Consider the following 56,617-nt stretch of genomic DNA (forward strand, 5'->3'; position numbering starts at 1 on the left):
GGCGAAGCTGAGAACTTAAGCGCCAGTAAACGGCGGTGGTAACTATAACCATCCTAAGGTAGCGAAATTCCTTGTCGGGTAAGTTCCGACCTGCACGAATGGCGTAACGACTTCTCGACTGTCTCAACCATAGGCCCGGTGAAATTGCATTACGAGTAAAGATGCTCGTTTCGCGCAGCAGGACGGAAAGACCCCGGGACCTTTACTATAGCTTGATATTGGTGTTCGGTTCGGCTTGTGTAGGATAGGTGGGAGACTTTGAAGCAGCAACGCCAGTTGTTGTGGAGTCGTCGTTGAAATACCACTCTGGTCGTGCTGGATGTCTAACCTGGGTCCGTGATCCGGATCAGGGACAGTGTCTGGTGGGTAGTTTAACTGGGGCGGTTGCCTCCTAAAGGGTAACGGAGGCGCCCAAAGGTTCCCTCAGCCTGGTTGGCAATCAGGTGTTGAGTGTAAGTGCACAAGGGAGCTTGACTGTGAGACTGACGGGTCGAGCAGGTACGAAAGTAGGGACTAGTGATCCGGCGGTGGCTTGTGGAAGCGCCGTCGCTCAACGGATAAAAGGTACCCCGGGGATAACAGGCTGATCTTCCCCAAGAGTCCATATCGACGGGATGGTTTGGCACCTCGATGTCGGCTCGTCGCATCCTGGGGCTGGAGTAGGTCCCAAGGGTTGGGCTGTTCGCCCATTAAAGCGGTACGCGAGCTGGGTTTAGAACGTCGTGAGACAGTTCGGTCCCTATCCGCTGTGCGCGTAGGAGTGTTGAGAAGGGCTGTCCCTAGTACGAGAGGACCGGGACGGACGAACCTCTGGTGTGCCAGTTGTCCTGCCAAGGGCATGGCTGGTTGGCTACGTTCGGGAGGGATAACCGCTGAAAGCATCTAAGCGGGAAGCCTGCTTCGAGATGAGCACTCCCACCTCCTTGAGAGGGTAAGGCTCCCAGTAGACGACTGGGTTGATAGGCCGGATATGGAAGCCCTGTGAGGGGTGGAGTTGACCGGTACTAATAGGCCGAGGGCTTGTCCTCAGTTGCTCGCGTCCACTGTGTTGTTCTGAAACAACGACTGCCTTGTCGGCGGGTCGACAGTTTCATAGTGTTTCGGTGGTCATAGCGTGAGGGAAACGCCCGGTTACATTCCGAACCCGGAAGCTAAGCCTCACAGCGCCGATGGTACTGCAGGGGGGACCCTGTGGGAGAGTAGGACGCCGCCGAACAATCATTCACGAAGAACCCCCGCCGGGATATCCGGCGGGGGTTCTTCGCGTTTCCCGGACGGTTTCCCGGGCACCTGCGCCCGCTCCCCGGCGAGGGGCCGGGCGCCGTCAATATGCCGCTAAAACCGCGTGATCAGTGCACGGATCAGCGGAAATCCGCCGCTCACGCCGTAGTCTCGCAGGGAGGGGAACAGGTGTCCGGGGGTGGCTGCCGGGCAGGTCCGGATCAAGAATGGTGCTCATGGGACGAGGCAGGCTGCGCATCTACCTCGGGGCTGCCCCCGGGGTCGGCAAGACGTACGCCATGCTCGCCGAGGCGCACCGGCGCCGGCAGCGTGGCACGGACGTCGTGGTCGCCTTCGTGGAGGACCACGGCAGGCTGCGGACCGCGGAGCTCGTGGACGGGCTGGAGGTCGTGCCGCGGCGGCAGGTGGCGCACCGCGGGGCCGTGTTCACGGAGATGGACGTGGACGCCGTGCTGGCCCGCCGTCCGCAGGTGGCGCTGGTGGACGAGCTGCCGCACACCAACGTCCCCGGCTGCCGCCACGCGAAGCGCTGGCAGGACGTGGAGGAGCTGCTGGCGGCCGGCATCGACGTGATCTCCACCGTCAACATCCAGCACCTGGAGTCGCTGGGCGACGCCGTCGAGGGCATCACCGGGGTGCGCCAGCGGGAGACCGTGCCGGACGAGGTGGTCCGCCGGGCCGACCAGATCGAGCTGGTCGACATGTCCCCGCAGGCGCTGCGGCGCAGGCTGGCGCACGGCAACGTGTACGCGCCGGAGAAGATCGACGCCGCCCTGGCGAACTACTTCCGCCCCGGGAACCTGACCGCGCTGCGCGAACTGGCGCTGCTGTGGACGGCCGACCGGGTGGACGAGTACCTGCAGAAGTACCGGGCCGAGCAGGGCATCGAGGGGACCTGGCAGGCGCGGGAGCGGATCGTGGTCGGCCTGACCGGCGGTCCGGAGGGTGCGACGCTGATCCGCCGCGCGGCCCGGATCGCGGCGAGGGTCTCCGGGGGCGAGCTGCTCGCGGTCCACATCTCACGTTCGGACGGGCTCTCCGGGTCCGGGTCTCCGCAGGCGCTGATCGAGCAGCGGGCGCTGGTGGAGAGCCTCGGCGGGACGTTCCACGCGGTGCTGGGCGACGATCCGGCCGGCGGGCTGCTGGACTTCGCCCGGGGGGTGAACGCGACCCAGATCGTGCTGGGCACCAGCCGCCGGCCGGCCTGGCAGTACCTCTACGGGCCGGGCGTGGGCACCACGGTGACCCGGGAGGCCGGCGACATCGACGTCCACATGGTCACCCACGAGCACGCCGGGCACGGGCGCGGCCGGGTGCCGGTGCGCCGGATCACCGACCTGGGGCGGTCCCGGACGATCGCAGGCTGGCTGATCGGGCTCGCCGGCCCGCCGGTGCTGGCCCTGGTGCTGAACGCCGTCGGCGGGCTGGGCCTCTCCACCGACATGCTGCTGTTCCTGGCCCTGACGGTGTGCGCGGCGCTGGTCGGCGGGCTGCTGCCGGCGATCGCCTCGGCACTGGTCGGCTCGTCGGTGCTGAACTACTACTTCACGCCGCCGCTGCACACCTTCACGATCAACGAGCCGCAGAACATCATGGCGGTGGCGATATTCACGGTGGTCGGCATCTCGGTCGCCTCGGTGGTGGACCTGGCGGCCCGGCGCACCCACCAGGCGGCCCGCAGCCAGACGGAGGCACAGACGCTCAGCGCCCTGGCCGGGACGGTGCTGCGCGGTGCGCCGAACGGGGACGGCGTGCTGACCGCCCTGATGGAGCAGGTGCGGGAGACCTTCGGGCAGGAGAGCGCGGCGCTGCTGGAGCGCCCGGAGCCGCTCGCCCCCTGGGCGACGGTGGCGGCCGCGGGCCCGCGGCCGCCGGAGCGGCCGGAGGAGGCCGACGTGGACGTCCCCGTCGGGGACAGCCTGGCACTGGTGCTGCGCGGCCGGGTGCTGCCGGGGGCGGACCGGCGCCTGCTGGGCGCCTTCGCGGCGCAGGCCGCCGTGGTGCTGGAGCGTCGCCGGCTGGCGAGGGAGGCCGTCGCCGCGCGCCGGGAGGCGGAGGGCAACCGGATCCGCACCGCCCTGCTGGCCGCCGTCTCGCACGATCTGCGCACCCCGCTGGCCGGCATCAAGGCCTCCGTCAGCTCGCTGCGTTCGGCCGACGTGGAGTGGGACCCGGAGGACGAGGCGGAGCTGTTGGCCGGCATCGAGGCCGGGGCCGACCGGCTCGACCACCTGATCAACAACCTGCTGGACATGAGCCGGCTGCAGACCGGTACCGTCACCCCGCTGATCCAGGAGACCGACCTGGACGAGGTGGTGCCGTTCGCGCTCGGCGGGGTGCCGCCGGAGGCCGTGCGCCTGGACGTGCCCGAGACGCTGCCGATGATCCGGGCCGACGGCGGCCTGCTGGAGCGCTCGCTGGCGAACCTGGTCGAGAACGCCGTCAAGTACAGCCCGGACGGTGTGAAGGTCCTGGTCAAGGCCGACGCCCTGCAGCAGCCGGGCGGGCCGGGCCGGGTCGAGCTGCGGATCGTCGACCGCGGCCCTGGCGTGCCCGAGGACGCCAAGGAGCGGATCTTCGCGCCGTTCCAGCGCTACGGGGACGCGCCGCGCGGCGCCGGGGTGGGCCTCGGGCTGGCGGTGGCGCGCGGCTTCGTCGAGGCGATGGACGGCACCGTCACCGCCGAGGACACCCCGGGCGGCGGCCTGACCATGGTCGTCAGCCTGCCCGCCGCCGAGCGCCCGCCGGATCCGGCGGAGGCGGTCGGCGACGGCCGGGATCCGCTCTCGCGGCTGATCACGTGACCGCCGGCGCCGCACCCCGCGGCCCCTGCGTTCCGGTGCCCCCCGGAACCTCCGCAGCGCAGTACCCCAGTACCCCAGTCCCAAGTCCGACAGCCCCGAAAGGCGGAGCCCGCACATGACCCGGGTCCTCGTCGTGGACGACGAACCGCAGATCGTCCGCGCGCTGGTGATCAACCTCAAGGCCCGCAAGTACGAGGTCGACGCGGCCCATGACGGCGCGAGCGCCCTGGAGCTGGCCGCGGCGCGCCATCCGGACGTCGTCGTGCTCGACCTCGGCCTGCCCGACATGGACGGCGTCGAGGTGATCCGCGGTCTGCGCGGCTGGACCAGGGTGCCGATCATCGTGCTGTCGGCCCGGCACGCCTCGGACGAGAAGGTCGAGGCCCTGGACGCCGGCGCCGACGACTACGTCACCAAGCCGTTCGGCATGGACGAGCTGCTGGCCCGGATGCGCGCCGCGGTGCGCCGGGCCGAGCCGGTCGCCGGCGAGGACGACTCCCTGGTGGTCACCGAGAGCTTCACCGTCGACCTCGCGGCGAAGAAGGTCAACCGGGACGGCACCGACGTCCGCCTCACTCCGACCGAGTGGCACCTGCTGGAGGTGCTGGTCCGCAACGCCGGCCGGCTGGTCAGCCAGACCCAGCTGCTGCAGGAGGTGTGGGGCCCGGCCTACCGCACGGAGACCAACTACCTGCGGGTCTACCTCGCGCAGCTGCGCCGGAAGCTGGAGCGCGACCCCTCCCACCCGCGCCACTTCATCACCGAACCGGGCATGGGGTACCGGTTCGAGGGCTGACCACGGGCTCCCCCGGCGGCCGCACGGCCTGCCGCCGGGGGCACGGAAACCGGTACCCTTCCGACATGAGTGGTGACAACAGCAGCGACCAGCCGCAGGGGCGTTTCCGCCGCATGCTCAGCCGGCTGACCTCCTCGGCCGAGGAGCTGCAGGCCGAGGAGCTGCGCCAGGAGAGCGCGGCGGAATCGGGCTGCACGCCGATCGCCGGGTGCTCGGACCGCGAGCTGGTCACCGTGGCGGGCACGCTGCGCACGGTGACCCTGCGCCCGCGGGCGGGGGTGCCGGCCCTGGAGGCCGAACTCTTCGACGGCACCGAGGCGCTGGACGTGGTCTGGCTCGGCCGCCGCTCGATCGCGGGCATAGAGCCGGGCCGCCGGCTGGTCGCCAGCGGCCGGATCAGTCACGCACGCGGGCGCCGCGTGCTGTTCAACCCCCGCTACGAGCTGCGTCCGGTCGGACACGGGAGCGAATGAGCGTGAGCAACCAGCCCGGCGGCGAGTCCGCCGCCCAGCTCGACCTGGCCGCCGCCCACCACGCGTCGACCGCGCCGCACGGCGTGGACGAGGCGGGTGCGGCCGTCCGCGAGGCCGTCGTGCTCAGCGAGGCCGAGGAGGCGGCCCGCAAGGCCGCCGCCTCCAAGGAGGCCGCCGACACCGTCCTGCAGGCCTTCGGCGGCGTGCGCGGCATGATCGACATGACGCTGCCCGGCCTGGTCTTCATCGTCACGTACAACATCACCCACCAGGTCAGCTCCGCCGCCTGGGCGGCGCTGGCCCTGTGCGCGGTGTTCGTGGTGACCAGGCTGGCCCGGCGGGAGACCGTCCAGCACGCCTTCAGCGGGGTGTTCGGCGTCGCCCTGGGCGCCTGGATCGCGATGAAGAGCGGCCGCGCCGAGGACTTCTACCTGCCCGGCCTGCTGTGGAACGTCGCCTACTGCATCGCCCTGGCGGTCTCCGCCTTGGTGCGCTGGCCGATGATCGGCGTGATGCTCGGCCCGGTCACCGGCGAGATGTTCACCTGGCGCAAGGAGAACCCGGGCCGCTTCGCCGCCTACACCAAGGCGACCTGGGCCTGGGTGGTGATCATGGGCCTCAAGCCGGTGGTCCTGTTCCCGCTGTACTTCACCCACAACGTCAACCTGCTCGGCTGGCTGAAGGTCGCCCTCGGCATCCCGCCGATGCTGCTGGCGATGTACGTCACCTGGCAGATCCTGCTGAAGGCGCCGCCGCCGATCAAGGCGCAGCTGGACGACGACGAGGAGCCGGCCGGCTAGCCGGCGACGGACGGACCGAGGGCGAGGGCCCGCACCCACCGGGGTGCGGGCCCTCGCCCTCGTCGTGGTGGCCCTACTGGGCGCCGGAGGTCGCCGAGAGCAGGTCCTCGAGCTCCTCCTCGCGCTCCTGCGCGGCCACGAAGAGCAGCTCGTCGCCGCCCTCCAGGGTGTCGTCCTTGCCCGGCACCAGCACCCGGCCCTCGCGGATGATCGTCACCAGGGCGGTGTCCTGCGGCCAGGCCACGTCGCCCACCCGGGTGCCGACCAGCTCGGTGTCGGCCGCCAGGGTCAGCTCGACCAGGTTGGCGTTGCCCTGGCTGAAGCGCATCAGGCGGACCAGGTCGCCGACGCTGACCGCCTCCTCGACCAGGGCGGACATCAGGCGCGGGGTGGACACGGCGACGTCCACGCCCCAGGACTCGTTGAAGAGCCACTCGTTCTTCGGGTTGTTCACCCGGGCGACGACCCGCGGCACCGCGTACTCGGTCTTGGCGAGCAGCGAGACGACCAGGTTCACCTTGTCGTCGCCGGTCGCGGCGATCACCACGTGGCAGCGCTGCAGGGCGGCCTCGTCCAGCGAGGTGATCTCGCAGGCGTCGGCCAGCAGCCACTCGGCCATCGGCACCCGCTCCACCGAGATGGAGTTGGGGTTCTTGTCTATCAGCAGGACCTCGTGGCCGTTCTCCAGCAGCTCGCCCGCGATCGAGCGGCCCACGGCACCGGCCCCGGCAATGGCGACCCGCATCAGTGACCCTCCTCCTTCGGCCCCTGCGCGAACGCGGCCTCGACCGCCGTCAGGTCGCCCCGGCGCAGCATCACGTGCACCAGGTCGCCTTCCTGCACCACCATCTGGGGCGTGGGCAGCACGCCCTCGCCGAGCCGGGTGACGAACGCCACCCGGGCGCCCGAGGCCTCCTCCATGAGGCCGATGCGCCGGCCCACCCAGGCCGGGTCGTAGGCGACCTCGGCCAGCTGGACGCCACCGCTCGGGTCCTGCCACAGCGGCTCGGAGCCGCTCGGCAGCAGCCGGCGCAGCATCTGGTCGGCGGTCCAGCGGACCGTCGCCACGGTCGGGATGCCCAGCCGCTGGTAGACCTCGGCACGGCGGGGGTCGTAGATCCGGGCCGCGACGTTCTCGACGCCGAAGTTCTCCCGGGCCACCCGGGCCGCGATGATGTTGGAGTTGTCGCCGCTGGAGACCGCGGCGAACGCGCCGGCCTCCTCGATGCCCGCCTCGCGCAGGGTGTCCTGGTCGAAGCCGACGCCGGTCACCCGGCGCCCGTTGAAGCCGGCGCCCAGCCGACGGAACGCGGTCGGGTCCTGGTCGACGACGGCCACCGAGTGGCCCTGTTTCTCCAGAGCTCTCGCGAGGGCCGAGCCCACGCGGCCGCAGCCCATGATGACGATGTGCACCGGCGCTACCTCACCCGTCCCGTAGGGTTCTTGACCTGCGCAAACACCGTTCATCTCCCTTTCCCGCCCGGCATCCCGGGACGAGCGTTCTCGTGGGGCGCCGACCCCGCAACGCATGTGTTGCCCGTCGGCTCGTATCCGACACGCTAGCCGGTCCGTAGTACGCAGTCGCGACGAAGGGGGGGACAAACGGCGGAGCATTGCTCGGGAGCCCCTACGATTCCTTAACGTGCCTATGCCGACTGACCTACCGAAACGCATCCTGATCGGGCGCGCCCTGCGCAGCGACAAGCTGGGCGAAACGCTTCTGCCCAAGCGGATCGCGCTGCCCGTCTTCGCCTCGGACGCGCTCTCCTCGGTCGCGTACGCCCCCGAGGAAATCCTGCTCACGCTGTCCGTGGCGGGCGCCTCGGCGATCCACTTCTCGTGGCAGATCGGCCTCGTCGTCGCCATCGTGATGCTCGCCGTGGTCGCCTCCTACCGGCAGAACGTCCACGCCTATCCGAGTGGCGGCGGCGACTACGAGGTCGCCACCGTGAACCACGGGCCCAACTCCGGCCTCGTCGTCGCGAGCGCCCTGATGGTCGACTACGTGCTCACCGTGGCCGTCTCCACCACCTCGGGCGTCGCCAACGTCGTCTCCGCCGTGCCCTCACTGCGCGGCCACGAGCTGACCCTGTCGGTCGTCGTGGTCGTGATCCTGATGGGCATGAACCTGCGCGGTGTGCGCGAGTCCGGCTCCGCCTTCGCCGTCCCGACCTACGCCTTCATGGTCGGCGTGATCGGCATGGTCGGCTACGGGGTCTTCCGGCACTTCGTGCTGGGCCAGGACATGCCCGCCGAGAGCTCCGGCTTCCACCTCGCCGCGACCCCGGGCAACGACTCGCTGGCCGGCTTCGCGATGGTGTTCCTGCTGCTCAAGTCGTTCTCCTCCGGCTGCGCCGCGCTCACCGGCGTGGAGGCGATCTCCAACGGCGTCCCGGCCTTCCGCAAGCCGAAGAGCAAGAACGCCGCCACCACGCTGCTGATGATGGCCAGCATCGCCGTCGTGATGTTCATGGGCATCATCTGGCTGGCCCGCCTCACCGGCGTCCAGATGGCCGAGAACCCGGCCGAGCAGCTCGTCGGCTCCTCGGCCGACTACCACCAGAAGACCGCGCTCGCCCAGATCAGCGAAGCCGTCTTCAACAACTTCACGCCCGGCTTCTACTTCGTCGCCGCCGTCACCGGCCTGATCCTGGTGCTCGCCGCCAACACGGCCTTCAACGGCTTCCCGGTGCTCGGCTCGATCCTCGCCCAGGACCGCTACCTGCCGCGCCAGCTGCACACCCGCGGTGACCGGCTGGCCTTCTCCAACGGCATCATCCTGCTGGCGATCGCCGCGATCCTGTTCGTCATCGCCTTCAACGCCGAACCGAACCGGCTGATCCAGCTGTACATCGTCGGCGTCTTCGTGTCCTTCAACATGAGCCAGTCCGGCATGATCCGGCACTGGACCAGGCTGCTGCGCACCGAGACCGACCCGGCCAAGCGCCGCCACATGCAGCGCAGCCGGGCGATCAACACCTTCGGCCTGGTGATGACCATGGCCGTGCTGATCGTCGTCCTGGTCACCAAGATCAGCCACGCCTGGATCGCGATCGCGGCGATGGTCGTCCTGTTCGTGATGATGAAGGGCATCCGCCGCCACTACGACCGGGTCTCCCACGAGCTCACCGCCGCGGAGGAGCCCGACGACGTGGTGCTGCCCACCCGGGTGCACGCCATCGTGCTGGTCTCCAAGCTGCACAAGCCGGCGCTGCGCGCCCTGGCCTACGCCCGGCTCGCCCGTGCGCACACCCTGGAGGCCGTCTCGGTCAACGTCGACCCGGAGGACACCGCGGCGCTGCGCCGGGAGTGGGACGAGCGCGGCATCGAGGTGCCGCTCAAGGTGCTGGACTCGCCGTTCCGAGAGATCACCGGTCCGGTCCTGGACTACGTCAAGAACCTGCGCCGCAGCAGCCCGCGCGACGTGGTGTCGGTCTACATCCCCGAGTACGTCGTCGGCCACTGGTACGAGCACCTGCTGCACAACCAGAGCGCGCTTCGGCTCAAGGGGCGCCTGCTGTTCAAGCCCGGCGTGATGGTCACCTCGGTGCCGTGGCAGCTGGAGTCCTCCGAGCGGCGCAAGCCGCAGAAGGCCTGGTCCGCGCCGGGTGCCGTCCGCCGTGGCGAGCCGCGGGCGCCGAAGGCCGTACAGTCGAAGGATTCCGTCGCCACCGGTCCGAGCACCGGGGCCCCCTCCGACCGCAGCAAGGACTCCTCCCAGTGACCCGCAACAATCCGCCCCGTTCCTCCGGCGGCTCCGGCAAGGGCGCCCGTCGGGGCGGCACCCAGCCCGGGCAGGCAGCCCGGCCGCGCTGGGGCAAGCCGTCCCGTCCGGAGGCCACCGACCGCGACGGGTACACCGCGCGCACCGCGCCGCTCGCCCCGGGCGAGCGGACGCAGGAGCCGTCGACGGGCCGTGGCGGCTCCGCTGCGGCCCCGGCCGCGGCGGGCAAGGGCTCCCCGGCGGCCGGCAAGGGCGCCTCGCCGCAGGGCGGGGGCCGGACGGCTGCGGGCAGGGACGCTGCAGGTAAGGCCTCCGCAGGTAAGGCCTCCGCGGGCAAGGACGCGGCGGGCCGGTCGGCCGGCAAGGGCGGGTCGGGCAAGGCTCCGCGCAAGCAGGCCGTGCGGCCGCCGAAGGCGCTGCGCACCACCGCCCGGGCGGCCCGGCCCGAGACGCCGTCCGGTGACCCGCTCGTCGGGCAGCGCTACGAGGTCGAGGTCGGCCCGGTCGCGCACGGCGGCGGTCACTGCGTGGCCCGGCACGAGGGCCGGGTGCTGTTCGTCCGGCACGCGCTGCCGGGCGAGAAGGTGGTCGCGCTGGTCACCGAGGGCACCACGACGTCCCGGTTCCTGCGCGCCGACGCCGTCGAGGTCCTGGAGCCCGCCAAGGAGCGGATCGCTCCGCCGTGCCCGTTCTCCGGGCCCGGCAAGTGCGGCGGCTGCGACTGGCAGCACGTCACCCCCGGGGGGCAGCGCAAGCTCAAGGGCCAGGTGCTCACCGAGCAGCTGGCCAAGCTGGCCGGGCTCACCCCGGCCGAGGCGGGCTGGGACGGCAGCGTCGAGCCGGTCGGCGGCAAGCTCCCGGCCGGGCAGGTGCCGGCCTGGCGCACCCGGGTGCAGTACGCGGTGGACGCGGAGACCGGCAAGGTCGGCCTGCGCAAGCACCGCTCGCACGAGGTGCAGCCGGTGGACCGCTGCCTGATCGCCGCCGAGGGCGTGACCGAGCTGGGCGTCGAGGGCCGCGACTGGCCGGGCGTCGCCTCGGTCGAGGTGTTCGCCGCGACCGGCTCCTCGGACCGCCAGGTCGTGCTGACCCCGCGCCCCGGCGCCCAGCTGCCGCTGGTCGAGCTGGACAAGCCGGTCTCGATCGCCCGGGTGGACGAGCAGGGCGACGTGCACCGCGTGCACGGGCGCTCCTTCGTCCGCGAGCGGGCGGCCGGGCGGACCTGGCGGGTCAGCAACGGCGGCTTCTGGCAGATCCACCCCGAGGCGCCGGACACCCTGGTCGACGCCGTCCTGGACGGCCTGGACCCGCAGTGGGGCGAGAACGCGCTCGACCTGTACTGCGGTGTGGGCCTGTTCGCGGGCGCGCTGGCCGACCGGGTCGGCGAGGAGGGCGCGGTGCTCGGCATCGAGTCCTCCAAGCAGGCCGTGGTCGACGCCCGGCACAACCTGGCCGCGCTGGACAACGTCCAGATCGAGTGCGACCGGGTGGAGACGCTGCTGCCGCGCACCGGCATCACCGCCACCGACCTGATCGTCCTGGACCCGCCGCGCTCCGGCGCCGGGCGGGAGACCGTCGCGCACCTGGTCGGCCTGGAGGCGCGCCGCATCGCGTACGTCGCCTGCGACCCGGCGGCGCTCGCCCGGGACCTGGCGTTCTTCCGCGAGGGCGGCTACCGGCCGGTGTCCCTGCGGGCCTTCGACCTGTTCCCGATGACGCACCACTTCGAGTGCGTCGCGATCCTGGAGCCGGCCGGGCAGTGACCCGCGGTCGGCGCGGTCCGACATGACGACGAGGCGGTGCCCGGGGTCCTCCGGGTGCCGCCTCCGTCCTTGTCGGGTGCCCTGCGCGGGATGCCGTCAGGGTTCGTTGCGTTCCTCCTCGTCGGCGCTGTGCGGGAGGTCGATCCCGTGCTGGGCGGCGAGCCGGAGCAGTCCGGCGATCCGGCCCTCGTAAGCGTCGACGCCGTCGGCGTCCTCTTCGGCCCGGGCCGCCGCGAGGTCCCGGCGGGCCTGGGCGAGCTGCTCGCGCAGCTCCTGGTCGAACATCGCTGTCATTGCCGGCCTCCACACCGGTCGGTGCCGCTCCGCGGAAAGCTCAGGAGAGTTCAGAGTCCCGGAAGATGAAGGACTCTTCAAGTCTCACTCGTCCTGGTGGGGGGCGTCGGGCGGTGCGGTGCGGTGCGGGGGCCGGGGCCGGGGCCGGGGCCGGGAGTCGGGGCGGGGGTCCGTGACGGCGCGCCGTCGGCGGGGTGCCGGGGGACGTGACCGGGCGGGCGCCGGCCGGCGGCGGGCCGGAGGCCGACCGGGGCCGGTCAGAGGCCGGTCAGGGGCCGGTCAGGGGGACGCAATGCGCGGGTAAAGGCGGCTGCCGGTGCGGCCGTCCGGGCCACGGCAGGGGCTTGACGTGGCGATTCGCGCGGGGCGAAGGTGAGCGGCCGACATGTCATGTGTGCTGTTGCACTGCCGTCCGCCGGGGCGCGAGGGGGAGGGTCATGGAGCTGGAACTGCGGCACCTGCGCGTGCTGTGCGCCATCGCCGACACCGGGAGCGTCGGCCGGGCCGCCGTCCTGCTCGGTGCCTCGCAGCCGGCCACCAGCACGCAGCTGCGCCGGATCGAGCGCCACCTGGGCGCCCCGCTGTTCGAGCGCACGGCCGCCGGCGTGGCACCGACCTGCTTCGGCGTCGAGGTGGTCGCCGCCGCGCGCGACCTGCTCACCCGCGCCGACTGCCTGGGCCGCCGCCCGACGGCCCCCGACGGGCCGGTCCGCCAGGAGCTGCGGCTGGCCGCGACGATCTCGCCGATCCTGCCCGGGCTGGTCACCCGGGCCCGGCACCAGCGGCCCGAGCAGCGCTTCACGCTGAGCTCCGTCTACCGCTCCTCCGACATCGTCGAGCTGCTGGAGCAGGGCGACGCCGAGGCCGCCGTCGCCGTCGACTACCCCGGCCGGGAGCTGCGGCACTCGCCGGCCGTCGCGCACCGCGGCATCGTCACCGAGCCGGCCTTCGTGGTGCTCCCGGCCGGCCACCGGCTGCGGCACCGCACCGAGATCGCGCTGGTGGACCTGGCCGAGGAGGACTGGTTCCTCACCCCCGACGACGGGGCCGGCTGGCACGCCGTCTTCTACGGCGCCTGCGCCGCGGCGGGCTTCACCCCGGTGACCGTGCACGAGTTCCTCGGCGGTCGGCTGGAGCTGCAGGAGATGATCGCCGCCGGGCTCGGCATCTCCGTCGTCCAGGCGACCACCCGCCCGCTGGCGGAGGTGCTGGTGAAGCCGCTCGCGGGGACCCCGATCTGGGTCCGCCACCTGCTGGCCTGGCGGGCCGCGGGGGTGAGCGGGGAGGTGGTGGAGACGCTGTTCGGTGCGGCGGCAGCGGCCTACCGGGACCTGATCTCCGGTTCGCCGACCTTCCAGGCCTGGGCGGCGCGGACGTACCGGCCGGTCCGGCCGTAGGCCGTCGCGGGCCGGGCGGGCGGGGCGGTTCCGCGGGCGGTCCGGGCGGCGGGTCCTCGTTCCGGCGTTCCCCCGAACGCCCCTGGTGGGGCGGTGTTATGCCGGACGCGCCTCATGTCATATGACCTGTGACATTGTTCTGACGCGGCGCCCGATGGCAGGATCACGTCGACTTCCCCCATGCCTCGGCAGTAGTCCAGTCACCGCCCCCACGGAGAAGGACCCCAGAGTGCGCCTTCGCATACCCCTGCCCACGTTCATGGCCGGCGTCGTCGCCGGCTGTGCCACCGCCGCGACCCTGCTGCCGGTCCCCGCGCTCGCCGCGCCCGGGCCCTCGGCCCGGCCGTCCACCGCCGCACCGGCGGCGGGCACCGGCACCGGCGCCGCCACCGCCGTTCCCCAACCGCTGGGCGCCTTCCTCACGGCCGACCCCGCCGAGTCCGTGGCGCCCGCCGTGGCGCCCGCCGCCGCACCGCTGCCGCCCGCGCTGCTCGGCCAGGCCGTGCTGGGCCAGCCGGCCGGCACCACCGTGCAGACCGCGCCCGCCCCGGGCCGCCCGCAGGCACCCGCGGCCGCCGCCCGCCACGCGAGCGGGGAGGCCGGCGCGTTGAAGGCGGCCGCCGCCGGCGCGGGAACGGCCGCTGCCGCGCAGACCTGCACCCCGGCCGACTTCGGCAGCCGCAGCGGCTCCGACCTGGTCTCCTTCCTCGAGAGCTCGACCACGGACTGCGTCAACACGCTGTTCAACGTCACCGGCGCCGACGCGGGCCGGATCTTCAAGGAACCGCAGATGCTCACCGTGGCCAAGGCCTACCAGGGCCTGGCGGCGACCTACGCCGGGAACAACTCCGCCGGCATCCTCCAGCTCGTGCTCTTCCTGCGGGCCGGCTACTACGTGCAGTCCAACAACGCGGGCGCGGTCGGGCCCTACGACGCCGCGCTCACCGCCGCCAGCAAGGCCGGACTCGACGCCTTCTTCGCGGGGCGGCACTGGACGGACGTCACCGACGACAACGGCGCGGTGCTCGCCGAGGTGCTGGTCCTCACCGACAGCGCCAACCTGCAGGGCTCCTACCTGGGCGTCTACAAGCAGGTGCTGAACGGCTACGACGCCTCGTACAACGCCTTCCCGAAGATGCTCAAGGCCGTCAACTCCGTGCTGTCCGCGCCACTGTGGCGGGGCAACTGGAACACCGACTTCGTCCGGGCCGTCAGCGCCGACCCGAGCATCGGCACCGCCCTGGGCTCCTTCGCGATCAACCACAAGGACCTGCTGGGCACCGCCAACGCCTACCTCGACGTCAACGCCGGCAACGACCTCGGCCGGATGGCCGGCGACGGCCCCGCCGTCGAGGCCGCCGTCAAGGGCCAGGTCAAGGCGGTGCTCGACGCCTCCCGGATCACCGGCCCCACCGGCCCGCTGTACGTCCACACCGCCTACCAGGCCAACGCCTTCGACCCCGGCCAGTGCTCCTACTACGGCACCTGCGACCTGCCGGCGAAGCTCACCGCGGCCGTGCTGCCCGCCCAACTGGTCTGCGACAACCGCACCATCCAGACCGAGGCGCTGTCGCCCGCCGACCTGGCCGCCGTCTGCGCCAGCCTGCGCGGTGAGGACACCTTCTTCCACAACCTGGTGAAGGACGGCGGGCCGGTCAACCCGTACGGCAAGGACCTCACCCTCGCGGTCTTCGCCAACCAGGCCGACTACCTGACCTACTCCTGGGCGATCTTCGGCAACTCCACCAACAACGGCGGCCAGACCGTCATGGACCCGACCGACCCGAACAACCGGGCCGTGTGCGTGATGTACCAGAAGTCGTGGAACGACGGCTTCACCGCCAACGTGTGGAACCTCAACCACGAGTACACGCACTACCTCGACGGCATCTACGACATGAAGGGCAACTTCTCCACGGAGATCTCCGTGCCCGACATCTGGTGGATCGAGGGCGTCGCCGAGTACGAGTCCTACGCCTACCGCGGCACCACCGACACCCAGGCGATGGCGGAGGCCGCCAAGCACACCTACAAGCTCAGCACCGTCTTCCAGAACACCTACGACAACTCGGACACGGTGCGCACCTACCCGTGGGGCTACCTCGCCGTCCGCTACATGGTGGAGAAGCACCCGGCGGACGTCCAGGCCATGCTCGGCCGCTTCCGCACCGGCGACTACCCCGGCGGCTACGCCGTCTACAACGGGATCGGCACCGGCTACGACGCCGACTTCGACGCCTGGCTCAACGCCTGCGCCGGCGGCGCCTGCTACGCGGCCGGCCCGACCGCGCTCTTCGACCAGAGCGTCAGCGGACCCACCGTCACGCTGACCGACCGGTCCGTGCAGACCGGCCCCGGCCGGATCACCGGCTGGCACTGGACCTTCGGCGACGGCACCTCGTCCGACCAGCGGAACCCGTCGCACGGCTACGCCGCCGCGGGCACCTACACCGTCGCGCTGACCGTCACCGACGACACCGGCCGGACCGCCAGCACCCCGGCCTCCGTCACCGTCACCACCGGGACCGGCACCACCACCCCGCCGGCCTGCACCGACCAGCGCACCGACGCGCTCGGCCAGAACTGCTCGCGCGCCGGCCGCACCGCCACCGCCGGCAACCTCGACTACCTGTACGTCTACCTGCCGGCCGGCACCAGCACGCTGAAGGTCACCACCTCCGGCGGCACCGGCACCGCGTACCTGTACTACAACGCGGACACCTGGGCCTCGCCGAACGCCTTCACCGCCTCCTCGACCAACCCGGGCACCGCGCAGAGCATCACGGTGACCAACCCGACCGCGGGGTACCGCTACGTGAGCCTGTACGCCGCCACCGACTTCAGCGGGGTGACGGTCAGCACCCAGTTCTGATCCGGGCCCGGTTCTGATCCGGTTCCGGTTCCGGCTCCGGGTTCGACTCCGGTTCCGACTCCGGGCGGCCACGGCCGCGGCTCCTCGCCGCGGGCGTGGCCGTCGCGCGTTCAGGGGGTGCTCGGGCGGCCGGGGTCTCGGGGCCTACGGGGGTGCGGGGGTGCGGGGGGCTCGTTCGGGGCGTGCGGCGTCGGTGCGCGCGCCCTTGTTGTGCTAGCACTTCAGCGCTAGCTTGGGATTCATGGGTAAGAAGCAGCTGAACGTCCGGGTGGACGCCACGACCGCCGAGATGGCCCGGGAACGGGCGGAGCAGCAGGGGATCAGCATGAACCAGTACATCGAGCGCCTGGTCCAGCAGGACATGGGCGAGGCGGGGCGGGCCTTCGTCGACGCGGCGGCCCAGTTCATGAAGGAGTACGAGACGGCCTTCCTCGCCGAGTTCGGGGAGCCGGGCGACCTGCAGGACGTGCGCCGTTGAAACTGGAGGTCGACCTCTCGTGGCTGCTCATGACCGCCGAGCAGTACACCCCCGGTGACCCGCAGGTCACCGACTACGGATCACTGCTCGCGGCCGTCACCCGGCACCAGGCGGAGATCTTCGACATCGACGTCTACCCCGAACCGCAGGACCGCGCCGCCGCCCTGATGCACCAGCTGATCCGGGTGCCGGCCCTGGAGAAGACCAACGAACTCTTCGCGACGGCCGTCGCCTACGCCTACCTGGTCGCCAGCGGCTGCACCGTCGCCACCACCGCGCGCGAGGTGCGCAGCCTCGCCCGGGCCATCCGGGAGGGCCGGCTCGGGGTGTCGGGCGTCGCCGAGCGGCTGTCGGCGTGGGTGGTGGACGAGGCCGAGGGGGAGGGTGTCAGCGGGGCGGAGGACGAGGACGACGACTGACGGCCGTCCCCGTCGCCGTCCCCGCCCCGCCCCGTCCTTCCGCCGCCGCTTCGGTCCCCGTCCCGGTCGCCCCGCGCCCGGGGCGGTACCGCCCCGCCGGCCGTCCGACCGGCCCGTGCGGCCCGATCGACCTCTGCGGCCGCCGGGGCCGGGGAGGTCAGGATCCGGACCGCTCCGGGGCCGGTTCGGCGATCAGGGCCGTCGCGAACGGGCGGAACCCCGCCCGGCGGTAGATCCGGGCGACGTCCTCGTCGGCCGCGGACAGGAACACCGTCCGCACGCCGTTCGCCCGCGCGTGCGCGACCAGGGCGGCCGTCACCGCCAGGCCCAGCCCGCGCCGCCGCGCCGACGGCAGCGTTCCCACCCCGGCCACCTCCGTGACCGCGCCGACCGGATTGTGCTGGCCCGCGCAGAGCGCCGCACCGTCCGCCAGCGCGGCGGCCAGCACGGTGGTGCCGTCGGTGATCCGACCCGCGATCCGCTCCACCGCGCCCTCCGCGACCATCCGCCCGACGGCCTCCGCCAGCTCGGCCGCACCGGCAGTGCCCACCCCGGTGCCCGGGTCGCCGAACGCCAGGTGCGGGACGGTGACGGCGGACGCCAGCTCCGGCGCGTCCGCGGCCAGGACCCGCACCCGCGTCCCCTCCGGCAGCCCGGGCAGCGGGGCCGGCTCGTCCCCGGGGCCCAGCACCAGCAGCGGGTGCTCGTGCACCACCAGCCCGGCGGCCTCCACCGCGGCGCGCAGCGCGGGGTCGTGCTCGGCCACCCACTCGAACGCCTCCGGCAGCCCCAGCTCGCGCTGACGCCCCAGTACCCGCCGGACGTCCGCGGCGGTGGCGGCCGGGCCCCGGTGGCAGAGCGTGGGGCGGGCGTAGTAAGGCCAGCCCGCGCCCTCGCGGACGAACAGGGTCAGCGGGCCGAAGTCCTCGGCCCGTGCGGCGCTGCGCGGCACGGCGTCGTAGTAGCGCTCGATCGCGTCGAGCAGGGAACGGTCGGGATCATGATCGGCAGAAGTCACGGCGTGCATCCAAGCAGGGGGCCCGCCGGGGCCGCCACCGCTTTGTCCCCGGAGCCCGCCGCCGTCCGCGCGCGTCTCCCGGACCGGCACCCGCCGCCCGGCACCGGGCCGGGAGCCCGATTGTTGCCGAACGCTTACCGGCTCGCAGCGATCTTGTGTGTACACCGCGTGGCATGCTGATGCCTTCACAACTGCCGGAGGGGGACGGCGGACGTCCGCACTCGGCAAGGCAAGGGGGGAAGACAGGCCCATGAGGCTCTGCTTTCTGGTGGAGGAGCACTACCGGCAGGACGGCATGCCGCTCGACGTGGTGCGCCGGCTCACCGAGTGGGGACACCACGTGGACGTGCTGCGCCCCGGTGACTCGCTGATGGCGATCTCCGAGGCGGTCCGGGCCGGCAGCCACGACGCCTGGGTGCTCAAGACGGTGTCCGGCGGTCCCGGGCTCACCCTGCTGGAGGCGGCGGCCGCCGTCGGCCTCACCACCGTCAACGACGTCCGCTCCATCCGGAGCGTCCGTGACAAGGCGCTCGCCTCCGTGATCGCCCGCACCCGCGGCCTGCCCGTCCCCGTGACCTACGCCGCCGCCCGCTGGGAGCGGCTCGCCGAGATCCCCGCCGCCGAGTACCCGCTCGTGGTGAAGCCCGCCGACGGCAGCTCCGGGCGCGCCGTGCGGCTCGTGACCAGCCCCGACCACCTGTTCGACCTCGGCCCCGAGCTCGCCGGCGAGGGGCTGCTGATCGCCCAGCCGTACGTGCCCAACTCCGGTACCGACCTCAAGGTGTACTGCGTCGACGGGGAGCTCTTCGCGACGGAACGTTCCTCCCCGATCCACCCCGGGCAGGGCGTCCGCGAACGACAGGTGCCGCTGCCCGCCGAGGTCGCCCGGATCGCGGCGCAGGTCGGCGAGGTGTTCGGACTCGACCTGTACGGCGTCGACGTACTGCTCGGACCGGACGGGCCGGTGGTCGTGGACATCAACGACTTCCCGAGCTTCCGCAAGGTGCCGGACGCGGTGTCCAGGGTCGCCCGGGCGGTGCTGCGGCTCGCGCGCAGCGGGACGGCCGTCTCGGCGCCCGCCCCGGCGCTGGTACCGGCCGGCGGCGGGTTCGGCGGGGTGGACCTCGGCGGTGGTGAGTTCGCGGGCCGGGACTTCGGTGGCGAGTTCGGTGGTGACTTCGGCGGCCGGGACTTCGGCGGTCGGGACTTCGGCGGGGCGATATGAGGATCGGGCTGATCACCGGCGACCCCGGGCACCCGGTGCTCGCGGCGACCGCCGCACTGCTGGGGCGCCGGCACGAGGTGCTGGCCGTCGACCCCGCCGGACCGGCGGACGCGTCGGCGGACGTCTACCTGCTCAAGGCCCGCACGCCGCAGGCACTCGCGCTCGCCCGGGAGCTGGAGCGCGGTGGTGCGCCCGTCGTCAACTCGGCCGCGGCGACCGAACTCTGCCAGGACCGGGTGCGGATGGCCGAGCTCGCGCGCGGCGCCGGGCTCCCCTTCGCGGCCACCGGTGACGCCGGCCGACTGGCCGAACTCGTCGCCCCCGCCCACCCGTTCGTGGTCAAGAGCCGGCACAGCAGGCGGCACGACCTGGTCGCCCGGGTCGACGACCCCGACCGGCTGCGCGAACTCGCCGCCCGCTGGCCCGACGAGCCCGTCGTCACCCAGCCCTTCGTCCCGGGGACCGGCTGGGACCAGAAGCTGTGGGTGGTCGACCGGCAGGTCTTCGCGGCCCGCCGGCAGTCCGAACTCGCCTCCGGCTCGGGGAAGTCGGGGCCGGCCGAGGACTGGGAGCCGCCCGCCGACCGGGCCGCGCTCGCCCTGCGCGTCGGGGAGGTGTTCGGGCTCGACGTCTACGGCGTCGACCTGCTCGACGGCCCGGCGGAGCCCGTCATCGTCGACGTCAACGCCTTCCCCGGCATCCGCGGCCGGGCCGGTGCGCCCGAGGCGCTCGCCGCGCTCGCGCTGCGCGTCGCGGCGGAGCGGGGGCGGATCCCGGTCGGGTAGCCAGTCGGGTAGCCCGGTCGGGGAGCGGTCGGGGGAGCGGTGCCACGCTGTCGTCGCCCCGGGGCCGCCGGCGCCCCGGGCAGACGGAACCGGGGCGGGCAGGTGCGAGGGCACGGCTCCGGCCCGGTCGGCCCGGAGGGCCTAGGCTGGCTGCCCAGGGCCACCGGGCCAGCAGGACCCCGGGCGTCCGGGGACCCGTGGGTCCGCGGGTGCGCGGGGCGAACGGCGAGAGAAGACGGAACGTTGCTGCAGGACATCGAGCACTACCTGGCCTGCCCCCACTGCGCGCAGGCCCTCACCCGGCACGACCGCACCCTGCGCTGCCCCGCCGGACACAGCTTCGACCTCGCCAAGCAGGGCTACGTCAGCCTCCTCGCCGGCGACGCCCACACCGGCACCGGTGACACCGCGGAGATGGTCGCCGCCCGCGCCGACTTCCTCGCCGCCGGCCACTACCGGCCCATCGCCGAGGCCCTCGCGGAGGAGGCCGGGGCCGCCGACCCCGACGGCCTCGTCGCCGACCTGGGGGCCGGCACCGGCCACTACCTGGCCCACGTGCTCGACGCCCTGCCCGACCGCGCCGGCGCCGCCCTGGACATCTCCAAGTACGCGCTGCGCCGCGCGGCCAGGGCCCACCCCCGGATCGGCGCCGTGGTCTGCGACGCCTGGCGGCCGCTGCCGCTGCGGGACGCCTCCGCCGGGCTGATGCTCAACGTCTTCGCACCCCGCAACGGGCCCGAGATCCGCCGGGTGCTGCGCCCCGGCGCCACCCTGCTGCTGGTCTCGCCCACCTCGCGCCACCTGCGCGAACTCGTCGACGCGCTGGGGCTGCTGTCGGTCGACGAGGAGAAGCAGCGGCGGATCGACGAGAAGCTCAACCCCCACCTGACCCCGGCCGGGCAGCGGCAGGTCGAGTTCACCCTGCGGCTCGGCCCGGACGAGGTCCGCACCGTCGTCGGCATGGGTCCCAGCGCCTGGCACACCGATCCCGGCCGGCTCGCCGAGGCCCTCGCCGGGCTGCCCGACCCGGTCGAGGTCACCGCCTCGGTGACGGTGGCCGCCTACCGGCGCTGAGCGGTGCGGGGCCGGGACGCCGCGGCCGAGGCCTCCGGTGACGGCGCGGCCCACGCCGTCGGTGACGGCGCAGGCACAGGCGCAGGCGTGGGCGGTCGGCGGCCGCCCGGCGCTGCGCGGTCGGTCACCGGACCGGGCGGGTCCGCCACGTTGGGATGAATCTGCCGAGCAGGCACGTTTCTGCCGACCGGGCTGCGGCTAACGTCCGACGGGTGAACCGCGACGCCACCCGGCCCGCCGCGCCGGCCCACCTCCGACCGGGCGCCCCGGGGCCCGATCGGCCGCCCGTAACACGCCCCACGGTCGAGGAGCTCCGGCTCACCTCGTTCAAGTCCTACCGGCGGGCCGTCCTGCCGCTCGCCCCCCTCACCGTCCTGCACGGGCCCGCGGGGGTGGGCAAGTCCAACGCCCTCGACGCCCTCGCCGTGCTCTCCCGGCTCGCCCTCGGGGAGGAGGTCGCCGGCTCCCTCGACGGACTGCCGGACCGGACCGGCCCCCTCGCCAAGCCCGTCCGGGGCGGCCTCGCCGGCTGCGTCCCGCACGGGCGGGACGCGATCATCCTCGGCTGCACCGTCCGCTCCCCGCACGGCCGGATCCGGCTCGACGTCGTCGTGCGCACCGACGGCCCGGTCCGGATCGCCCGCGAATCGCTCACCCTGGACGGCCGCACCCTCGTCGACACCGGCGAGCAGGACGTCCGCAAGCGGCGCGTCAACGTCTGCTGGCACAACGACACCCGCCAGGGCGACATCCGGGCGCCCTTCCCCAGCGGCACCATGATCAGCGCGCAGCTCCCGCTGCGCGTCGCCGGCTCCTCCCCGGGCGAACGCCTGGTCCTCGCCGCCGCGGAGGACCTGCTCACCGCCCTGCGCGAGGTCTTCCCCGTCCACCCCGTCCCCGCCCTCATGCGGGGCTGGGCCCGCCCCGACCCGCAGGCCCGGCTGCGCAGCAACGCGGCCAACGTCTCCGCCGTCATCGCCCGGCTGGCCGGCGAGTGCCCGCGGCGCTACGGGCAGCTGCTGCGCGTCGTCCAGTCCGCCGCCCCGCACCCGCTGCTCGGGCTCGCCCTCGCGCACCGCGGCGAAGGGCCGGAACGGCGCGTCCTCGCGGTCTTCGACGAGGGCGTCCTCGGGCGCACCGGTGCCGACCAGGCCTCCGACGGGATGCTGCGCCACCTCGCCTTCGCCGCCGTGCTCCTCACCGGCGCCGGCGTGCTCGACCTCGACCCGGCCGCCGAGGTGCCCTGGGCGCACCGGCAGCTCACCGTGCTCGCCGAGGACCTCGGGGCCGGGCTCTCCACCGAGCAGACCGCCTCGCTGCTGCGGCTCGCACGGGAGATGTCGGGACGCAACCAGCTGCGGGTCCTGGCCGCGCTGCAGGAACCGGCGGCGGCGCGGGAGGCGCTGGGCGCGGCCGACCTGGGCGCGGGCGCGGCCGCGCTGGTCGAGTGCCGGCGCGACCCGGACTCCGGGCACACCGTGCTGCGGTCCGGGGCGGCCCGGGTGCCGGCCCAGTGCGGGCGGGGGGACGCGGCGGGAGCGGCGGCGGATGAGGTAGACCTGGACGGGTGAACGAACGAGTGACGGGGCCGGCGGGGCCGGCCGGGGCTGCGGGGGCCGGGGCTGCTGAGGCGGCCGGGGGTGCTGCGGGATCCGCGGCGTCGCCGGGGTTGCCGGGGTCCGCTGGATCGCCGGAGCCCGCGGGATCGCCGGGGGCGCCGGCGCCCTCGGGTCCGACGATGGAGGGCCTTCGGCAGCGGCTGTCGGACTTCGCGGCGGCCAGGCGGTGGGAGCCCTTCCACACCCCGAAGAACCTGGCGGCGGCCCTGAGCGTGGAGGCCGGGGAGCTGCTGGAGATCTTCCAGTGGCTGACGCCCGAGCAGGCGGCCGCGGTGATGTCCGACCCGGAGCGCGCCCACCGGGTGCGGGACGAGGTCGCGGACGTCCTCGCGTACCTGGTGCAGTTCTGCACGGTCGTCGGGGTGGACCCGTTGGAGGCACTCGCGGCCAAGATCGAGCGCAACGAATCCCGCTTCCCGGTGCCGACCGAGCCGTCGGACGTCAACCCGGACGTGGGCGACCAACCCTTGTGAGGGACGGAAGTCATCCACAACCCCGGAGTTTTCCACAGCTTCCGCATTCCTGGATGCGGGCCCGACGGCTTCGCCGCACGCTTTCGCCGTGACCGCACGACCGCCCCTCCGGCGGCCGCCGGTCCCACGGCGACAGCGAGCGAGGGGAGTGGCCGCCATGGAGGCGTTGCGACTGATCAGGAGGGCCCGGCACGCCCTGGCCGAGGCCAGGCACGTACCGGACGTCCTGGCCGAGGCGCGGCAGGCCGCGCTGCTCACCGAGGCGGTGGGAGCCCGGCTGGCGGAGCTGGACGACGACGGGCTCACCGGTCTGGGCCAGCAGCTGTCCGAGGCCGGCGCGCACGCGGCGGTCTGCCTGGACCGCTCGGTGGTCAGGGCCGCGGTGCTGAACGGCGGGCGGGCCGGGCGCCTCACCGAACTGGGTGACCCGGCCACGGCCCTGGGGGAGCTCGACGGGCTCCTGCGGGACGTCGGGGAGACGCTGGTGGTGCTGGCCTGCGGCGCCGACACCGAGAGCCTCTACTGGACGTGCATCGACGGCGTCGACGCGGTGTCGGAGTGCAAGGACCTCACCGGGCTGCTGCGGAAGGCGGCGAGCCGGGCCGAGGAGGCGGCGCGTGCGGCAGGGCCGGGCCGGGGGGAGGCCGCGCCGGCCGGTCGCGGTTCACCGATACTCGTGGTCCGGCTCGGCCCGCCGGGTGAGGGCGGACCGGCGGAGGGGGTTCCGGACTACCGGGCGCCCGGCGCGGTCGGAGCGGCGGAGGTGTCCGTGCCGGCGGGGTAGCCGGCCGCGGTGGCGGACTGCAGCTCGGCGATGTCCGCGGTCACCGAGGCGAGCAGTTCCTGCATCTGCTCCAGCAGGCTCTTGGGCGCGGCGGGCCCGGCCGATGCGCCGGCGCCCGAGACCGTGGAGCTGCTCGGGAGCTGCGGCGTGGCAGAGGGTTCGGACATGACGGGACCTCTTCGGATCGGTAGTGCGGTGTGAAGCGGCCGGCGGTGGCCCGGCCGCGCGGCGGGGGTGGCAGACGCCTTGCCACCGGAGGCGCACGCCCCGCCGCAGCGCCCAACGAACCGTTCCGGCGGCCGGTCACCGCGCACCACCCGATGCGGTCCAACTCCGCTGGGCCGTAAGCCTCCCGGGTGAGCCGGGGTTGCCGCCGCGGAGCAGCCTGGGCTAAAGCGCGCCCCCTGGCATGCCCAGGGCGGGGCGGCTCCGGGCCGGCACCTGCGGGCTTCCGGCCCCGCCGACCCCGCGGCCCTCGCCACCCCGCGGGCCCGCTTCGGGCCTCCGGCGTGCGGCCTCCGACGTGCGGCGTCGGGCGTGGGGCGCCGCACGACCACCGAAAACGATCACGCCTCCATCGCTGGTAGCGTCGATCGGCCTTCGCGCCAACACGGCGCATTACCACCGCACATGAGAGAGGGTCACATGGCTCCCAAGACGATTCGCCGAGCCGTCATCCCGGCCGCCGGCCTTGGTTCCCGTCTGCTGCCCATGACCAAGGCGACCCCGAAGGAGATGCTCCCCGTCGGGGACAAGCCCGTCATCGAGCACACCGTCCGTGAGCTCGTCGACTCCGGGGTCACCGACATCACCATCGTCGTCTCGGGTGACAAGAGCCTGATCCAGGAACACTTCCGCCCCAACCCCGTCCTCGTGGAGCAGCTGCGCCGCGACGGCAAGGCCGCCTTCGCGGACGCGGTGGAGGAGATCGGGGAGCTGTCCCGCAAGGGGCACATCAGCTACCTGTACCAGCACGGCCCGTACGGCAACGGCACCCCGGTCCTCAACGCCGCCCGGCACTTCGGCGACGAGCCGTTCCTGGTGCTCTGGCCGGACGACGTCTTCGTCGCCGAGGTGCCCCGGGCGCAGCAGCTCATCCGGGCGTACGAGCAGACCAACGCGCCGGTCCTCGCGCTCATGCCGATGGCGCCCGAGGACTCCTACCGCTACGGCGTGCCGGTGGTGAAGGAGGACCTCGGGAACGGCTCGCTGCGGATCACCGGCCTGGTCGAGAAGCCGAAGCCGGTCGACGCCCCCTCCTCCTTCGCGGCCATCGGCGGGTACGTGATCACCCCCGGCATCGTCGACGAGATCCGCGACCTCACCCGCCGGTGGCACGAGAAGCCGGAGGACGAGGTCTACCTGACCGACGCCATCAACGCGTACGCGGCCCGGCGCGCCGTCTACGGGCAGGTCATCGACGGCACCTGGTACGACACCGGCAACCCCGCCGCCTACCTGCGGGCCCAGTTCGCCGCCGCCCTGACCGACCCCGCGTACGGGCCGGAGCTGAGCAGGCTGGCCGCCGGGCTCGCCCCTGCACCGAGCGGCCCCACGGGCTGAGCCCGGCGGGGTCCGGGCTGCGCCGAGCAGGTCCGGAGCGTCCCCCGCGGCGCTCCGGTCCGGCCCCCACCCCCTCCGGGGCCGGTCCGGCTCCGCACGGCCGGCCCCGGAGGGGCTCACCGACCGAGACGACACCGGGAGTTGATCCTCGTTGAAGAAGCCGTACTGGCAGCCCTACTGGTACCGGCTGCTGTTCCGCGCGGACGGCGGGTCGGGGTGGGAGGTGATGGGGCCGCCACCGGTCAGCCGGGTGCCGAACGCCGCGTTGGCGAACGGATCCCTGGAAGCGTGGGTGCAGGCCCTACTGGCGGGAGCGGTCGAGGAGTTGGACGACCTGCGCGGCGAGCTGCTCCTCGAGTGCTTCGACGGGCCGGAGCCCGCGGAGGGCGCTGAGCCGGTCCACTCGGCGAGGATACGGCTCCCCGGGTCGGCCGCCGGGCCTTCGGCGCCGCGCCGACGGGCCCGGCGCCGTCCCGGTGCGGGCCGGTCCGGGTGAGGCCCGGGAAGGGCGGCGGCCGTCGGCGCGGGCGGTGCGTCAGGCTGCGTCTGGGTGTCGCTCGGGAGGGTGATTCGGCTGCCCCTCACCGGGGTCGAGGGGCCAGACTGGGGCGATGGACGAGGAGGAGCCGCTGGCCCAGTGGGCGGCGAGGCGGGAACAACGGCGGCGGCCCGTCGGGCAGTTGCGGGCCGTGGGGCTCGGAGTCACCGAAGGCGACGGCGGCCACGGCGGTACCCGCGACGGCATCCACGACAGCAGCCGCGGCGGCGGGGACGCGGGCCGGGGGCGCGGCGCGCACGTGGCGCCGGCGCAGCCGCGGCTGATCGTGCGCTGGGACGGCTACCAGTGGCTGCCCGAGGCCGTCGCCGAGGACTATGCGGCGGCGCAGCGGATCCTGCACGGCATCGAGGGTGACGGCGTGGTGCGGTCGGCCTGGCCGGCGCAGCCGCGCCGGGCGCCGGGGCGCCACCGCAAGCCCTGACGGCGCCGGGCCACGCGGAGGGGCCCGGAGCGGTCTCGGCTCCGGGCCCCCGACGGCGTGCGCCCGCGGGTCAGTTGTGGGCGTGCAGGTCGGCGTTCAGGCCGCCCCAGGAGCCGGAGCGGGCGATGACCTCGACGGCGCCGGTCTGCGAGTTGCGGCGGAACAGCAGGTTGTCCTGACCGGACAGTTCGACGGCCTTGGCCACCGTGCCGTCCGGGGTGGTGACCCGGGTGCCGGCGGTCACGTAGAGGCCGGCCTCGACGACGCAGTCGTTGCCGAGCGAGATGCCGATGCCGGCGTTGGCGCCGAGCAGGCAGCGCTGCCCGACCGAGACGACCTGCTTGCCGCCGCCGGAGAGGGTGCCCATGATCGAGGCGCCGCCGCCGATGTCGCTGTGGTCGCCCACGACGACACCCGCGCTGATCCGGCCCTCGACCATGGAGGTGCCGAGGGTGCCGGCGTTGAAGTTGACGAAGCCCTCGTGCATCACGGTGGTGCCGGCGGCCAGGTGGGCACCGAGGCGGACGCGGTCGGCGTGGGCGATGCGCACACCGCTCGGGGCGACGTAGTCGGTCATCCGCGGGAACTTGTCGATGCCGTACACGGCGAGCTGGCCGCCCTGGGCGCGCACCGCGAGACGGGCCTGCTCGACCTGGTCCACCGGGACGGGGCCGATGCTGGTCCAGGCCACGTTGGCGAGCAGACCGAAGATGCCGTCCAGGTTCTGGCCGTGGGGCTGGACCAGACGGTGGCTGAGCAGGTGCAGACGCAGGTAGACGTCGTGGGTGTCGAGCGGCTTCTCGTCGAGCGAGGCGATGGTGGTGCGCACGGCGACCACCTCGACGCCGCGGCGCGCGTCGGCGCGCAGCGCCTCGGCCGCGCCGGCGCCGAGCTCGGCCTCGGCCTGCTCGGCGGTCAGGCGGACGGTGCCGGCCGGGCCCGGCTCGGCGGCCAGGGCCGGGGCGGGGAACCAGGTGTCGAGGACGGTGCCGTCGGCGGCGATGGTGGCCAGACCTGCGGCGACGGCGCCGTTCGGGAGGGAGGTGGATTCAGCAGTCACATCGTGCACGTTAGCCAATGCGGGCCCGGGCTGCCGAACACGCCCATCGTGCGGACACGGCGCCCGGCCGGGGTCGCGGTGGTGCCCGACCGGCCCGACGGGCCGGTCCGGAGGCCGCCGACCAGGCCGCCCGGCGGGTGAAAACCCGGGTGCCGGGCCCCCGCGCGCTCGGCGATACTCGGGCGGGTGTTCATGTCGATCTCCACCACCGGCAGCGCCGGGAGCCCCGCGACCGATCTCGGTTTCCTGCTGCACAAGCACCCGGACAAGGTCCAGCGTTTCGCGACGTCGCACGGCGAGGCGCACGTCTTCTACCCCGAGGCGGGCGACGAGGTCTGCACGGCGGCGCTGCTGCTGGACGTCGACCCGATCGCGCTGGTCCGCCGGGGCCGGGGCAAGGGCCGCGGCGGCTCGCCCGACTTCGCGCTCGCCCAGTACGTCAACGACCGCCCCTACGCGGCGTCCTCGCTGCTCGCGGTGGCGCTGCGGACGGTGTTCCGGTCGGCGATGAAGGGCGACTGTCCGGCCCGGCCCGGGCTGGCGGACCGGCCGCGCCCGCTGCGGATCGAGCTGCCCGCGGTGCCGGCGAACGGTGCGGGGGAGGGCGGCGGCCCGGAGCTGGTGGCCAGGCTGTTCGAGCCGCTGGGCTGGCGGGTCGAGGCGCGGACCGTTCCCCTGGACGAGGCCCTCCCGCAGTGGGGCGGGTCCCGGTACGTGCGGCTCGCGCTGGCCTCGGAGTCGGTGCGGCTGGCCGACGCCCTGCAGCAGCTGTACGTCCTGCTGCCGGTGCTGGACGGTGCGAAGCACTACTGGGTCGCCCCGGACGAGGTGGACAAGCTGCTCGCCGCGGGCGAGGGCTGGCTGGCGGACCACCCGGAGCGCGCCCTGATCGCCCGCCGCTACCTGTCCCGGCGCTGGTCACTGACCCGCGCGGCAATGGAGCGCCTGGAGCTGGCCCGGCTCGCGGAGGCGGACGACCGCACCCCCGAGGAGGTCGACAACGCGGTCGACGACCGCCCGCTGGAGGAGGACCGCCCGGACAGCGGGGAGCGGCCGGGGGGCCGCTTCGGGGAGCGGCCCGGGATGTCCGGGCCCCTCACCGGCGAGGCCGTGGACCCGACCGTGACGCCGGACGGCCCGAAGCCGCCGTCGCTCGCCGAGCAGCGGCGTGCCGCGATCCTGCTGGCCCTGCACGAGACGGGCGCGACCAGGGTGGCGGACCTCGGCTGTGGCCAGGGCGAGCTGGTCGGCGAGCTGCTGAAGGACGCCCGCTTCACGGCGGTCCTCGGCCTGGACGTGTCCGCGCGGGCGCTGCAGGCGGCGGCCCGCCGCCTGCGGCTGGACCGGCTGCCGGAGCGGCAGGCCGCCCGGGTGACGCTGGAACAGGGCGCCCTGACCTACACGGACGCCCGGCTGAAGGGCTTCGACGCGGCGGTGCTGTGCGAGGTGATCGAGCACCTGGACCTGCCGCGGCTGCCCGCGCTGGAGTACGCGGTGTTCGGGGCGGCCCGGCCCGGTGCGGTGGTCGTGACGACGCCGAACGTCGAGTACAACGTGCGCTGGGAGAGCCTGCCGGCGGGCGCGGTCCGGCACGCCGACCACCGCTTCGAGTGGTCCAGGGCCGAGTTCCGCGGCTGGGCGGAGCGGGTCGCGGCCACGTACGGGTACGCGGTGGAGCTGCGCCCGGTCGGTCCGGAGGACGGGGAGGTCGGTGCGCCGACCCAGCTGGCGCTCTTCCGGATCGCCCCCGACGCCCCCGACGCTCCCGCCCTGCCCGGCACCCCCGCCCTGCCCGGCACCCCCACCACGCCCGGCACCCCCACGCCCGAAGGAGGCGATCCCCGATGACCGACGAAGCCACCGACGGAAGGACCGAAGGAGCCGGGGAGGGGACGGCCGCCCGCCGTCTCCCCGTCACCGACGTCTCCCTGGTCGTCCTGATCGGCACCAGCGGCTCGGGCAAGTCGACCTTCGCCCGGCGCCACTTCCTGCCCACGCAGGTGGTCTCCTCCGACTTCTGCCGCGGTCTGGTCGCCGACGACGAGAACGACCAGTCCGCCTCCGCCGACGCCTTCGACGTCCTCCACTACGTCGTCGGCAAGCGCCTCGCGGCCGGCCGGCTGACCGTGGTGGACGCCACCAACGTGCAGCCGGAGGCGCGGCGACGGCTGGTGCAGCTCGCCCGCGACCACGACGTGCTGCCGATCGCGATCGTGCTGGACGTCCCGCCCGGGGTGTGCGCGGAACGCAACCGCAGCCGTCCGGACCGCCGGCTGGCGGCGCACGTCGTCCCCCGCCAGCACCGCGAGCTGCGCCGCTCGCTCAAGGGTCTGGAGCGCGAGGGCTTCCGCAAGGTGCACGTCCTGCGCGGTGCGGCCGAGGTGGCGTCGGCCGGGATCGAGCTGGAGAAGCGCTACAACGACCTGCGCCACCTGACCGGCCCGTTCGACATCGTCGGCGACATCCACGGCTGCCGTTCCGAGCTGGAGACCCTGCTGACCCGTCTCGGCTACACGCTGACCCGGGACGCCCGGGGCCGCCCGGTGGACGCGGTGCCCCCGGCGGGCCGCACCGCCGTGTTCGTCGGGGACCTGGTCGACCGCGGCCCGGACACGCCGGGTGTGCTGCGCCTGGTGATGGGGATGGTCGCGGCCGGGCACGCGCTCTGCGTGCCCGGAAACCACGAGAACAAGCTGGGCCGCGCGCTGGACGGCAAGAAGGTCACCGTCGCCCACGGCCTGCAGGAGTCGCTGGACCAGCTGGCCGGGGAGTCCGAGGAGTTCCGGGCCGAGGTGCGGGAGTTCATGCGCGGTCTGGTCAGCCACTACCTGCTGGACGGCGGGGCGCTGGTGGTCTGCCACGCCGGTCTGCCGGAGCGCTACCACGGCCGCAACTCCGGCCGGGTCCGCTCGCACGCGCTGTACGGGGAGACCACCGGCGAGACCGACGAGTTCGGGCTGCCGGTGCGCTACCCCTGGGCGGAGGAGTACCGCGGCCGGGCGCTGGTGGTGTACGGCCACACCCCGGTGCCGACGGCGGGTTTCGTCAACAACACCCTCTGCCTGGACACCGGCTGCGTGTTCGGCGGCAGCCTGACGGCCCTGCGCTACCCCGAGCGCGAGGTGGTGGGCGTGCCGGCCGAGCGCGAGTGGTACGCGCCGGTGCGGCCGCTGGTGAGCGACGTGCCGGGCGCCCGCGACGGCCGTCCGCTGGACCTCGCCGACGTGGCGGGCCGGCGCAGCGTCGAGACCGCGCTGCACGGGCGGGTCGCGGTGCGGGAGGAGAACGCCGCCGCGGCGCTGGAGGTGATGAGCCGATTCGCGCTGGACCCGCGGCTGCTCGCCTACCTGCCGCCGACCATGGCGCCGAGCGCGGCCTCCCGCCGGGACGGCCACCTGGAGCACCCGTACGAGGCGTTCGCCGGCTACCGCGCGGACGGCGTGCGGCACCTCGTCTGCGAGGAGAAGCACATGGGCTCGCGCGCGGTGGTGCTGGTGTCGCGGGACGACGGGGAGCTGGAGCGGAGGTTCGGCGTGGCCGGCCCGGGCGCGGTCTGGACCAGGACGGGCCGGGCGTTCCTCGCCGACGAGGAGCTGACCGTCGCGGTGCTGGGCCGGGTGCGGGAGGCCGCCGAGCGGTCGGGTCTCTTCGACGAGCTGGGCACCGGCTGGCTGCTGCTGGACGCCGAGCTGATGCCGTGGTCGCTGAAGGCCGTCGAGCTGCTGCGCCGCCAGTACGCGGCGGTCGGTGCGGCGGCGGGCGCGGCGCTGCCGGAGGCGTTGGCCGCGCTGGAGCGGGCGGCCGGCCGAGGGCTGGACGTGGCGGAGCTGACCGGCCGCCAGCGCCGGCGGGCGGCGGACGCGGAGGCGTTCACCGAGGCGTACCGGCGCTACTGCTGGCCGACCGAGGGCCTGTCGGGCGTCCGGTTGGCGCCGTTCCAGGTGCTGGCCGCGGAGGGGGCTAACCTGGCGGTGCGTCCGCACGACGAGCACCTGGCCTGGATCGACCGGCTGGTGGACGCCGACGAGGCGGCCTGCGGGGACGCGTCCCGGGTGCCGGACGCCGCTGACGGCACCCGCGCGGGGGAGGCCGGGGGCGCCCACGCCGGGGAATCCCGGGAGCCGTTGCTGCGCCGCACCGGCCGCCTGCTGGTGGACACCGCGGACGAGGCCTCGCTGGCCGCCGCCACGGCCTGGTGGGAGGAGCTGACCGCGGCGGGCGGCGAGGGCATGGTGGTCAAGCCGCTGGCCTCGCTGGTGCGCACCGCGCGGGGCGAGGGCCGTCCGGGCGGGCTGGTGCAGCCGGGCGTGAAGGTGCGCGGCCGGGAGTACCTGCGGATCGTCTACGGCCCGGACTACACGGAGTACCTGGACCGCTTGCGCGAGCGGTCGGTGGGGCACAAGCGGTCGCTGGCGCTGCGCGAGTACGCGCTGGGTCTGGAGGCGCTGGACCGGCTGGCGGCCGGTGAGCCGTTGTGGCGGGTGCACGAGCCGGTGTTCGCGGTGCTGGCACTGGAGTCCGAGCCGGTGGATCCGCGCCTGTAGTCCGCCGACGGGGCCGTCCCGGGCGCGGACCGGGCGGACCGGGCGGACTGGTACCGAGGACCGGGCGGACTGGTACCGAGGACTGGGCAGACTGGTACGAGGGGGGAGTCCGTCCGGTCTCCCCCCTCGTTCACCCTTGCTTTGTATAGAAATTCTGAACGTCGTATACACTTGCCGCTTTCCCGTACGTCCCGTCGTCCCAGGAGCCCGGTATGGCCTTCAACCTCCGGAACAGGCACTTCCTCAAGGAGCTCGACTTCACGCCCCAGGAGTTCCGCTTCCTGGTGAACCTCGCCGCCGGGCTCAAGGCGGCCAAGTATGCGGGCACCGAGCAGCCCCGGCTGCGCGGGAAGAACATCGCGCTGATCTTCGAGAAGACCTCGACCCGCACCCGCTGCGCCTTCGAGGTGGCCGCCCACGACCAGGGCGCCTCCACCACCTACCTCGACCCGGCCAGCTCGCAGATCGGCCACAAGGAGTCCATCCGGGACACCGCCCGGGTGCTCGGCCGGATGTTCGACGGCATCGAGTACCGCGGCCACGGCCAGGAGGTCGTCGAGGAGCTGGCCGCGCACGCCGGCGTCCCGGTCTGGAACGGCCTCACCGACGAGTGGCACCCGACCCAGATGCTCGCCGACGTGCTCACCATCACCGAGCACACCACCAAGCCGCTCACCGGGGTCGCCCTCGCCTACCTCGGCGACGCCCGCTCCAACATGGGCAACTCGCTGCTGGTCACCGGCGCCCTGCTGGGGATGGACATCCGGATCGTCGCCCCGCGCGCGCTGTGGCCGGCCGAGGAGGTCCGCAAGGCGGCCGAGGCGCTGGCCGGTTCCACCGGCGCCCGGATCACGCTCACCGAGGACGTGGCCGAGGGCGTGGCCGGCGCGGACTTCCTCTACACCGACGTCTGGGTGTCGATGGGCGAGCCCAAGGAGGTCTGGGCCGAGCGGATCGAGCTGCTCAAGCCGTACCAGGTCTCGATGGACACCGTCCGGGCCACCGGCAACCCGGCCGTGAAGTTCCTGCACTGCCTGCCCGCGTTCCACGACCTCGGCACGGTGGTCGGCCGGCAGATGTACGAGGCGACCGGCATGACCGAGCTGGAGTGCACCGACGAGCTGTTCGAGTCGGCGCACTCCGTCGTCTTCGACCAGGCCGAGAACCGCCTGCACACCATCAAGGCGGTCCTGGTCGCCACCCTCGGTTCCTGACGACGCTCGACCCCGCCCCCGGCCCTGGATCCCGTCCCGCCCCGGCCACCCCGGCCCGCGCACGGGCCCGGGGGCTACTTCTCCAGCCTGACGCAGGCCACCCGGTCGCCCGCCGCGTGCGGGCCGGCCGGGGTGCCCGCGTGCAGCACCAGCGAGCGGGCCTGGCCCGCCCGCGGCTGCCAGGCCACCGCGGCCGAGGCGGTGGCGTCGCCCTGCTCGTCGGTGCGCAGCACGAGCCGCAGCTCGTTGCGGTCGTTGGCGTAGGCCGGGTCGGTCGACGGTTGCACCGGGTCGACGGCGTCCTGGTAGTGCGGCCCGGACGAGGCCGGGTCGGCCCCGCAGGCGCCGGTGTGCAGGTGCGCCGGGAACTCGTGTCCGGGCGCGAGCCCGGTGACGGTCACGGTGCGTCCGGGCGCCGAGCGGTCGGTGACGACGGTCGCGTGCGAGCCGTACGGCACGAGGTCGTCCGCGTAGCTGACGGCGGCGGGCGGGACGAAGGCCGTCGCCGGGTCGAAGTCGGCCTCGACGAGGGAGACCGGCGACGCGGCGGGGGCGAGCAGGGCGAGCGGCAGCAGCGCGGCGGCGAACGGAGCGGGCATCGGGGGCCTCCCACGGGCAGGACGACGGACACCCTGCTAACGCGGCCGGGCCGCCGAGGGCACCGTCAGGCCCGGTCCGCGGCCCGCCGGATCCCCCGGATCTCGCAGCGCGGCCCGCTGGCGCGCATCAGCCGCAGGTCGGCGGTGACCAGCGGCACCCCGTGGAGCTCGGCGACGGCCACGTACGCGGCGTCGTCCGGGGTGAGGTTGTCCCTGAGCTCCCAGATCCGTGCGAGCAGCGGTGCCACCTCGACCTTGCGGATCGCCAGCCCGGCCAGTTCGCGGGTGAGCTCGGCGACCCGGTCGGCGGTCAGTTCCCTGGCGAGGTAGAGGCCGCGCAGCGACTGCATCACCTCGACGACGACGTGTTCGGGGGCCGTCCAGTCGGGGTCGGCGGCGAGTTCGGCCCGGGCGGCGGCCCCGCGCTCGCCCCCGTCGGCGAGTGCCAGCACCAGTGCGGATGCGTCCACCACGATCATCGGTCGGCCCCCGGCCCGTTCCAGCGCGTCTCCGCGGCTACCTGCGGTTCGACGGCCCACCGTACCGACACCCGGCGCCGCGGGCCCTACCGCCCGAGCAGCAGCCCGGCCAGGACGGAGGCGGCGTTGGCCGTGGCGGCGGCGACCCAGGGCAGCGGGCCGCGCACCGACGTCCCGGCGAGCGGCGCCAGCAGGGCGGCCTCGACCGCGCAGACGGCGGCCTCGCCGAGCCCGAAGGCCGTCCAGTACGCTGCGGCGGGCCCGGCGGAGAAGTGCCGCAGGGAGCTCCACAGCAGCGGGTGCGTCGCCAGGTTGACCAGGACGGCGGCGGCCGCCGCCCGGCCGGGGCGGATGCCGCCGGCCCGGGTGAGGGCGGCGGTGTAGACGGGGACCTCGACCAGCAGGGTGAGGCCCAGGGCGAGGGCGTAGGGCACGGCGGGGATCGTGCCACGGGGAGGGGGCCATGGCCACCGACGTCGTACCGGGTGCGGGGCCGGCCGTCTGGCCCGCGCCGGGGGCCGCCGCCCGGTTGGGCGCGGCGCCGCTGGCGGGTTTCGCGCTGGCGGCCGCCGCGGCGCTGGTGCTGGCGCTGCGGGCGCCGACCGGTCTGGCGGTGCTGGGTCTCGCGGCCTTCGGGCTGCTGCACAACGTCCTGGAGCTGCGCTACGTGGCGGGCCGTTTCGCCGCGGTGCTGGCCGGTCCGCTGCTGCGGCTGCTGCTGGCCCTGGTGACCGGGATCGTGGTCTGCCGCCTGTTGCCGCCCTCGCCGCTCGCGCAGCGGGCGGAGATCCTGCTGGCCTACGGGCTGTTGGCGGCGGCCTGCCGGTACGGGCTGCGCGGCCGGCGGCTGCCGCTGGCGGCGGCCGGGCTGGTGCTGGCGGTCGCGGCCTCGGCGTCGCTGGCGTTCCCGGCGTACCACTTCGTGGTGCTGGCGCACCTGCACAACGTGGTGCCGCTGCTGTTCCTGTGGGAGTGGTCGCGCCGGCTGACCCGGGGGCGCACGGCGTTCCTGGTGCTGCAGGCGGGGTGGGTGCTGGTGGTGCCGGCGCTGCTGCTGGGCGGGGTGCTGGACCGCTGGCTGGCGCGGGGCGCCCAGGGCTGGACGGGCCGGCTGGTGGCGGCCTACACCCCGCCGGCGTGGCTGACGCCGGGGGTGGGCCTGCGCTTCCTGGCGGTGTTCGCCTTCCTGCAGACGATGCACTACGTGGTCTGGGTGTGGTTCCTGCCGCGGTACGCGCCGGAGGCGGCGGAGGGGTTCGACGCCCGGGTGCCGGCGCTGCGCGGCGGGCGGCCCTGGGCGCTGGGCGCTGCGGCGGGCGGGCTGCTGGCGGTGCTCTTCGCGGTGGACTACGCGCAGGGCCGGGCGCTGTACGCGGCGGTGGCCAGTTACCACGCCTATCTGGAGTTCCCGGTGCTGCTGATGCTGGTGCTGGGTCCGGGGACCGTCCGCGGGGGCGGCCCGGTGCGGAACGAGGAGGAGATGGCATGACGACGATCCTGCTGGCCGATGTGGCCCCGTCGCCGACCGGCGGTTCCGGTGGTGAGCTGGTGGCGGTGCTGCTGGTGGCCGCCGCGGTGGTGGCGGGACTCGTCTGGCTGATCAGGCTGGAGCGCCGCCGCCGCGGTCCGGACGGCCGCTGAGCTGCACCGACGTCCGCCCGGGCATGCCTGCGGTGGTGAAGACGGCAGCATGCACTATGGTTTATCTCGACATCGAGATAACTGCCCCTTACGATATATCTCGATATCAAGATACTTACCGAGAGGCGCTCGCCGGCACAGCGGGCAAGGTAAGCCTAAGTAAGGCTGACCTTACCATCCTGACGGCCGGATATAGCACGAAGCACCCAGAAGGAGTCAGTCGTGTCCGCGAACAGCTTCGACGCCCGCAGCTCGCTGCAGGTGGGCGACGAGTCGTACGAGATCTTCAAGCTCTCCGCCGTCGAGGGTTCCGAGCGGCTGCCGTACAGCCTCAAGGTGCTGCTGGAGAACCTGCTCCGCACGGAGGACGGCGCGAACATCACCGCCGACCACATCCGCGCGCTCGGGAACTGGGACGCCGACGCCCAGCCGAGCCAGGAGATCCAGTTCACCCCGGCCCGCGTGATCATGCAGGACTTCACCGGTGTGCCGTGCGTGGTCGACCTCGCCACCATGCGTGAGGCCGTCAAGGAGCTGGGCGGCGACCCGGCCAAGATCAACCCGCTGGCCCCGGCCGAGCTGGTCATCGACCACTCGGTCATCGCCGACAAGTTCGGCACCCCGGACGCCTTCGTCCAGAACGTCGAGATCGAGTACGGCCGCAACAAGGAGCGCTACCAGTTCCTGCGCTGGGGCCAGACCGCGTTCGACGAGTTCAAGGTCGTCCCCCCGGGCACCGGCATCGTCCACCAGGTCAACATCGAGCACCTGGCCCGCACGGTCATGGTCCGCAACGGCCAGGCCTACCCGGACACCTGCGTCGGCACCGACTCGCACACCACCATGGTCAACGGCCTGGGCGTGCTGGGCTGGGGCGTCGGCGGCATCGAGGCCGAGGCCGCGATGCTCGGCCAGCCGGTCTCCATGCTGATCCCGCGCGTGGTGGGCTTCAAGCTGAACGGCCAGCTGCCGGCCGGCACCACCGCCACCGACCTCGTGCTCACCATCACCGAGATGCTGCGCAAGCACGGTGTGGTCGGCAAGTTCGTCGAGTTCTACGGCGAGGGCGTCACCGCGATCCCGCTGGCCAACCGCGCCACCATCGGCAACATGTCGCCGGAGTTCGGCTCGACCTGTGCGATCTTCCCGATCGACGCCGAGACCATCAACTACCTGAAGCTCACCGGCCGCGACGAGCAGCAGCTCGCCCTGGTCGAGGCGTACGCCAAGGAGCAGGGCCTCTGGCACGACCCGTCGGTCGAGCCGGTCTACTCCGAGTACCTGGAGCTGGACGTCTCCACCGTCGTCCCGTCGATCTCCGGCCCGAAGCGCCCGCAGGACCGCGTGATCCTGGCCGAGGCCGCCGCCCGGTTCGCCGAGGCGCTGCCGACCTACGCCGCCGAGGCCTCGAAGCCGACCGCCGTCACCGCCCCCGACGGCTCGACCTACGAGATCGACAACGGCGCGGTCGTGATCGCCTCGATCACCTCCTGCACCAACACCTCCAACCCCTCCGTCATGCTGGGCGCCGCCCTGCTGGCGAAGAAGGCCGTGGAGAAGGGCCTGCGCGTCAAGCCCTGGGTCAAGACCACCCTGGCGCCCGGCTCCAAGGTCGTCATGGACTACTACGAGAAGGCCGGCCTGCTCCCGTACATGGAGAAGCTGGGCTTCAACCTGGTCGGCTACGGCTGCGTCACCTGCATCGGCAACTCGGGCCCGCTGCCCGAGGAGGTCTCGGCCGCCGTCAACGAGGCCGACCTCGCCGTCGTCTCGGTGCTCTCCGGCAACCGCAACTTCGAGGGCCGGATCAACCCGGACGTCAAGATGAACTACCTGGCCTCCCCGCCGCTGGTGGTCGCCTACGCCCTCGCCGGCAACATGAACGTCGACATCACCCGCGACGCCCTGGGCCAGGACGCCGACGGCAACGACGTGTTCCTCGCCGACATCTGGCCGTCCGAGCAGGAGGTCGCCGAGGTCGTCGCCGGCTCCATCGACGAGGCCATGTTCGACAAGGGCTACCAGGACGTCTTCGCCGGCGACCACCGCTGGCAGTCGCTGCCCGTCCCGACCGGCAACACCTTCGAGTGGGACGCCGAGTCCACCTACGTCCGCAAGCCCCCGTACTTCGAGGGCATGGCCAAGACTCCGAGCCCGGTGACCGACATCGCCGGTGCCCGCGTCCTGGCCAAGCTGGGCGACTCGGTCACCACCGACCACATCTCCCCGGCCGGCAACATCAAGCCGGGCACCCCGGCGGCGCAGTACCTCACCGAGCACGGTGTGGAGAAGCGTGACTTCAACTCCTACGGCTCGCGCCGTGGCAACCACGAGGTCATGATCCGCGGCACCTTCGCCAACATCCGTCTGCGCAACCAGATCGCGGAGGGCACCGAGGGCGGCTACACCCGCGACTTCACCCAGGCCGACGCGCCGGTGTCGTTCATCTACGACGCCTCGCAGAACTACCAGGCCGCCGGCATCCCGCTGGTCGTGCTGGCGGGCAAGGAGTACGGCTCCGGCTCGTCCCGCGACTGGGCGGCCAAGGGCACCGCGCTGCTCGGCGTCAAGGCCGTCATCGCCGAGTCCTACGAGCGCATCCACCGCTCGAACCTGATCGGCATGGGCGTCCTCCCGCTGCAGTTCCCGGAGGGCCAGAACGCCGACAGCCTGGGCCTGACCGGCGAGGAGACCTTCTCCTTCACCGGCGTGACCGAGCTGAACGAGGGCCGCACCCCGAAGACCGTCCGGGTCACCGCCGGCGACGTCACCTTCGACGCGGTCGTCCGCATCGACACCCCCGGTGAGGCGGACTACTACCGCAACGGCGGCATCCTGCAGTACGTGCTGCGCTCGCTGATCGGCTGAGCACCCCGCCAGGCCTGAGGGGCCGGACCGCACCACGCGGTCCGGCCCCTTCTGCGTGCCGCGTCTCCCGGCCCCGCCCCTTGTGCGGTGCGCCCGTCATGGACTAAACCTCTATGCCAGCTGGTCCAGACCAATTGACGCCGATTCAGAGAACAGGTCCGGTATGCCCACTCGCGCCTCAGCCCTGCTCGCCGCCGCCACCGTCGCCGCGCTGCTCGCCGCCCCCGCCACCGCCAACGCCGCCGAAGCCCACCAGGGCCCGAAGCTGAAGGGCCAGCGCGTCGGCTACTTCACGCAGTGGGGCGCCGACAGCTCCGCCAAGCGGGTCCAGGAGTCCGGCCAGGCCGGGAAGCTCACCGTCGTCAACTACGCCTTCGGCAACGTCTCCGCCGACGGCACCTGCTACGAGACCGACGCCCCCGGCCAGGGCGACGCCCACAACGACTACCAGCGAGCCTTCTCCGCCGCCGACTCGGTGGACGGCGTGGCCGACACCCCCGGCCAGCGGCTCAAGGGCCACTTCAACCAGCTGCGCAAGCTCAAGGCGAAGAACCCGCAGCTGCGCACCGTCATCTCGCTCGGCGGCTGGAGCTGGTCCAAGTACTTCTCCGACGCGGCCGCCACCGACGCCGCCCGCAAGAAGTTCGTCTCCTCCTGCATCGACCTCTACCTCAAGGGCGACCTGCCCGTCCTGCCGGGCTCCCCGGAGGGCGGCGACGGCGCGGCCGCGGGCGTCTTCGACGGCATCGACATCGACTGGGAGTACCCCGGTGGCGGCGGGGACCCGGGCAACGTGGTCCGCCCCGAGGACGGGCGCAACTACACCCTGCTGATGCAGGAGTTCCGCCGCCAGCTCGACGAACTCGGCGCCAGGGGCGGCAAGCACGGCAAGCACTACCTGCTGACCGCCGCCGTCGCCGCCAACGAGACCGTCGCCGACCGGCTCGAACTGCCCGCGCTGAGCGACTCCGTGGACTGGCTCAACGTGATGACCTACGACCTGCACGGCCCCTGGGAGGGCACGGGCCCGGCCAACCACCAGGCCAACCTGTACTCCGACCCGACCGACCCCGAGCCGCGCCGGCGCAGCGCCGACGCCGCCGTCGTGCACTACCAGGAGCGCGGCCTGCCGTCCGAGCAGACGGTGCTCGGCGCCCCGCTGTACGGCCACGGCTGGACGGGCGTCGCGGCCGGCGCGCGCGGCGGCCTCTACCAGAGCGCCACCGCCGCCGCCCCCGACCGCTCCTACAAGGAGGTCAACGCCCTGCCCGGCAAGGTCTACTGGGACCGCGACCACGGCGCGTCGTGGAAGTACGACGGCTCCACCTTCTACAGCTACGACACCGCCGAGGTGCTCACCCAGAAGGCCCGGTACGTCCGCCGGAACGACCTGGGCGGCGTGATGGTCTGGTCGCTGGACGGCGACGACGCCCAGGGCAGCGCCATCGCCGCCCTGGACCGCGGCCTGCGCCGCGGCTGACCACGGGCCGGGGTGCGCGCAGGAGCCCGCCGTGCGGACACGGCGGGCCCCTCGCAGCTCCGTCAGGCGCGGTCGCAGGCCTGCGCCCGCAGGGCGCGGGCCAGGTCGTCGCGGCACTCCAGGACCAGGCGGCGCAGCGCCGGAGCGGCCTGCGGGTGGCCGTCCAGCCAGGCGTCCGCCTCGGCCAGGGTCGACTCGCCGGTCTGGGCCCGCGGGAAGAACCCGGCGACGATGCGCATCGCGATCTCGATGGTCCGCTCGGACCAGACCCGCTCCAGCAGCTTGAAGTAGGGCGCCGCGTACAGCGCGGTCAGGTCGCGGTGGGCGGCCACCGAGAAGCCCGCGATGTTGGCCTCGACCAGGGCGTTCGGTAGCTCGTCCGAGTCGACGACGGCCGACCAGGCGGCCGCCTTGGCCTCCGGGGTGGGCCGGGCGGCCAGGCACTGGGTGTACTGGCGCCGCCCGCTGGCGGTGTTGTCGGTGGCCAGCTCGCCGGCCAGCTCCTCGTCCCCGGCCTGGCCGGCGGCGGCCAGGGCCAGCCAGAGCGCCCAGCGCAGCTCCTGGTCGACGTCCAGGCCGTCGATCCGGGCGCTGCCGGCCAGCAGGCCGCGGACCAGTCCGAGGTGCTCGGCGCCGCCCGCGGTCTGGGCCAGGAAGCGGGCCCAGGCCAGCTGGTGGTCGCTGCCGGGGACGGCGGCGCGCAGCTCGTGCAGGGCGCCGTCGGCCAGCCGGCGGCCGCCCTCGGCCCGCCAGGCCGGGTCGGCGTAGAGGTCGACGGCGGTCTTCGCCTGGAGGTGCAGCGACTGCAGCACGCCGATGTTGCCCTCCCGGCCGGCGAAGCGCAGCACCAGGGCGACGTAGTCGCGGGCCGGCATCAGGCCGTCCCGGGTGAGGTTCCAGACGGCGGACCAGGCGAGCGCCCGGGCCAGGTCGTCGCGGATGTCGCCGAGACCGGCGCGCAGGGTCTCCAGCGAGTCGGGGTCGAAGCGGATCTTGCAGTAGGTGAGGTCGTCGTCGTTGAGCAGGACCAGCGCCGGGCGGGGGCGGCCGACGGCCTCGGCGACGACGGTGCGCGCGCCGGTGACGTCGAGCTCGATCCGCTCCGAGCGCACCAGGGCGCCGTCCGGGTCCCGGTCGTAGAGGCCGACCGCGATCCGGTGCGGGCGCAGCACGTCGCCGTCCTGGACGACGGCGAGCTCGGTGATCCGGCCCGCGGCGTCGGTGGTGAGCTGCGGGGTGAGCGAGTTGACCCCGGCGGTCTGAAGCCAGGCGGCGGCCCAGGAACGCAGGTCGCGGCCGCTGGTCTCCTCCAGCACGTCCAGCAGGTCGGTGAGCTCGGTGTTGCCGAAGGCGTGGCGCTTGAAGTAGCGGCGGGCGCCCTCGAAGAAGGCCTTGGAACCGACGTAGGCCACCAGCTGCTTGAGGACGGAGGCGCCCTTGGCGTAGGTGATGCCGTCGAAGTTGAGCTTGGCGGCCTCGAGGTCGCGGATGTCGGCGGTGATCGGGTGGGTGGTGGGCAGCTGGTCCTGCCGGTACGCCCAGGCCTTGCGCTGGTTGGCGAAGGTGACCCAAGCCGAGGAGTACCGGGTGCGGGCGCCGATCAGGCCGTAGGAGCCCATGAAGTCCGCGAAGGACTCCTTCAGCCACAGGTCGTCCCACCAGCGCATGGTGACCAGGTCGCCGAACCACATGTGCGCCATCTCGTGCAGGATGACGTTGGCGCGGCTCTCGTAGGCGGCGTCGGTGACCTTCGAGCGGAAGACGAACTCCTCTTTGAAGGTCACGCAGCCCGGGTTCTCCATGGCGCCGATGTTGTACTCGGGGACGAACACCTGGTCGTACTTGCCGAAGGGGTACGGGTAGTCGAACTCCTCGTGGAAGAAGTCGAGTCCGAGCTTGGTGACGCCGAGGATCTCGTCCGCGTCGAAGTACTGGGCGAGGGACTTGCGGCACAGCGCGGCGAGCGGGACGTCCAGGGTGGTGCCGTCGGCGAGCTCGCGGCTGTAGTGGTCGGCGGCGACGTGGTACGGGCCGGCCACGACGGCGGTCAGGTAGGTGGAGATCGGCTTGGTCGGCGCGAACTCCCAGGTCCGGGCGGCGCCTTCGGTGGTGACGGTCTCGTGGACGGCGTTGGAGCGGACGTCCCAGGCGGCGGGGGCGGTCACCGTGAAGGTGAACGGGGCCTTCAGGTCGGGCTGCTCGAAGGTCGCGAACACCCGGCGGGCGTCGGCCGGCTCGTAGTGGGTGTAGAGGTACGTCTCGCCGTCCACCGGGTCGGTGAAGCGGTGCAGGCCCTCGCCGGTGCGGCTGTAGGCGCAGTCCGCCTCGACGGTGAGGACGTTCTCGGCGGCGAGGCCGTCGACGTGCACGCGGGCGCCGTCGTAGGCGGTGGCCGGGTCGATCGTGCGGCCGTTCAGGGTGATCGAGCGGACGGCGGGCGCGAGCAGGTCGAGGAAGGTGGCGGCGCCGGGCTCGGAGCAGCGGAAGGCGACCGTGGTGGTGGAGCGGAAGACGGCGGCCGCGGGATCGGGGGCGGAGGTCACGTCCAGCCGGACCCGGTAGCCGTCCACGGCCAGGATGCTGGCCCGCTGCTGGGCTTCGTCGCGGCTCAGGTTCTTGCCCGGCACGGCGGTACTCCTTTGTCCGGCTCGCACGGTGGTGCGTCTGTGGGTGGTGCGTCTGTGGGTGGTGCGGTCTCGGCACGCGGTGTCCGCGCCCCGTAGGGGCATCCTTTCACGCCCTCCGGCGCCGGTACCATTGCACAGCCGTGGTGGCGGGCCGGAATCAGCGGCGCCCGCGGGGTGTTGGGCTGCTCGGGGTGGAACACCTCCCCGATCCACTAGCACTCACGAAGGACGACCGCAGTGACGACTGCCGCTGAGCGCAAGACCGCCGACTTCTGGTTCGACCCGGCCTGCCCGTGGGCGTGGATGACGTCCCGCTGGCTGATCGAGGTGCAGCAGCTGCGCCCGGTGGACGTGAACTGGCACGTGATGAGCCTGTCGGTGCTGAACGAGCACCGCGACCTGCCGCAGAACTACCGCGAGCTGCTGGACAACGCCTGGGGAGCGGTGCGGGTCTGCATAGCGGCCGCCCAGCAGCACGGCGACGAGGTGCTCGGCCGGCTCTACACCGAGCTCGGCCTGCGCTTCCACAACCAGGGCCTGCCGCAGAACCGGGAGACCGTCCGGGCCGCCCTGGTGGCGGCCGGCCTGCCCGCCGAGCTGGCCGACGCGGCCGACACGGAGGAGTACGACGAGGCGCTGCGGGCCTCGCACAAGGAGGGCATCACCCTGGTCGGCGAGGACGTCGGCACCCCGGTGATCGCGGTCGAGGGCGCGGACGGCGAGCGGGTCGCCTTCTTCGGCCCGGTCGTCACCCCGGCCCCCAAGGGCGAGGCGGCGGCCCGGCTGTGGGACGGCACCCTGCTGGTGGCCTCCACCCCGGGCTTCTACGAGATCAAGCGGACCCGTACGGCGGGCCCGTCCTTCGAGTAGGCGACGCCCCTGCACGCCCGGAGGCCCGGTACCGCTGGTCGGTACCGGGCCTCCGGGCGTGCGTGCGGGCTCAGCGGGCGGCGGCGTCCCGGCGCTGCTTGACCAGGCCGGCGGCGATCAGCAGGACGACCAGCACCCCGGCCGCGTACAGCTGCTCCCGGTTGCCCTCGGTGGTGGTCATCAGGCCGAGGATGCCGACCACGGCGGCCATCGCCACCCAGGTCAGGTACGGGTAGCCCCACATCTTCACGGTGAGCAGCTCGGGCGCCTCGCGCTCCAGCCGGCGGCGCATCTTCAGCTGGACGATGCAGATGAACAGCCAGACCACCAGGATGGCCACACCGGTGGTGTTCATCAGCCAGGTGAACACGGTGTCGGGCCAGAACTTGGCGGCCAGCACGGCGCCGAAGCCGAACAGGCAGGAGACCAGCACCGCCCGGCGCGGCACGCCGCCGCTCACCTTGGCCAGCGCCTTGGGGCCCTGGCCGCGGCCGACCAGCGAGTAGGCCATCCGGGAGGCGCCGTAGATGTTGGCGTTCATCGCGGAGAGCAGCGCGATCAGCACCACCACCTCCATGATCGTCCCGGCGCCGGGAACGCCCAGGTGGCGCAGCACCGTCACGTACGGGCCGTCGGCGACGACCGCCGGGTCCTTCCAGGAGACCAGGGTGACGACCAGGGCCATCGAGCCGATGTAGAAGATCGCGATCCGCCACACCGCCGTGCGCACCGCGTTGGCGACGTTCTTCTTGGGGTCGTCGGACTCGGCCGCGGCGATGGTCACCGTCTCCAGGCCGCCGTAGGCGAAGACCGAGGCCAGCAGGCCGACGATCAGTCCGCTGACGCCGGTGGGCAGGAAGCCGCCCTGGCCGGTCAGGTTGTCGGTGCCGGGGGAGCCGGGGCCGAGCACCCCGGCCACGCCGAGCCCGCCGAGGACCAGGAAGGCGATGATCGCGGCGACCTTGATGGTGGCGAACCAGAACTCGAACTCGCCGAAGTTCTTCACGGCGGTGAGGTTGCTGGCGCAGAAGAAGACCATGAACAGGCCGACCCAGACCCAGGCGGAGACGCCCGGGACCCAGCCGTTGACGATCTTCCCGGCGGCGGTGGCCTCGGCCGCGACGCCGCAGCACAGCATCACCCAGTACATCCAGCCCGCGGTGATCCCGGCCCAGGGGCCGACCTCCTTCTCGGCGTGCACCGAGAACGAGCCGGAGGCGGGCCGGGCGGCGGACATCTCGCCGAGCATCCGCATGATCAGCATGACCAGCAGGCCGGAGAGGGTGAAGGCCAGGATGATCGCGGGGCCGGCGGCCGCGATGCCCGCGCCGGAGCCGACGAACAGGCCGGCGCCGATCACCCCGCCCAGCGCGATCATCGACAGGTGGCGCTGCTTGAGGCCGTGCGAGAGCTGCTGGCCGGAGGCCGGGGGAGCGCCGGTGTCGGTGGTCCCGGGCGCTGTGGGCGCGGAGGTGGGGGCCATAGGGTTGGTTCCAGACTGTGCGGAATGCGGCATGAGTTGTCCAATATCCGGGGACACCTCGGGTCATGCCAACGTGGTCGGCGCCGGGCCCACCATGTGGTCCGGACGGTCACCAGGTGCGACCGGGTGGTCACCCGCCGTCGGTTTGGGCCGGAATGGGCCGGACCCGACAACGGTCGAGGGCGGGGCTTTGTCCGAAACCGTGGCGGTGGCGGAGTGGATCACCACGTAGGTTCACAGGTGTTCACTCACCTGAGCACCCCCCCGGAGGAGACCCCCGATGGCCACTGCCACCACCCCGATACCGCGCCGCGCCGTCCTCGCCGACCTGCTGCCGTCCGCGACTACCCGCCTCGGCGCCCAGGCCCGCGACCTGGCTCTGGTGGCCGGCGGCGCCGCACTGACCGGTGTGGCGGCCCAGCTGTCCGTCAACGTCCCCGGCTCCCCGGTGCCCGTCACCGGCCAGACCTTCGCCGCCCTGCTGGTCGGCACCGCGCTCGGCACCCGCCGCGGCGTCGCCTCGCTCGGCCTCTACCTGCTGGCCGGCATGGCGGGCATGCCCTGGTTCGCCGAGGGCACCTCCGGCTGGGCGATGCCCTCGCTCGGCTACGTGCTCGGCTTCGTCCTCGCCGCCGGCCTGACCGGCGCGCTGGCCCGCCGCGGCGCCGACCGCGCCCCGGTCAACACCGCCGTCACGATGGTTCTCGGCAGCCTCGCCGTCTACGCGGTCGGCGTCCCGTACCTGGCCCTGTCGCTGCACGTCCCGCTCGCCCGGGCGGCCGAACTCGGCCTCTACCCCTACCTCGTCGGCGACGCCCTGAAGGCCGTCCTCGCCGCCGGCGCCCTCCCGCTCGCCTGGAAGCTCCTCGGCCGCCGCTGAGGCCCTTCCCGGCGAACCGGGCGTCAGGGGCGCCGGGCGCGCCCGGCCCTGTGCGGAGCCCGGGGCCAGGCGCATGCCACACTCATGGCATGCGCGTGTACCTGGGCTCCGACCATGCCGGATACGAACTGAAGAACCACCTCGTGGAGTGGCTCAAGGAGGCCGGCCACGAGCCGGTCGACTGCGGGCCGCACATCTACGACGCCGAGGACGACTACCCGCCGTTCTGCCTGCGCGCCGCCGAGCGCACCGCCGCCGACCCGGAGGCACTGGGCGTCGTGATCGGCGGCTCGGGCAACGGCGAGGCCATCGCCGCCAACAAGGTCAAGGGCGTGCGTGCGGCGCTGGCCTGGAGCGAGCAGACCGCCTCGCTCGGCCGCGAGCACAACAACGCCAACGTGATCTCCGTCGGCGGCCGGATGCACACCCTCGCGGAGGCCACGAAGTTCGTCGAGATCTTCCTCAACACCCCCTACAGCGGCGAGCCCCGGCACACCCGCCGGATCGAGATGCTGAGCGAGTACGAGACCACCGGCGAGCTCCCGCCGATCCCGGCCCACCACCCGCAGGGCTGATCCCTCTCCGTCCACCCTCCTCCGACGGCCGGTCGCACGTTCGCGTGCGGCCGGCCGTCGTCGTTCCTGTCGCCTGTCGCCCGTCGCCCGCCGACGCTGCCCACCGCCGCGTCCGGCGGCCCGAGCGGCCCGAGCGGTCCGCGGCCCGGCCGGCCTGTGTCATCGGACACAGGTCCCCGGCGTGCGATCGACGCCCCGCGCGGGGCGCGTGCGCCGCCCGTGTGGTTCGTACGCCCAACCGGCGCACGCCTCCTGACGTCGCGCCCGCCGCGGCGCCGATCGGCCGAAACCGGCTGACCGGCCCGCGCCACGGCGCATTCGCCACCGTCCGAGCCGTCGACGCCGGGCGGTACCCGTGGATAGGGTCGGGCCCCATGGCTGGCAGACCGCCGGGCGCACCGCCCCAGACGACTGCGACGAGGCCCGGCGCCGCCAAGGCGTCCGCGCCCGTGACGGCCCGGTTGCGCATGGTGCTCCGCCGGGCCCGCCGAAGGCTGCGCACGGCCGGGGTCGACTACTTCCGCGGCGGGGCCGCCGACTGGCCGGTGCTCTGCGCGCTCGCCCTGCTCGTGCCGCTGCTGATCGTGCTCAACGTCTGGATGCCCGCCTGGGCCCCGCCCACGGCCCTGGTCCTGCCGATCCTGGCCGGTGCGCTGCTGCTGCGCCCCGGCAGCCTGGTGGTGCTGTACGCGCTGGCCGCGCTCGGCCTCTCCGCGGAGTCCGTGATCCACACCGGCCAGCGGGTGGCCAGCGAGAACCCCGAGGCCTACACCTACGGCGTGACCCCGGGCGCGGCCCTGGTGGTCGGCGCCGCCGGGGTGGGCGGCCTGCTGCTGGCCCAGTTCCGGGCCCGGGTCGGGGTGCCCTGGTGGGGCGGCTCGACCATGCTGTTCGACCTGCGCGAGCGGCTGCGGGTGCAGAGCCGGGTGCCCGAGCTGCCGAGCGGGTGGCACGCGGACATGGCGCTGCGCCCGGCCGGCGGGCAGTCCTTCTCCGGGGACTTCGTGGTCGCCGCCCGGACCGGTCCGGGCCAGCGGCTGCTGGAGGTGGTCCTCGCGGACGTCTCGGGCAAGGGCATGGACGCCGGCTCCCGGGCACTGCTGCTGTCCGGGGCCTTCGGCGGCCTGGTCGGCTCGCTGCCCGCGCACGACTTCCTGCCCGCCGCCAACGGCTACCTGCTGCGCCAGTCGTGGGAGGAGGGCTTCGCCACCGCGGTGCACCTGGTGCTGGACCTGGACACCGGCGAGTACGAGCTGCTGTCGGCCGGGCACCTGCCCGGGATGCAGCGGCTGGCGGGCGCCGGGCACTGGGAGGTCAAGGAGGCGGAGGGCCCGCTGCTGGGGATCTACGACGGCGCCAAGTTCGACGGCGTGCGCGGCCGGCTGAACCGCGGCGACGTGCTGATGCTCTGCACCGACGGCATGGTCGAGGAGCCTGGCCGGGACCTCTCCGAGGGGATGGACCGGCTGATGGGGGAGGCGGACCGCCTGGTTCCCGGCAGCGGGCCGGGCGCGGGTGCGGGTGCGGCGGCGGCCCTGATCGAGACGGTGGCCCGGGACATCAACGACGACCGCGCCGTCCTGCTGCTCTGGCGCGACTAGGACGGGTCCGGGACGGGTCCGGGACGCGTCCCGTGGACCACTGCCGGACCGCCGGATCCGGCCCGGCCGCGGCGGCACATGCCGGGGGCAGGTGCTGTCAAGCCGGGCAGCTGATCTTCGGCCAAATCGGACGCCCCGTCGGCTGACCGGACCTGCCGCTTCCGTTACCCGCCGCCGGCCGCTTCCCGGCCGCTCAGCGCGGCCCCGCCGACGTTTCGTCAGAACGGCTCGGCTATCGTCCCGGTCGGCGGAAACTCGTCTCGCATCGCAGGATATCGGCGTTGGGCTGACTGTCAGACCTTTACGCAATCGGCACGGTCGACCACACTGAGTCCGGGCGGGACTGTTCAGGATTCGGGGGATTGGGGGCGTCACGTGCGGCACGGCAGACAACGTTCGACCGGACCGGGCCCCTTCGCCGGCGGCGTGCCGGTCGGTCCGGGATTCCGCCTCGGGACCGTCGGACAGGCCGGGGTCCGGCTTCGCAGGTGCCGCCGGGCGGCGGCACCACGCTATGAAACGAGGAAGTGAGTCCGGGTGGCACTCTCCGTCTCCGCGCTGGTCCTGTTCGCGATCCTGTGCATCATCTTCATCCGCAACAAGCAGATGAAGATCGCGCACGGCATCGTCGCCGCCCTGTTCGGCTTCATGCTGCACGAGACCACGGTCGCGGGCTCGATCAACTCCCTGCTGGCGAACCTCGCCCACAGCATCTCGAGCATCACCGGCGGCTGACCGGGCCGGGCCGTCCGCACCCCCGCGAGGGGATCACCGGCCGGCCCGTCTGGCCTCCCGCCAGCGGGCGAACGGCCCCCGGGGGCGGACCGCCGCCGGGGCCGGAGGACGCATCGGTGCGGGTGCCTCGGCACGCGCCGGCGCGGCCTCGACCGGTGCTGCCCGCTCGGCGGTGAGCAGGACGAACAGCCGCGCCCAGCAGAGTCGTTCGCCTCGCGGCCAGTCCAGCGCGCGCAGCGCCGCCGAGGCCGCCTCGGACACCTCGCCGTCGACCCGGACCTCGGCGACGTCGTCGCCGGCCTTCCCGCCCAGGAAGAGCTTCACCCCGACCGGCCCCGGCCCGGTCAACTGCGGCCGCAGCGCGGGCGCGAGGGCCGCCATCACCCGGTGCTCGGCGAGCCAGGCCGCCAGGTGCTCGTTGCCGAAGCCGAACACCGCCGCCGGCCCCTGCACGGCGTGCCAGCCCGGGAGTTCGGGGTGGTCCGCGTGGTCGGCGTAGACGCCGCGCCCGTCGGCCAGCTCGACCAGCACCGAGGCGGTGGTGGTCGCCCACATCCGCACCGCGTTGGCGAGCTTCTCCTCCTCGGTCTTGCCGAGGCCGGCCGCGCAGTCCCAGACCACCGGCCCGTCCGCGCGGCCCAGGTGCAGCACGTAGCCGAGGTCGACGTGGCCCGAGCCGTCGCCGCCGGGGTGCTCGCGCACCGCGACCGCCGTGGTCCCGGGGCCGCGCACCACCTCGCCGTCGGCGGTGAAGACGTGCCCGAGGCGTGCCATCTCCCGCGTCACGCAGCGCTGTATGACGGCCAGTCGCTCCTGGGGACGCACCGGGACTCCTCCACCTCGGAGCGCGGCGGGTGAGCTCGCGCTCGAACTGCGCTCGAACGCCGCCGAGGCTATCGGCCCGGAACCCAACCGGGAAACCGCCGGGGCCGTTCGGCCCTCCGGTCGCGGAAATGTCCTGAATGTTCCAGTTTGGAGAGCGTTGACCCCCCGGTTCTCGGGCCGGGGGCCGCCGTCCGGCTGGAGAGCCCCATGCCCCGCACCGACCTGACGCCCCCTCGACCCGTCCCGGCCCTCGCGCCGCCGTTCTCCGCCGGGCCGGAGGGCTCCGGACTGGTCGCCGAGATCGAGGCCTACCTCGCCTCGCTGCCCGGCCCCGCGCGCCGCCCGGTGCCGTACGTCTGCCCGTACGGCACCGCGCCGCAGCCGTGGCACGCCGGGTACCCGGAGCCCCGGGCCACCGTGGTCGACCGGGTGCTGCGACGCCCCGCCCGCCCGGTGCCGGTGACCGCGGCCGACCACCTGCGGCTCGCCTCCCGCTACATCGGGGCCGTCGGCTGGCTGCAGGGCGCGATGTGGGACGCGCGCGGCCGGGTCTGCCTGCTCGGCGCCCAGGCCGCCGTCCTCGGGCACGGCTACGGCACCCCGGCCACCGTCCGCACCGCCCGGGTGCAGCTGATGGAGGTACTGCACGCGACCGGCCGCCCGGTGAGCTCCCCGGACGAGTACAACGACCGGCCGACCACCCGGGAGGCCGACGTCCACCGGCTGCTCGACCGGGCCGCCGCCCGGGCCGGCCGGCTGGGGCTCTGAGGAGGGCGGCGGGAACGGTCGAGGGGGTGGGCCCGGGGGAGGGCCGCCGCGGAAACGACACCGGCCCCGGTGCGCGCAGGCGCACCGGGGCCGGTTCGAGGAGCGGGCGACGAGAATCGAACTCGCGTGACTAGTTTGGAAGACTAGGGCTCTACCATTGAGCTACGCCCGCGCGATCCCCCGGACGTCTCCGGCCGGAAGTTCGGGGAACAGCGTACCTGGTCCGGTCGCCTCCGCGCACACCGCATTTCCCGTCCACTCGCTTCCGGGTCCTTCCGAGTCCTTCCGGAGTCCGTCCGAAGTCCTTCCGGGCCGCCCGGAACAACTCGGCGAGCCGCCAGGGCCCGGCGTGTACGCTTCCTCTCGGCACCACGGGGTGTGGCGCAGTTTGGTAGCGCGTCCGCTTTGGGAGCGGAAGGCCGTCGGTTCGAATCCGGTCACCCCGACAGTGCGGCAGGGTCTCGTCCAGGGGGCGGGGCCCTGTTCTGTGTGGGTGACGAGGTGGCGTCTGGCGTCCGCCTTTCGTGGTACCGGTAGGATGGGGCGCTGGCGGTAGTCCCTGCGGTCCCAACCCAGGTCCACCGCCCGAGGGCGAGGAGTCAACCTCACCGTCCGACCCCCGCGGGAGATGCAGCTCCAACCGCCCATCGCCCGTCTCGCCCGACCCGCTCGTACGGCCCCGGCCGGCCGCATGGGGACGGCGGAGGCAACCTGACCGCAAGCCCATAGGAGACCTAACCGTGAAGAGCGCCGTCGAGACTCTGAACCCGACCCGGGTTCGACTCACCGTCGAGGTGCCCTTCGAGGAGCTCAAGCCCAGCCTCGACGCGGCGTACAAGAAGATCAACCAGCAGGTCACGGTTCCGGGCTTCCGCAAGGGCAAGATCCCGGCTCGCGTCATCGACCAGCGTTTCGGCCGTGGCGCCGTGCTGGAGGAGGCCGTCAACGACGCCCTGCCGCGCTTCTACACGCAGGCCGTCGACGAGGGCAAGATCGAGGTCCTCGGCCAGCCCGACATCACCAACATCGAGGGTGTCGAGAAGATCGCCGACGGCGGTGACCTGAAGTTCACCGCCGAGGTGGACATCCGCCCGGAGATCACCCTCCCCGACTTCGCCTCCATCGAGGTGACCGTCGACCCGATCGCCGTCTCCGACGAGGACGTCGAGAAGTCCCTGGAGCAGCTGCGCGAGCGCTTCTCCTCGGTCAAGGACGTCGAGCGCGCCGCGGCCGCCGGCGACATCGTGGTCGTCGACCTCGAGGCCAAGGTCGACGGTGAGGTGCCGGAGGACGGCACCGCCACCGGCGTCAGCTACGAGATCGGCTCGGGCCGTCTGATCGACGGCATCGACGAGGCCGTGACCGGCCTGGCGGCCGGTGGCACCGCCACCTTCGCCACCGAGCTCAAGGGCGGCACCCAGGCGGGCAAGACCTCCGAGGTCACCGTCACCGTCACCGCCGTCCAGGAGAAGGAGCTGCCGGAGCTGGACGACGAGTTCGCCCAGCTGGCGAGCGAGTTCGACACCCTGGAGGACCTGCGCGCCGACTCCCGCAAGCGCCTGGAGCGCATGAAGGAGTACGACCAGGCCACCCAGGCCCAGGAGAAGGTGCTGGACGCGCTGCTCGGCCTGGTCGAGATCGAGTTCCCCGAGAAGCTGCTCGCGGACGAGATCCAGACCCGCAAGCACAACCTCGAGCACCACCAGCTCGAGCCGATGGGCCTGAACATCGACTCCTACCTGGAGACCCAGGGCAAGACCCGCGAGGAGTGGGACGCGGAGATCGAGGAGCAGGCGAAGAAGGGCATCAAGACCCAGTTCGTCCTGGACCAGATCGTCGCCGACGAGGAGCTGGGTGTTAACCAGGAGGAGCTGACCGAGCACCTCATCCGCCGCGCCGCCGGCTCGGGCCTCACCCCGGACCAGTTCGCGCAGCAGGTCGTCCAGGGTGGCCAGGTGCCGCTGCTGGTCGGCGAGGTCGCCCGCGGCAAGGCGCTGGCCACCGTGGTCGAGGCCGCCAAGGTCGTCGACACCGAGGGCAACGAGATCAACTTCGACGACGAGGACGAGACGGCCGAGACCGTCGAGGCCGCCGCCGAGGAGACCTCCGCCGAGGAGAAGACCGAGGCCTGATCGCCCCGGTAGCCCCTGAGGCGCGCAGTGGGCCCGGACGCCGTACGGTGTCCGGGCCCGCTGTCATTCCGCGTCATTCCGCCCGGGGCGGGGCGCGCGACCCTGCGCTCACAGCGAACAGTTCTGCGTGAGGGATTCTGCGGCCCGGCCTGCGCGTTAGGGTCCTTGGACAGCAACAATCACGACGTGATACCCGGAAGCTGTGCGACACCGTGACGGTCGCGGAGCGACCGTCCAAATCGACTGAGCAGGTGGCTAAGTGACGTTCCCGCAGATGCAGATGCCTGGCCCGATGGCGCCGCACGCCGCCTCTGGTGACGTGCTCGGCGGCCTGGGCGACCAGGTGTACAACCGGCTGCTCAACGAGCGGATCATCTTCCTCGGCCAGCAGGTCGACGACGACATCGCCAACAAGATCACCGCCCAGCTGCTGCTGCTGGCCGCGGACCCGGAAAAGGACATCTTCCTCTACATCAACTCCCCGGGCGGCTCGATCTCCGCGGGCATGGCGATCTACGACACCATGCAGTACATCAAGAACGACGTCGTCACCATCGCGATGGGCATGGCGGCCTCGATGGGCCAGTTCCTGCTGACCGCGGGCGCCAAGGGCAAGCGCTTCTCGCTGCCGAACGCCAACATCCTGATGCACCAGCCCTCCGCCGGCCTCGGCGGCTCGGCCACCGACATCCGCATCCAGGCCGAGCAGCTGCTCCGCACCAAGAAGCGGATGTCCGAGCTGATCGCCTTCCACAGCGGCCAGTCCTTCGAGCAGATCACCCGGGACTCCGACCGCGACCGCTGGTTCACGCCGGAGGAGGCCCTGGAGTACGGCCTGATCGACGCGATCATGCACAGCGCCGCGGACGTCCCCGGCGGCGGCGGCACGGGCGCCTGAGCCTCGGCCCGGCCCACGACACCACAGCCACAACGCCCCGGAGGACAAGGACCCCCATGAACATCCCCAGCCTGTCGGCCGCCCAGGCCCGCGTCGAGGACATGCGTGCCGAGGGCCGTTACATCGTCCCGCGCTTCGTCGAGCGCACCACGCAGGGCATCCGCGAGTACGACCCGTACGCGAAGCTGTTCGAGGAGCGCATCATCTTCCTCGGCTCGCAGGTCGACGACGTCTCGGCGAACGACATCATGGCGCAGCTGCTCTGCCTCGAGTCGATGGACCCGGACCGCGAGATCCAGATGTACATCAACTCGCCCGGCGGCTCGTTCACGGCCCTGACGGCCATCTACGACACGATGCAGTACGTGAAGCCGGACATCACCACGGTCTGCATGGGCCAGGCGGCCTCCGCCGCGGCCGTGCTGCTCGCCGCCGGCACCCCCGGCAAGCGGATGGCGCTGCCGAACGCCCGTATCCTGATCCACCAGCCGTACACCGAGACCGGCCGCGGCCAGGTGTCCGACCTGGAGATCCAGGCCAAGGAGATCTTCCGGATGCGCGAGCAGCTGGAGGAGATGCTCTCCAAGCACTCCAGCAAGTCGGTCGAGCAGGTGCGCGAGGACATCGAGCGCGACAAGATCCTGACCGCCGAGGAGGCCGTCGAGTACGGCCTGATCGACCAGATCATCTCCACCCGCAAGACCTCGCTGACCTCCTGAGGCCGGCACCCTCCGGAGCGGGGCGCGCATCGAGTCCGCGCGCCCCGCTCCGGCTCATCGGCGGCCTCCGTCACGGCATCTGTTCGGTATCAATTCGCCCAGGGCGTAGGGCAGACCCGGCGAAGAGGACGGAATCAGGGGCCCGGCAGAGTACCGTCGGATAGCGAGACCGATCGCCGACGGCGTTGACGGTCCACAGCACCAGGCCCCGGAACCCCTGCGGGGCCCCTGGCGAAGGGGAAGCACCTCGTGGCACGCATCGGAGACGGTGGCGACCTGCTCAAGTGCTCGTTCTGCGGCAAGTCGCAGAAGCAGGTGAAGAAGCTGATCGCCGGCCCAGGCGTGTACATCTGCGACGAGTGCATCGACCTGTGCAACGAGATCATCGAGGAGGAACTCGCCGAGACCTCCGAGGTGCGCTTCGAGGAACTGCCGAAGCCGCGGGAGATCTACGAGTTCCTGGACCAGTACGTGGTCGGTCAGGACCTCGCCAAGAAGGCGCTGTCGGTCGCCGTCTACAACCACTACAAGCGGGTCCAGGCCGGTGAGGCGGGCCGCAGCGGCGGCAACGGCCGCGAGGACGCCATCGAGCTGGCCAAGTCGAACATCCTGCTGCTGGGCCCCACCGGCTCCGGCAAGACGCTGCTGGCGCAGACCCTCGCCCGGATGCTCAACGTGCCGTTCGCGATCGCGGACGCCACCGCGCTGACCGAGGCCGGGTACGTCGGCGAGGACGTCGAGAACATCCTGCTCAAGCTGATCCAGGCGGCCGACTACGACGTCAAGAAGGCCGAGACGGGGATCATCTACATCGACGAGATCGACAAGGTCGCCCGCAAGAGCGAGAACCCGTCGATCACCCGGGACGTCTCCGGCGAGGGCGTGCAGCAGGCGCTGCTGAAGATCCTGGAGGGCACCACCGCCTCGGTGCCGCCGCAGGGCGGGCGCAAGCACCCGCACCAGGAGTTCATCCAGATCGACACCACCAACGTGCTGTTCATCGTCGGCGGCGCGTTCGCCGGCCTGGAGCGGATCATCGAGGGCCGGGCCGGCGCCAAGGGCATCGGCTTCGGCGCCAACATCCGCTCCAAGCGGGAGTCGGACGCCAGCGACCACTTCCGTCAGGTGATGCCCGAGGACCTGGTGAAGTTCGGGATGATCCCCGAGTTCATCGGCCGTCTGCCGGTCATCACCAGCGTGCACAACCTGGACCGCGAGGCGCTCCTGCAGATCCTCACCGAGCCGAAGAACGCGCTGGTCAAGCAGTACCGCAAGCTCTTCGAACTGGACGGCGTGGAGCTGGAGTTCTCCCGCGACGCGCTGGAGGCGATCGCCGACCAGGCGATCCTGCGCGGGACCGGCGCGCGCGGTCTGCGGGCCATCATGGAGGAGGTGCTGATGTCCGTGATGTACGAGGTGCCCTCGCGTCAGGACGTCGCCCGCGTGGTGGTCACCGGGGACGTCGTCTCCAAGCACGCCATCCCCACCCTCGTCCCGCGCGACATGATCAAGCGCGAGCGGCGCGAGAAGAGCGCCTGACCCGCCCTCCGGACGGAGAGGGGCCCCGCACCGGACGGTGCGGGGCCCCTGCTCGTTCCGGGCCGGTGCGGCGTCGCCGCCGGCCGGCCCGGCGGGCTACTTGGCGACCTTCATCGCGTCGCGGATCGCCCGGGCCTTGTCGGCCGCCTGCGCCGGGGTGATCCCCTGCGCGCCGCCGGTCAGGCTGACCTTGCTGAAGGTGATCCGGCCGGTGGTGGAGTTGTCCGCCCACACGCAGATCGTCGGCCCGGCCTTGCCCGCGATGACGCTGACCACACCGCAGGCGAGCCGCGCCGAGGAGCTGTGGGCGTCCTGCGCCGGGTAGTCGGTCAGCGGGGTGGACCAGGTCGCGCCGCCGCTGTCCTTCTTGGAGTCGTCGATGACCTGCCCCGGGTCGCTGATGTCCCCGTAGACGCCGAGGATCGAGAGCGTGTCGAGCGGGTCCGAGCCCTTGGCGTAGCTGGTCGCCAGCGCGGTGAGGTTCTTGCCGAACTTCG

Annotated in this window: 48 protein-coding genes, 2 tRNA genes and 2 rRNA genes (1 of these 52 cut by a window edge); 38 read left to right on the plus strand and 14 right to left on the minus strand. The window is 73.0% G+C overall.

Annotation, left to right across the window (positions count from 1 at the left end; all coding sequences use genetic code 11):
* The 6 genes from ACIA8Q_RS04885 to ACIA8Q_RS04910 all read left to right on the plus strand — a co-directional run.
* A 23S ribosomal RNA gene (locus ACIA8Q_RS04885) occupies positions 1–1,028 on the plus strand; the annotation flags it as partial.
* Positions 1,029–1,099: 71 nt separating this feature from the next.
* A 5S ribosomal RNA gene (rrf, locus tag ACIA8Q_RS04890) occupies positions 1,100–1,216 on the plus strand.
* Between the two features lie 241 nt (positions 1,217–1,457).
* On the plus strand, positions 1,458–4,046 hold the full coding sequence (locus ACIA8Q_RS04895; RefSeq protein WP_360211661.1) for a sensor histidine kinase KdpD: 2,589 nt from the start codon (positions 1,458–1,460) through the stop codon (positions 4,044–4,046).
* A 115-nt stretch (positions 4,047–4,161) separates the two neighbouring features.
* Positions 4,162–4,842, plus strand: coding sequence for a response regulator (locus ACIA8Q_RS04900; RefSeq protein WP_350749961.1), 681 nt, complete (start codon positions 4,162–4,164; stop codon positions 4,840–4,842).
* A gap of 65 nt (positions 4,843–4,907) precedes the next feature.
* Positions 4,908–5,315, plus strand: coding sequence for an OB-fold nucleic acid binding domain-containing protein (locus ACIA8Q_RS04905; RefSeq protein ID WP_360211659.1), 408 nt, complete (start codon positions 4,908–4,910; stop codon positions 5,313–5,315).
* Positions 5,316–5,317: 2 nt separating this feature from the next.
* The gene (locus ACIA8Q_RS04910; RefSeq protein WP_360211657.1) at positions 5,318–6,115 is read left to right on the plus strand and encodes a DUF3159 domain-containing protein; all 798 of its coding nucleotides are present in this window, start codon (positions 5,318–5,320) and stop codon (positions 6,113–6,115) included.
* A 73-nt stretch (positions 6,116–6,188) separates the two neighbouring features.
* Here ACIA8Q_RS04910 and ACIA8Q_RS04915 read toward each other — a convergent pair whose 3' ends face one another.
* Both ACIA8Q_RS04915 and ACIA8Q_RS04920 read right to left on the minus strand, forming a co-directional pair.
* Entirely contained in the window at positions 6,189–6,860 is a 672-nt protein-coding gene (locus ACIA8Q_RS04915) for a TrkA family potassium uptake protein (protein WP_218206906.1), read from the minus strand.
* Positions 6,860–7,528 (minus strand): TrkA family potassium uptake protein, encoded by a 669-nt coding sequence (locus ACIA8Q_RS04920; protein WP_360211655.1) that lies wholly within the window; start codon positions 7,526–7,528, stop codon positions 6,860–6,862. The genes ACIA8Q_RS04915 and ACIA8Q_RS04920 overlap by 1 nt, the downstream gene beginning before the upstream one ends.
* A 235-nt stretch (positions 7,529–7,763) precedes the next feature.
* Between ACIA8Q_RS04920 and ACIA8Q_RS04925 the strand changes: the two genes are divergently transcribed.
* Together ACIA8Q_RS04925 and ACIA8Q_RS04930 are read left to right on the plus strand one after the other, a co-directional pair.
* A complete protein-coding gene (locus ACIA8Q_RS04925; RefSeq protein ID WP_387897538.1) occupies positions 7,764–9,839 on the plus strand; it encodes an APC family permease in 2,076 nt (691 codons plus the stop codon).
* A 416-nt stretch (positions 9,840–10,255) separates the two neighbouring features.
* On the plus strand, positions 10,256–11,602 hold the full coding sequence (locus tag ACIA8Q_RS04930; protein WP_396316842.1) for a class I SAM-dependent RNA methyltransferase: 1,347 nt from the start codon (positions 10,256–10,258) through the stop codon (positions 11,600–11,602).
* 96 nt (positions 11,603–11,698) lie between these two features.
* Here ACIA8Q_RS04930 and ACIA8Q_RS04935 read toward each other — a convergent pair whose 3' ends face one another.
* Positions 11,699–11,896: a hypothetical protein gene (locus tag ACIA8Q_RS04935; protein ID WP_360211651.1), complete on the minus strand. Its 198-nt coding sequence runs from the start codon at positions 11,894–11,896 to the stop codon at positions 11,699–11,701.
* A gap of 437 nt (positions 11,897–12,333) precedes the next feature.
* Here ACIA8Q_RS04935 and ACIA8Q_RS04940 point away from each other — a divergent pair, with 437 nt between their 5' ends.
* The 4 genes from ACIA8Q_RS04940 (at position 12,334) to ACIA8Q_RS04955 (ending at position 17,062) form a co-directional block, all read left to right on the plus strand.
* Positions 12,334–13,293 (plus strand): LysR family transcriptional regulator, encoded by a 960-nt coding sequence (locus ACIA8Q_RS04940; RefSeq protein WP_360211649.1) that lies wholly within the window; start codon positions 12,334–12,336, stop codon positions 13,291–13,293.
* 229 nt (positions 13,294–13,522) lie between these two features.
* Positions 13,523–16,165: a collagenase gene (locus ACIA8Q_RS04945; RefSeq protein WP_396316768.1), complete on the plus strand. Its 2,643-nt coding sequence runs from the start codon at positions 13,523–13,525 to the stop codon at positions 16,163–16,165.
* 241 nt (positions 16,166–16,406) lie between these two features.
* Positions 16,407–16,643, plus strand: a complete 237-nt coding sequence (locus ACIA8Q_RS04950; protein ID WP_360211645.1) for a toxin-antitoxin system HicB family antitoxin — start codon at positions 16,407–16,409, stop codon at positions 16,641–16,643.
* Positions 16,640–17,062, plus strand: a complete 423-nt coding sequence (locus ACIA8Q_RS04955; RefSeq protein ID WP_360211643.1) for a fic family toxin-antitoxin system, toxin component — start codon at positions 16,640–16,642, stop codon at positions 17,060–17,062. Before ACIA8Q_RS04950 ends, ACIA8Q_RS04955 begins: the two co-directional genes overlap by 4 nt.
* A 157-nt stretch (positions 17,063–17,219) precedes the next feature.
* Here the strand turns inward: ACIA8Q_RS04955 and ACIA8Q_RS04960 are convergent, their stop codons facing one another.
* Positions 17,220–18,080: a GNAT family N-acetyltransferase gene (locus ACIA8Q_RS04960; RefSeq protein ID WP_396316769.1), complete on the minus strand. Its 861-nt coding sequence runs from the start codon at positions 18,078–18,080 to the stop codon at positions 17,220–17,222.
* A gap of 250 nt (positions 18,081–18,330) precedes the next feature.
* On the opposite strand from ACIA8Q_RS04960, the gene ACIA8Q_RS04965 reads away from it, so the two are divergent.
* The 6 genes from ACIA8Q_RS04965 (at position 18,331) to ACIA8Q_RS04990 (ending at position 24,040) form a co-directional block, all read left to right on the plus strand.
* Positions 18,331–19,305 (plus strand): RimK family alpha-L-glutamate ligase, encoded by a 975-nt coding sequence (locus tag ACIA8Q_RS04965; RefSeq protein WP_396316770.1) that lies wholly within the window; start codon positions 18,331–18,333, stop codon positions 19,303–19,305.
* Positions 19,302–20,090, plus strand: a complete 789-nt coding sequence (locus tag ACIA8Q_RS04970) for a RimK family alpha-L-glutamate ligase (RefSeq protein WP_396316771.1) — start codon at positions 19,302–19,304, stop codon at positions 20,088–20,090. The genes ACIA8Q_RS04965 and ACIA8Q_RS04970 overlap by 4 nt, the downstream gene beginning before the upstream one ends.
* 243 nt (positions 20,091–20,333) lie before the next feature.
* Complete coding sequence (locus ACIA8Q_RS04975) at positions 20,334–21,164, plus strand: putative RNA methyltransferase (protein ID WP_360211636.1); 831 nt, start codon at positions 20,334–20,336, stop codon at positions 21,162–21,164.
* Positions 21,165–21,376: 212 nt separating this feature from the next.
* Positions 21,377–22,735 (plus strand): ATP-binding protein, encoded by a 1,359-nt coding sequence (locus ACIA8Q_RS04980; RefSeq protein ID WP_360211634.1) that lies wholly within the window; start codon positions 21,377–21,379, stop codon positions 22,733–22,735.
* A gap of 167 nt (positions 22,736–22,902) precedes the next feature.
* Entirely contained in the window at positions 22,903–23,256 is a 354-nt protein-coding gene (locus ACIA8Q_RS04985) for a nucleotide pyrophosphohydrolase (RefSeq protein WP_360211632.1), read from the plus strand.
* A 157-nt stretch (positions 23,257–23,413) separates the two neighbouring features.
* Positions 23,414–24,040 carry a DUF6099 family protein gene (locus ACIA8Q_RS04990; protein WP_387897559.1) on the plus strand — a complete coding sequence of 209 codons (627 nt, stop codon included), beginning with the start codon at positions 23,414–23,416 and terminating at the stop codon, positions 24,038–24,040.
* Here ACIA8Q_RS04990 and ACIA8Q_RS04995 read toward each other — a convergent pair.
* Positions 23,986–24,207 carry a hypothetical protein gene (locus ACIA8Q_RS04995; protein ID WP_360211628.1) on the minus strand — a complete coding sequence of 74 codons (222 nt, stop codon included), beginning with the start codon at positions 24,205–24,207 and terminating at the stop codon, positions 23,986–23,988. The two genes, ACIA8Q_RS04990 and ACIA8Q_RS04995, sit on opposite strands and share 55 nt — an antisense overlap.
* A gap of 478 nt (positions 24,208–24,685) precedes the next feature.
* Here ACIA8Q_RS04995 and ACIA8Q_RS05000 point away from each other — a divergent pair, with 478 nt between their 5' ends.
* Both ACIA8Q_RS05000 and ACIA8Q_RS05005 read left to right on the plus strand, forming a co-directional pair.
* On the plus strand, positions 24,686–25,603 hold the full coding sequence (locus ACIA8Q_RS05000; protein ID WP_396316772.1) for a UTP--glucose-1-phosphate uridylyltransferase: 918 nt from the start codon (positions 24,686–24,688) through the stop codon (positions 25,601–25,603).
* Between the two features lie 611 nt (positions 25,604–26,214).
* Positions 26,215–26,583, plus strand: a complete 369-nt coding sequence (locus tag ACIA8Q_RS05005) for a DUF6087 family protein (protein WP_360211624.1) — start codon at positions 26,215–26,217, stop codon at positions 26,581–26,583.
* 70 nt (positions 26,584–26,653) lie between these two features.
* Here ACIA8Q_RS05005 and dapD read toward each other — a convergent pair whose 3' ends face one another.
* The gene (gene dapD, locus ACIA8Q_RS05010; RefSeq protein WP_387897566.1) at positions 26,654–27,643 is read right to left on the minus strand and encodes a 2,3,4,5-tetrahydropyridine-2,6-dicarboxylate N-succinyltransferase; all 990 of its coding nucleotides are present in this window, start codon (positions 27,641–27,643) and stop codon (positions 26,654–26,656) included.
* 192 nt (positions 27,644–27,835) lie between these two features.
* On the opposite strand from dapD, the gene ACIA8Q_RS05015 reads away from it, so the two are divergent.
* The 3 genes from ACIA8Q_RS05015 (at position 27,836) to argF (ending at position 33,401) form a co-directional block, all read left to right on the plus strand.
* Positions 27,836–29,491: a 3' terminal RNA ribose 2'-O-methyltransferase Hen1 gene (locus ACIA8Q_RS05015; RefSeq protein WP_396316843.1), complete on the plus strand. Its 1,656-nt coding sequence runs from the start codon at positions 27,836–27,838 to the stop codon at positions 29,489–29,491.
* Positions 29,488–32,187 carry a polynucleotide kinase-phosphatase gene (locus tag ACIA8Q_RS05020; protein WP_396316773.1) on the plus strand — a complete coding sequence of 900 codons (2,700 nt, stop codon included), beginning with the start codon at positions 29,488–29,490 and terminating at the stop codon, positions 32,185–32,187. The genes ACIA8Q_RS05015 and ACIA8Q_RS05020 overlap by 4 nt, the downstream gene beginning before the upstream one ends.
* 212 nt (positions 32,188–32,399) lie before the next feature.
* Positions 32,400–33,401 (plus strand): ornithine carbamoyltransferase, encoded by a 1,002-nt coding sequence (argF, locus tag ACIA8Q_RS05025; RefSeq protein ID WP_360211616.1) that lies wholly within the window; start codon positions 32,400–32,402, stop codon positions 33,399–33,401.
* A gap of 74 nt (positions 33,402–33,475) precedes the next feature.
* Here the strand turns inward: argF and ACIA8Q_RS05030 are convergent, their stop codons facing one another.
* The 3 genes from ACIA8Q_RS05030 to ACIA8Q_RS05040 form a co-directional block, all read right to left on the minus strand.
* Positions 33,476–34,000 carry a superoxide dismutase family protein gene (locus ACIA8Q_RS05030; RefSeq protein ID WP_396316774.1) on the minus strand — a complete coding sequence of 175 codons (525 nt, stop codon included), beginning with the start codon at positions 33,998–34,000 and terminating at the stop codon, positions 33,476–33,478.
* A gap of 65 nt (positions 34,001–34,065) precedes the next feature.
* Positions 34,066–34,470 carry a type II toxin-antitoxin system VapC family toxin gene (locus tag ACIA8Q_RS05035; RefSeq protein WP_360211612.1) on the minus strand — a complete coding sequence of 135 codons (405 nt, stop codon included), beginning with the start codon at positions 34,468–34,470 and terminating at the stop codon, positions 34,066–34,068.
* 95 nt (positions 34,471–34,565) lie between these two features.
* On the minus strand, positions 34,566–34,913 hold the full coding sequence (locus tag ACIA8Q_RS05040) for a hypothetical protein (protein ID WP_360211610.1): 348 nt from the start codon (positions 34,911–34,913) through the stop codon (positions 34,566–34,568).
* Between the two features lie 29 nt (positions 34,914–34,942).
* On the opposite strand from ACIA8Q_RS05040, the gene ACIA8Q_RS05045 reads away from it, so the two are divergent.
* The 4 genes from ACIA8Q_RS05045 to ACIA8Q_RS05060 all read left to right on the plus strand — a co-directional run bounded on the left by ACIA8Q_RS05045 (position 34,943) and on the right by ACIA8Q_RS05060 (position 40,468).
* A complete protein-coding gene (locus ACIA8Q_RS05045) occupies positions 34,943–35,968 on the plus strand; it encodes a hypothetical protein (protein WP_396316775.1) in 1,026 nt (341 codons plus the stop codon).
* Positions 35,965–36,120 carry a hypothetical protein gene (locus ACIA8Q_RS05050; RefSeq protein ID WP_360211606.1) on the plus strand — a complete coding sequence of 52 codons (156 nt, stop codon included), beginning with the start codon at positions 35,965–35,967 and terminating at the stop codon, positions 36,118–36,120. Before ACIA8Q_RS05045 ends, ACIA8Q_RS05050 begins: the two co-directional genes overlap by 4 nt.
* Before the next feature lie 222 nt (positions 36,121–36,342).
* The gene (acnA, locus tag ACIA8Q_RS05055) at positions 36,343–38,988 is read left to right on the plus strand and encodes an aconitate hydratase AcnA (RefSeq protein ID WP_360211604.1); all 2,646 of its coding nucleotides are present in this window, start codon (positions 36,343–36,345) and stop codon (positions 38,986–38,988) included.
* A 163-nt stretch (positions 38,989–39,151) separates the two neighbouring features.
* Positions 39,152–40,468, plus strand: coding sequence for a glycoside hydrolase family 18 protein (locus ACIA8Q_RS05060; RefSeq protein WP_396316776.1), 1,317 nt, complete (start codon positions 39,152–39,154; stop codon positions 40,466–40,468).
* 62 nt (positions 40,469–40,530) lie between these two features.
* Here ACIA8Q_RS05060 and pepN read toward each other — a convergent pair whose 3' ends face one another.
* Complete coding sequence (gene pepN, locus ACIA8Q_RS05065; protein WP_396316777.1) at positions 40,531–43,095, minus strand: aminopeptidase N; 2,565 nt, start codon at positions 43,093–43,095, stop codon at positions 40,531–40,533.
* 237 nt (positions 43,096–43,332) lie between these two features.
* Here pepN and ACIA8Q_RS05070 point away from each other — a divergent pair, with 237 nt between their 5' ends.
* Entirely contained in the window at positions 43,333–43,965 is a 633-nt protein-coding gene (locus ACIA8Q_RS05070) for a DsbA family protein (RefSeq protein WP_360211598.1), read from the plus strand.
* Positions 43,966–44,035: 70 nt separating this feature from the next.
* Here ACIA8Q_RS05070 and ACIA8Q_RS05075 read toward each other — a convergent pair whose 3' ends face one another.
* Positions 44,036–45,448 (minus strand): amino acid permease, encoded by a 1,413-nt coding sequence (locus tag ACIA8Q_RS05075; RefSeq protein WP_360211596.1) that lies wholly within the window; start codon positions 45,446–45,448, stop codon positions 44,036–44,038.
* Between the two features lie 280 nt (positions 45,449–45,728).
* On the opposite strand from ACIA8Q_RS05075, the gene ACIA8Q_RS05080 reads away from it, so the two are divergent.
* From ACIA8Q_RS05080 to ACIA8Q_RS05095, 4 genes are all read left to right on the plus strand, one after another.
* Entirely contained in the window at positions 45,729–46,328 is a 600-nt protein-coding gene (locus tag ACIA8Q_RS05080; protein WP_396316778.1) for a biotin transporter BioY, read from the plus strand.
* 89 nt (positions 46,329–46,417) lie between these two features.
* Entirely contained in the window at positions 46,418–46,903 is a 486-nt protein-coding gene (locus ACIA8Q_RS05085; RefSeq protein ID WP_360211592.1) for a ribose-5-phosphate isomerase, read from the plus strand.
* Between the two features lie 467 nt (positions 46,904–47,370).
* Complete coding sequence (locus ACIA8Q_RS05090) at positions 47,371–48,504, plus strand: PP2C family protein-serine/threonine phosphatase (RefSeq protein WP_387898639.1); 1,134 nt, start codon at positions 47,371–47,373, stop codon at positions 48,502–48,504.
* A 537-nt stretch (positions 48,505–49,041) separates the two neighbouring features.
* Complete coding sequence (locus ACIA8Q_RS05095) at positions 49,042–49,239, plus strand: hypothetical protein (protein WP_360211588.1); 198 nt, start codon at positions 49,042–49,044, stop codon at positions 49,237–49,239.
* 33 nt (positions 49,240–49,272) lie between these two features.
* Here the strand turns inward: ACIA8Q_RS05095 and ACIA8Q_RS05100 are convergent, their stop codons facing one another.
* The gene (locus ACIA8Q_RS05100) at positions 49,273–50,064 is read right to left on the minus strand and encodes a DUF6348 family protein (protein ID WP_396316779.1); all 792 of its coding nucleotides are present in this window, start codon (positions 50,062–50,064) and stop codon (positions 49,273–49,275) included.
* Positions 50,065–50,271: 207 nt separating this feature from the next.
* Between ACIA8Q_RS05100 and ACIA8Q_RS05105 the strand changes: the two genes are divergently transcribed.
* On the plus strand, positions 50,272–50,832 hold the full coding sequence (locus ACIA8Q_RS05105) for a hypothetical protein (protein WP_396316780.1): 561 nt from the start codon (positions 50,272–50,274) through the stop codon (positions 50,830–50,832).
* 101 nt (positions 50,833–50,933) lie between these two features.
* On the opposite strand, the gene ACIA8Q_RS05110 is transcribed toward ACIA8Q_RS05105, so the two are convergent.
* Positions 50,934–51,004: transfer RNA gene (locus ACIA8Q_RS05110), tRNA-Gly, on the minus strand.
* A 200-nt stretch (positions 51,005–51,204) separates the two neighbouring features.
* On the opposite strand from ACIA8Q_RS05110, the gene ACIA8Q_RS05115 reads away from it, so the two are divergent.
* From ACIA8Q_RS05115 to clpX, 5 genes are all read left to right on the plus strand, one after another.
* Positions 51,205–51,278, plus strand: a tRNA-Pro gene (locus ACIA8Q_RS05115).
* A 294-nt stretch (positions 51,279–51,572) separates the two neighbouring features.
* A complete protein-coding gene (tig, locus tag ACIA8Q_RS05120; protein WP_396316781.1) occupies positions 51,573–52,964 on the plus strand; it encodes a trigger factor in 1,392 nt (463 codons plus the stop codon).
* A gap of 280 nt (positions 52,965–53,244) precedes the next feature.
* Positions 53,245–53,862 (plus strand): ATP-dependent Clp protease proteolytic subunit, encoded by a 618-nt coding sequence (locus tag ACIA8Q_RS05125; protein WP_360211667.1) that lies wholly within the window; start codon positions 53,245–53,247, stop codon positions 53,860–53,862.
* A gap of 56 nt (positions 53,863–53,918) precedes the next feature.
* On the plus strand, positions 53,919–54,581 hold the full coding sequence (locus ACIA8Q_RS05130; protein ID WP_359975274.1) for an ATP-dependent Clp protease proteolytic subunit: 663 nt from the start codon (positions 53,919–53,921) through the stop codon (positions 54,579–54,581).
* 249 nt (positions 54,582–54,830) lie between these two features.
* Complete coding sequence (clpX, locus tag ACIA8Q_RS05135; RefSeq protein WP_063347569.1) at positions 54,831–56,120, plus strand: ATP-dependent Clp protease ATP-binding subunit ClpX; 1,290 nt, start codon at positions 54,831–54,833, stop codon at positions 56,118–56,120.
* A gap of 96 nt (positions 56,121–56,216) precedes the next feature.
* On the opposite strand, the gene ACIA8Q_RS05140 is transcribed toward clpX, so the two are convergent.
* A protein-coding gene (locus tag ACIA8Q_RS05140) for a hypothetical protein (protein WP_396316782.1) crosses the window boundary here: on the minus strand, positions 56,217–56,617 show its 3' end. It continues 445 nt past the right edge of the window; only the last 401 of its 846 coding nucleotides appear in the window; its start codon lies off the right edge, out of view; it ends in the stop codon at positions 56,217–56,219.

Source organism: Kitasatospora sp. NPDC051705 (assembly GCF_044453265.1).
In the GTDB taxonomy this organism is placed as follows: domain Bacteria; phylum Actinomycetota; class Actinomycetes; order Streptomycetales; family Streptomycetaceae; genus Kitasatospora.

Bases quoted from the DNA above. Each gene is read 5' to 3' on its own strand.
- ACIA8Q_RS04895 (WP_360211661.1), top strand. From the start codon at position 1,458: ATGGGACGAGGCAGGCTGCGCATCTACCTCGGGGCTGCCCCCGGGGTC.
- ACIA8Q_RS04900 (WP_350749961.1), top strand. From the start codon at position 4,162: ATGACCCGGGTCCTCGTCGTGGACGACGAACCGCAGATCGTCCGCGCG.
- ACIA8Q_RS04905 (WP_360211659.1), top strand. From the start codon at position 4,908: ATGAGTGGTGACAACAGCAGCGACCAGCCGCAGGGGCGTTTCCGCCGC.
- ACIA8Q_RS04915 (WP_218206906.1), bottom strand. From the start codon at position 6,860: ATGCGGGTCGCCATTGCCGGGGCCGGTGCCGTGGGCCGCTCGATCGCG.
- ACIA8Q_RS04925 (WP_387897538.1), top strand. From the start codon at position 7,764: ATGCCGACTGACCTACCGAAACGCATCCTGATCGGGCGCGCCCTGCGC.
- ACIA8Q_RS04935 (WP_360211651.1), bottom strand. From the start codon at position 11,896: ATGACAGCGATGTTCGACCAGGAGCTGCGCGAGCAGCTCGCCCAGGCC.
- ACIA8Q_RS04940 (WP_360211649.1), top strand. From the start codon at position 12,334: ATGGAGCTGGAACTGCGGCACCTGCGCGTGCTGTGCGCCATCGCCGAC.
- ACIA8Q_RS04950 (WP_360211645.1), top strand. From the start codon at position 16,407: ATGGGTAAGAAGCAGCTGAACGTCCGGGTGGACGCCACGACCGCCGAG.
- ACIA8Q_RS04965 (WP_396316770.1), top strand. From the start codon at position 18,331: ATGAGGCTCTGCTTTCTGGTGGAGGAGCACTACCGGCAGGACGGCATG.
- ACIA8Q_RS04970 (WP_396316771.1), top strand. From the start codon at position 19,302: ATGAGGATCGGGCTGATCACCGGCGACCCCGGGCACCCGGTGCTCGCG.
- ACIA8Q_RS04985 (WP_360211632.1), top strand. From the start codon at position 22,903: ATGGAGGGCCTTCGGCAGCGGCTGTCGGACTTCGCGGCGGCCAGGCGG.
- ACIA8Q_RS04990 (WP_387897559.1), top strand. From the start codon at position 23,414: ATGGAGGCGTTGCGACTGATCAGGAGGGCCCGGCACGCCCTGGCCGAG.
- ACIA8Q_RS04995 (WP_360211628.1), bottom strand. From the start codon at position 24,207: ATGTCCGAACCCTCTGCCACGCCGCAGCTCCCGAGCAGCTCCACGGTC.
- ACIA8Q_RS05000 (WP_396316772.1), top strand. From the start codon at position 24,686: ATGGCTCCCAAGACGATTCGCCGAGCCGTCATCCCGGCCGCCGGCCTT.
- ACIA8Q_RS05005 (WP_360211624.1), top strand. From the start codon at position 26,215: ATGGACGAGGAGGAGCCGCTGGCCCAGTGGGCGGCGAGGCGGGAACAA.
- ACIA8Q_RS05015 (WP_396316843.1), top strand. From the start codon at position 27,836: ATGTCGATCTCCACCACCGGCAGCGCCGGGAGCCCCGCGACCGATCTC.
- ACIA8Q_RS05020 (WP_396316773.1), top strand. From the start codon at position 29,488: ATGACCGACGAAGCCACCGACGGAAGGACCGAAGGAGCCGGGGAGGGG.
- argF (WP_360211616.1), top strand. From the start codon at position 32,400: ATGGCCTTCAACCTCCGGAACAGGCACTTCCTCAAGGAGCTCGACTTC.
- ACIA8Q_RS05030 (WP_396316774.1), bottom strand. From the start codon at position 34,000: ATGCCCGCTCCGTTCGCCGCCGCGCTGCTGCCGCTCGCCCTGCTCGCC.
- ACIA8Q_RS05045 (WP_396316775.1), top strand. From the start codon at position 34,943: ATGGCCACCGACGTCGTACCGGGTGCGGGGCCGGCCGTCTGGCCCGCG.
- ACIA8Q_RS05050 (WP_360211606.1), top strand. From the start codon at position 35,965: ATGACGACGATCCTGCTGGCCGATGTGGCCCCGTCGCCGACCGGCGGT.
- ACIA8Q_RS05060 (WP_396316776.1), top strand. From the start codon at position 39,152: ATGCCCACTCGCGCCTCAGCCCTGCTCGCCGCCGCCACCGTCGCCGCG.
- ACIA8Q_RS05075 (WP_360211596.1), bottom strand. From the start codon at position 45,448: ATGGCCCCCACCTCCGCGCCCACAGCGCCCGGGACCACCGACACCGGC.
- ACIA8Q_RS05080 (WP_396316778.1), top strand. From the start codon at position 45,729: ATGGCCACTGCCACCACCCCGATACCGCGCCGCGCCGTCCTCGCCGAC.
- ACIA8Q_RS05085 (WP_360211592.1), top strand. From the start codon at position 46,418: ATGCGCGTGTACCTGGGCTCCGACCATGCCGGATACGAACTGAAGAAC.
- ACIA8Q_RS05090 (WP_387898639.1), top strand. From the start codon at position 47,371: ATGGTGCTCCGCCGGGCCCGCCGAAGGCTGCGCACGGCCGGGGTCGAC.
- ACIA8Q_RS05105 (WP_396316780.1), top strand. From the start codon at position 50,272: ATGCCCCGCACCGACCTGACGCCCCCTCGACCCGTCCCGGCCCTCGCG.
- ACIA8Q_RS05125 (WP_360211667.1), top strand. From the start codon at position 53,245: ATGCCTGGCCCGATGGCGCCGCACGCCGCCTCTGGTGACGTGCTCGGC.
- ACIA8Q_RS05130 (WP_359975274.1), top strand. From the start codon at position 53,919: ATGAACATCCCCAGCCTGTCGGCCGCCCAGGCCCGCGTCGAGGACATG.